Source organism: Streptomyces sp. NPDC127117, assembly GCF_042677325.1.
GTDB lineage: Bacteria > Actinomycetota > Actinomycetes > Streptomycetales > Streptomycetaceae > Streptomyces.
The window spans coordinates 1-55,759 of the sequence record NZ_JBHXTM010000043.1 but is presented as its reverse complement, the minus strand read 5'-3'; the positions used below and the strand labels follow the sequence as shown (position 1 = coordinate 55,759).

Annotated in this window: 54 protein-coding genes and 1 riboswitch (1 of these 55 cut by a window edge); of the genes, 24 read left to right on the top strand and 30 right to left on the bottom strand. The window is 71.9% G+C overall.

Annotated features, from left to right (window positions below; translation table 11 throughout):
* Window positions 1-897: the 5' portion of a 16S rRNA (cytosine(1402)-N(4))-methyltransferase RsmH gene (gene rsmH / locus ACFVH0_RS30145; protein WP_385825302.1), read on the bottom strand. The gene continues 69 nt to the left of window position 1, outside the view; only the first 897 of its 966 coding nucleotides appear in the window; it begins with the start codon at window positions 895-897; its stop codon lies off the left edge, out of view.
* A 380-nt stretch (window positions 898-1,277) separates the two neighbouring features.
* On the opposite strand from rsmH, the gene ACFVH0_RS30140 reads away from it, so the two are divergent.
* The 4 genes from ACFVH0_RS30140 (at window position 1,278) to ACFVH0_RS30125 (ending at window position 7,018) form a co-directional block, all read left to right on the top strand.
* Entirely contained in the window at window positions 1,278-1,841 is a 564-nt protein-coding gene (locus ACFVH0_RS30140; protein ID WP_385825300.1) for a beta-class carbonic anhydrase, read from the top strand.
* A gap of 244 nt (window positions 1,842-2,085) precedes the next feature.
* Entirely contained in the window at window positions 2,086-3,132 is a 1,047-nt protein-coding gene (locus ACFVH0_RS30135; protein WP_385825298.1) for an AAA family ATPase, read from the top strand.
* Window positions 3,132-4,511, top strand: a complete 1,380-nt coding sequence (locus ACFVH0_RS30130) for a DUF58 domain-containing protein (RefSeq protein WP_385825297.1) — start codon at window positions 3,132-3,134, stop codon at window positions 4,509-4,511. Before ACFVH0_RS30135 ends, ACFVH0_RS30130 begins: the two co-directional genes overlap by 1 nt.
* Window positions 4,508-7,018, top strand: a complete 2,511-nt coding sequence (locus ACFVH0_RS30125; RefSeq protein WP_385825295.1) for a DUF3488 and DUF4129 domain-containing transglutaminase family protein — start codon at window positions 4,508-4,510, stop codon at window positions 7,016-7,018. The genes ACFVH0_RS30130 and ACFVH0_RS30125 overlap by 4 nt, the downstream gene beginning before the upstream one ends.
* Before the next feature lie 261 nt (window positions 7,019-7,279).
* Here the strand turns inward: ACFVH0_RS30125 and ACFVH0_RS30120 are convergent, their stop codons facing one another.
* From ACFVH0_RS30120 to ACFVH0_RS30110, 3 genes are all read right to left on the bottom strand, one after another.
* Window positions 7,280-7,672, bottom strand: coding sequence for a DUF3040 domain-containing protein (locus tag ACFVH0_RS30120; protein ID WP_385825293.1), 393 nt, complete (start codon window positions 7,670-7,672; stop codon window positions 7,280-7,282).
* A 290-nt stretch (window positions 7,673-7,962) separates the two neighbouring features.
* Window positions 7,963-8,721, bottom strand: coding sequence for a class I SAM-dependent methyltransferase (locus ACFVH0_RS30115; protein ID WP_385825291.1), 759 nt, complete (start codon window positions 8,719-8,721; stop codon window positions 7,963-7,965).
* Between the two features lie 102 nt (window positions 8,722-8,823).
* Entirely contained in the window at window positions 8,824-9,351 is a 528-nt protein-coding gene (locus ACFVH0_RS30110; protein ID WP_124718163.1) for an SAV_6107 family HEPN domain-containing protein, read from the bottom strand.
* A gap of 168 nt (window positions 9,352-9,519) precedes the next feature.
* On the opposite strand from ACFVH0_RS30110, the gene ACFVH0_RS30105 reads away from it, so the two are divergent.
* The 5 genes from ACFVH0_RS30105 to ACFVH0_RS30085 all read left to right on the top strand — a co-directional run bounded on the left by ACFVH0_RS30105 (window position 9,520) and on the right by ACFVH0_RS30085 (window position 15,601).
* Window positions 9,520-10,308: an ATP-binding cassette domain-containing protein gene (locus ACFVH0_RS30105; RefSeq protein WP_385825289.1), complete on the top strand. Its 789-nt coding sequence runs from the start codon at window positions 9,520-9,522 to the stop codon at window positions 10,306-10,308.
* On the top strand, window positions 10,280-12,367 hold the full coding sequence (locus ACFVH0_RS30100) for a YhgE/Pip family protein (RefSeq protein WP_385825287.1): 2,088 nt from the start codon (window positions 10,280-10,282) through the stop codon (window positions 12,365-12,367). Before ACFVH0_RS30105 ends, ACFVH0_RS30100 begins: the two co-directional genes overlap by 29 nt.
* A 29-nt stretch (window positions 12,368-12,396) precedes the next feature.
* On the top strand, window positions 12,397-13,008 hold the full coding sequence (locus tag ACFVH0_RS30095) for a TetR/AcrR family transcriptional regulator (protein ID WP_385825284.1): 612 nt from the start codon (window positions 12,397-12,399) through the stop codon (window positions 13,006-13,008).
* A 427-nt stretch (window positions 13,009-13,435) separates the two neighbouring features.
* Window positions 13,436-14,053, top strand: coding sequence for a DUF4126 domain-containing protein (locus ACFVH0_RS30090; RefSeq protein ID WP_385825282.1), 618 nt, complete (start codon window positions 13,436-13,438; stop codon window positions 14,051-14,053).
* Window positions 14,054-14,083: 30 nt separating this feature from the next.
* Complete coding sequence (locus ACFVH0_RS30085) at window positions 14,084-15,601, top strand: phytoene desaturase family protein (RefSeq protein WP_385825280.1); 1,518 nt, start codon at window positions 14,084-14,086, stop codon at window positions 15,599-15,601.
* Window positions 15,602-15,658: 57 nt separating this feature from the next.
* On the opposite strand, the gene ACFVH0_RS30080 is transcribed toward ACFVH0_RS30085, so the two are convergent.
* From ACFVH0_RS30080 to ACFVH0_RS30050, 7 genes are all read right to left on the bottom strand, one after another.
* Window positions 15,659-16,591 (bottom strand): hypothetical protein, encoded by a 933-nt coding sequence (locus ACFVH0_RS30080; protein WP_385825278.1) that lies wholly within the window; start codon window positions 16,589-16,591, stop codon window positions 15,659-15,661.
* A gap of 49 nt (window positions 16,592-16,640) precedes the next feature.
* The gene (metF, locus tag ACFVH0_RS30075) at window positions 16,641-17,558 is read right to left on the bottom strand and encodes a methylenetetrahydrofolate reductase [NAD(P)H] (RefSeq protein WP_385825276.1); all 918 of its coding nucleotides are present in this window, start codon (window positions 17,556-17,558) and stop codon (window positions 16,641-16,643) included.
* A 146-nt stretch (window positions 17,559-17,704) separates the two neighbouring features.
* On the bottom strand, window positions 17,705-18,358 hold the full coding sequence (gene thiE / locus ACFVH0_RS30070) for a thiamine phosphate synthase (protein WP_385825274.1): 654 nt from the start codon (window positions 18,356-18,358) through the stop codon (window positions 17,705-17,707).
* 104 nt (window positions 18,359-18,462) lie between these two features.
* A complete protein-coding gene (locus ACFVH0_RS30065) occupies window positions 18,463-18,828 on the bottom strand; it encodes an Rv2175c family DNA-binding protein (RefSeq protein WP_124718155.1) in 366 nt (121 codons plus the stop codon).
* A 92-nt stretch (window positions 18,829-18,920) separates the two neighbouring features.
* Entirely contained in the window at window positions 18,921-20,654 is a 1,734-nt protein-coding gene (locus tag ACFVH0_RS30060; protein ID WP_385825272.1) for a peptide-N4-asparagine amidase, read from the bottom strand.
* 153 nt (window positions 20,655-20,807) lie between these two features.
* Window positions 20,808-22,064 (bottom strand): NAD(P)/FAD-dependent oxidoreductase, encoded by a 1,257-nt coding sequence (locus ACFVH0_RS30055; RefSeq protein ID WP_385825270.1) that lies wholly within the window; start codon window positions 22,062-22,064, stop codon window positions 20,808-20,810.
* 28 nt (window positions 22,065-22,092) lie between these two features.
* Window positions 22,093-22,437 (bottom strand): hypothetical protein, encoded by a 345-nt coding sequence (locus ACFVH0_RS30050; protein WP_385825268.1) that lies wholly within the window; start codon window positions 22,435-22,437, stop codon window positions 22,093-22,095.
* Between the two features lie 51 nt (window positions 22,438-22,488).
* A riboswitch (TPP riboswitch) is annotated at window positions 22,489-22,601 on the top strand.
* Here ACFVH0_RS30050 and thiO point away from each other — a divergent pair.
* The 6 genes from thiO (at window position 22,599) to ACFVH0_RS30020 (ending at window position 28,328) form a co-directional block, all read left to right on the top strand.
* Window positions 22,599-23,783 (top strand): glycine oxidase ThiO, encoded by a 1,185-nt coding sequence (thiO, locus tag ACFVH0_RS30045; protein WP_385825266.1) that lies wholly within the window; start codon window positions 22,599-22,601, stop codon window positions 23,781-23,783. Its footprint overlaps the riboswitch before it by 3 nt.
* Entirely contained in the window at window positions 23,780-24,016 is a 237-nt protein-coding gene (gene thiS, locus ACFVH0_RS30040; protein ID WP_385825263.1) for a sulfur carrier protein ThiS, read from the top strand. The genes thiO and thiS overlap by 4 nt, the downstream gene beginning before the upstream one ends.
* 2 nt (window positions 24,017-24,018) lie before the next feature.
* Window positions 24,019-24,813: a thiazole synthase gene (locus ACFVH0_RS30035; protein ID WP_385825261.1), complete on the top strand. Its 795-nt coding sequence runs from the start codon at window positions 24,019-24,021 to the stop codon at window positions 24,811-24,813.
* 112 nt (window positions 24,814-24,925) lie between these two features.
* Window positions 24,926-26,830, top strand: coding sequence for a Stk1 family PASTA domain-containing Ser/Thr kinase (gene pknB, locus ACFVH0_RS30030; RefSeq protein ID WP_385825259.1), 1,905 nt, complete (start codon window positions 24,926-24,928; stop codon window positions 26,828-26,830).
* Window positions 26,831-26,836: 6 nt separating this feature from the next.
* Window positions 26,837-27,715, top strand: a complete 879-nt coding sequence (locus ACFVH0_RS30025) for a deoxyribonuclease IV (RefSeq protein WP_385825257.1) — start codon at window positions 26,837-26,839, stop codon at window positions 27,713-27,715.
* Between the two features lie 70 nt (window positions 27,716-27,785).
* On the top strand, window positions 27,786-28,328 hold the full coding sequence (locus ACFVH0_RS30020; protein ID WP_385825255.1) for a DUF4396 domain-containing protein: 543 nt from the start codon (window positions 27,786-27,788) through the stop codon (window positions 28,326-28,328).
* Between the two features lie 59 nt (window positions 28,329-28,387).
* Here ACFVH0_RS30020 and ACFVH0_RS30015 read toward each other — a convergent pair whose 3' ends face one another.
* Complete coding sequence (locus tag ACFVH0_RS30015) at window positions 28,388-29,020, bottom strand: sulfite oxidase-like oxidoreductase (protein ID WP_384761022.1); 633 nt, start codon at window positions 29,018-29,020, stop codon at window positions 28,388-28,390.
* 155 nt (window positions 29,021-29,175) lie between these two features.
* Here ACFVH0_RS30015 and bfr point away from each other — a divergent pair, with 155 nt between their 5' ends.
* Window positions 29,176-29,655: a bacterioferritin gene (gene bfr / locus ACFVH0_RS30010; RefSeq protein ID WP_124718145.1), complete on the top strand. Its 480-nt coding sequence runs from the start codon at window positions 29,176-29,178 to the stop codon at window positions 29,653-29,655.
* A gap of 32 nt (window positions 29,656-29,687) precedes the next feature.
* Here the strand turns inward: bfr and ACFVH0_RS30005 are convergent, their stop codons facing one another.
* Together ACFVH0_RS30005 and ACFVH0_RS30000 are read right to left on the bottom strand one after the other, a co-directional pair.
* A complete protein-coding gene (locus tag ACFVH0_RS30005) occupies window positions 29,688-29,999 on the bottom strand; it encodes a bacterioferritin-associated ferredoxin (protein WP_385825253.1) in 312 nt (103 codons plus the stop codon).
* A gap of 161 nt (window positions 30,000-30,160) precedes the next feature.
* Window positions 30,161-31,507 carry a class II 3-deoxy-7-phosphoheptulonate synthase gene (locus ACFVH0_RS30000; RefSeq protein WP_385825251.1) on the bottom strand — a complete coding sequence of 449 codons (1,347 nt, stop codon included), beginning with the start codon at window positions 31,505-31,507 and terminating at the stop codon, window positions 30,161-30,163.
* A 104-nt stretch (window positions 31,508-31,611) separates the two neighbouring features.
* Here ACFVH0_RS30000 and ACFVH0_RS29995 point away from each other — a divergent pair, with 104 nt between their 5' ends.
* A complete protein-coding gene (locus ACFVH0_RS29995) occupies window positions 31,612-31,668 on the top strand; it encodes a trp operon leader peptide (protein ID WP_107408160.1) in 57 nt (18 codons plus the stop codon).
* Window positions 31,669-31,761: 93 nt separating this feature from the next.
* Entirely contained in the window at window positions 31,762-33,648 is a 1,887-nt protein-coding gene (locus tag ACFVH0_RS29990) for an anthranilate synthase family protein (RefSeq protein ID WP_385825249.1), read from the top strand.
* A gap of 93 nt (window positions 33,649-33,741) precedes the next feature.
* On the opposite strand, the gene ACFVH0_RS29985 is transcribed toward ACFVH0_RS29990, so the two are convergent.
* The 4 genes from ACFVH0_RS29985 to ACFVH0_RS29970 all read right to left on the bottom strand — a co-directional run bounded on the left by ACFVH0_RS29985 (window position 33,742) and on the right by ACFVH0_RS29970 (window position 37,576).
* Window positions 33,742-34,755, bottom strand: a complete 1,014-nt coding sequence (locus ACFVH0_RS29985; protein ID WP_385825247.1) for a 2-hydroxyacid dehydrogenase — start codon at window positions 34,753-34,755, stop codon at window positions 33,742-33,744.
* A gap of 113 nt (window positions 34,756-34,868) precedes the next feature.
* Window positions 34,869-35,561 (bottom strand): response regulator, encoded by a 693-nt coding sequence (locus ACFVH0_RS29980; RefSeq protein ID WP_385825245.1) that lies wholly within the window; start codon window positions 35,559-35,561, stop codon window positions 34,869-34,871.
* The gene (gene macS / locus ACFVH0_RS29975; RefSeq protein ID WP_385825243.1) at window positions 35,558-36,781 is read right to left on the bottom strand and encodes a MacS family sensor histidine kinase; all 1,224 of its coding nucleotides are present in this window, start codon (window positions 36,779-36,781) and stop codon (window positions 35,558-35,560) included. Before macS ends, ACFVH0_RS29980 begins: the two co-directional genes overlap by 4 nt.
* Window positions 36,782-36,832: 51 nt before the next feature.
* Entirely contained in the window at window positions 36,833-37,576 is a 744-nt protein-coding gene (locus ACFVH0_RS29970; protein ID WP_385825241.1) for a lysophospholipid acyltransferase family protein, read from the bottom strand.
* A gap of 194 nt (window positions 37,577-37,770) precedes the next feature.
* Between ACFVH0_RS29970 and ACFVH0_RS29965 the strand changes: the two genes are divergently transcribed.
* Both ACFVH0_RS29965 and ACFVH0_RS29960 read left to right on the top strand, forming a co-directional pair.
* Complete coding sequence (locus ACFVH0_RS29965; protein ID WP_385825239.1) at window positions 37,771-38,550, top strand: alpha/beta hydrolase; 780 nt, start codon at window positions 37,771-37,773, stop codon at window positions 38,548-38,550.
* Entirely contained in the window at window positions 38,543-39,220 is a 678-nt protein-coding gene (locus ACFVH0_RS29960; RefSeq protein WP_385825238.1) for a hypothetical protein, read from the top strand. The genes ACFVH0_RS29965 and ACFVH0_RS29960 overlap by 8 nt, the downstream gene beginning before the upstream one ends.
* Before the next feature lie 21 nt (window positions 39,221-39,241).
* Here ACFVH0_RS29960 and ACFVH0_RS29955 read toward each other — a convergent pair whose 3' ends face one another.
* The 6 genes from ACFVH0_RS29955 to ACFVH0_RS29930 form a co-directional block, all read right to left on the bottom strand.
* Window positions 39,242-40,000 carry an endonuclease/exonuclease/phosphatase family protein gene (locus ACFVH0_RS29955; protein WP_385825236.1) on the bottom strand — a complete coding sequence of 253 codons (759 nt, stop codon included), beginning with the start codon at window positions 39,998-40,000 and terminating at the stop codon, window positions 39,242-39,244.
* A gap of 78 nt (window positions 40,001-40,078) precedes the next feature.
* Window positions 40,079-41,020 (bottom strand): ROK family glucokinase, encoded by a 942-nt coding sequence (locus ACFVH0_RS29950; RefSeq protein WP_385825234.1) that lies wholly within the window; start codon window positions 41,018-41,020, stop codon window positions 40,079-40,081.
* A gap of 74 nt (window positions 41,021-41,094) precedes the next feature.
* Complete coding sequence (locus ACFVH0_RS29945) at window positions 41,095-41,553, bottom strand: DUF5304 domain-containing protein (protein WP_385825232.1); 459 nt, start codon at window positions 41,551-41,553, stop codon at window positions 41,095-41,097.
* An 83-nt stretch (window positions 41,554-41,636) separates the two neighbouring features.
* Complete coding sequence (locus ACFVH0_RS29940; protein WP_385825230.1) at window positions 41,637-42,920, bottom strand: ArsA-related P-loop ATPase; 1,284 nt, start codon at window positions 42,918-42,920, stop codon at window positions 41,637-41,639.
* 5 nt (window positions 42,921-42,925) lie between these two features.
* The gene (locus ACFVH0_RS29935) at window positions 42,926-43,375 is read right to left on the bottom strand and encodes an SRPBCC family protein (protein ID WP_385825228.1); all 450 of its coding nucleotides are present in this window, start codon (window positions 43,373-43,375) and stop codon (window positions 42,926-42,928) included.
* Window positions 43,376-43,482: 107 nt separating this feature from the next.
* Complete coding sequence (locus ACFVH0_RS29930) at window positions 43,483-44,289, bottom strand: metallophosphoesterase (protein ID WP_385825226.1); 807 nt, start codon at window positions 44,287-44,289, stop codon at window positions 43,483-43,485.
* Between the two features lie 280 nt (window positions 44,290-44,569).
* Here ACFVH0_RS29930 and ACFVH0_RS29925 point away from each other — a divergent pair, with 280 nt between their 5' ends.
* A complete protein-coding gene (locus ACFVH0_RS29925; RefSeq protein ID WP_385825224.1) occupies window positions 44,570-46,366 on the top strand; it encodes an AMP-dependent synthetase/ligase in 1,797 nt (598 codons plus the stop codon).
* Between the two features lie 107 nt (window positions 46,367-46,473).
* Here the strand turns inward: ACFVH0_RS29925 and ACFVH0_RS29920 are convergent, their stop codons facing one another.
* The gene (locus ACFVH0_RS29920) at window positions 46,474-47,616 is read right to left on the bottom strand and encodes a glycosyltransferase family 4 protein (RefSeq protein ID WP_385825222.1); all 1,143 of its coding nucleotides are present in this window, start codon (window positions 47,614-47,616) and stop codon (window positions 46,474-46,476) included.
* Between the two features lie 121 nt (window positions 47,617-47,737).
* On the opposite strand from ACFVH0_RS29920, the gene ACFVH0_RS29915 reads away from it, so the two are divergent.
* The gene (locus ACFVH0_RS29915; protein WP_385825220.1) at window positions 47,738-48,982 is read left to right on the top strand and encodes a glycosyltransferase 87 family protein; all 1,245 of its coding nucleotides are present in this window, start codon (window positions 47,738-47,740) and stop codon (window positions 48,980-48,982) included.
* Window positions 48,983-48,995: 13 nt separating this feature from the next.
* Here ACFVH0_RS29915 and ACFVH0_RS29910 read toward each other — a convergent pair whose 3' ends face one another.
* From ACFVH0_RS29910 to ACFVH0_RS29890, 5 genes are all read right to left on the bottom strand, one after another.
* Window positions 48,996-50,234 carry a hypothetical protein gene (locus ACFVH0_RS29910; protein ID WP_385825325.1) on the bottom strand — a complete coding sequence of 413 codons (1,239 nt, stop codon included), beginning with the start codon at window positions 50,232-50,234 and terminating at the stop codon, window positions 48,996-48,998.
* Between the two features lie 19 nt (window positions 50,235-50,253).
* Entirely contained in the window at window positions 50,254-51,285 is a 1,032-nt protein-coding gene (locus ACFVH0_RS29905; protein ID WP_385825219.1) for an NlpC/P60 family protein, read from the bottom strand.
* 237 nt (window positions 51,286-51,522) lie between these two features.
* Window positions 51,523-52,551 (bottom strand): NlpC/P60 family protein, encoded by a 1,029-nt coding sequence (locus ACFVH0_RS29900; protein ID WP_385825216.1) that lies wholly within the window; start codon window positions 52,549-52,551, stop codon window positions 51,523-51,525.
* Between the two features lie 284 nt (window positions 52,552-52,835).
* Window positions 52,836-54,197, bottom strand: coding sequence for an NYN domain-containing protein (locus ACFVH0_RS29895; protein ID WP_385825214.1), 1,362 nt, complete (start codon window positions 54,195-54,197; stop codon window positions 52,836-52,838).
* Window positions 54,198-54,233: 36 nt separating this feature from the next.
* On the bottom strand, window positions 54,234-54,476 hold the full coding sequence (locus ACFVH0_RS29890) for a hypothetical protein (RefSeq protein ID WP_136328374.1): 243 nt from the start codon (window positions 54,474-54,476) through the stop codon (window positions 54,234-54,236).
* Between the two features lie 163 nt (window positions 54,477-54,639).
* Here ACFVH0_RS29890 and ACFVH0_RS29885 point away from each other — a divergent pair, with 163 nt between their 5' ends.
* Together ACFVH0_RS29885 and ACFVH0_RS29880 are read left to right on the top strand one after the other, a co-directional pair.
* Window positions 54,640-55,392 (top strand): rhomboid family intramembrane serine protease, encoded by a 753-nt coding sequence (locus ACFVH0_RS29885; protein ID WP_385825212.1) that lies wholly within the window; start codon window positions 54,640-54,642, stop codon window positions 55,390-55,392.
* Window positions 55,389-55,670 (top strand): Lrp/AsnC family transcriptional regulator, encoded by a 282-nt coding sequence (locus ACFVH0_RS29880; protein WP_124718123.1) that lies wholly within the window; start codon window positions 55,389-55,391, stop codon window positions 55,668-55,670. The genes ACFVH0_RS29885 and ACFVH0_RS29880 overlap by 4 nt, the downstream gene beginning before the upstream one ends.
* Window positions 55,671-55,759 lie beyond the last annotated feature (89 nt).

Sequence of the window (55,759 nt, the reverse complement as noted above, 5' to 3'; positions counted from 1 at the left end):
GACCTCCTCCTCGGTGGGCAGTTCCGCGCCGCGGGTCAGCAGCTTCAGCCGGGGCTGGTAGCGCTCGGGGACGACCGGCAGTCCGGGCGGCGCCGTGGTGGCGGCGCCCGCCGCGAACACCTGCTTGACCAGCCGGTCCTCCAGCGAGTGGTACGAGAGGACGGCGATCCGGCCGCCGACCGCGAGGCTCTGCACAGCCGCCGGAATGGCCCGCTCCAGGACGCTGAGCTCGCCGTTGACCTCGATGCGCAGCGCCTGGAAGGTCCGCTTGGCGGGGTTGCCGCCGGTGCGCTTGGCCGCCTGGGGCAGCGAGTCGCGGATCAGCTCGACGAGCCGGGCGCTGTTGCTGAACGGCTCCTTCTCGCGCTCGCGCACGATGGCGGAGACGATCCGCTTGGCCTGCTTCTCCTCGCCGTAAGCCCGCAGGATCCGCACCAGTTCGCCCGGCGGATAGGTGTTGAGCACCTCGGCCGCGCCGATGCCGGTCGTCTGGTCCATGCGCATGTCGAGCGGGGCGTCCTGGGCGTACGCGAATCCGCGGTCGGCCTCGTCCAGCTGCATGGAGGAGACACCGAGGTCGAACAGGACGCCCTGGACCTTGGGGATGCCGAGCCTGTCGAGCACCTCGGGCAGCTCGTCGTAGACGGCGTGCACCAGGGTGGCCCGGTCGCCGTACGGGGCGAGCCGCTCGCCGGAGAGCCTCAGCGCCTCCTTGTCCCGGTCCAGCCCGATCAGCCGCACGGAGGGGAAGGCGGAGAGCAGCGCCTCGCTGTGACCGCCGAGGCCGAGGGTGCAGTCGACGACCACGGGCGCCTGCGGGCCCGGCGCCTCCAGAGCCGGGGCCAACAGGTCCAGGCATCGCTGGAGCATCACCGGGACGTGTCGGGTCTGGCTCATGCGCCCTCTCAGGCTCAGGTCCCGTGTGGCCGCACGTACGGCCTGGTCCCCGCCCGCTCAGAAGGGGAGGTGGGCCGACGCCGGGGAAGGGGCGTCGGCCGACCGCGAGCGGGAGAGGGCCGGGCCCGTACGTACGCCGCACACACAGGGGAAATCTACGGAATGTGCAGGGTGTCGGTAACTTCCCGTCACTTTAGTCCACCCTGCCATTCGATCGATTCCCGATCAATCAACCCGGCAGCGCGTCGCCCGACCCCCTGTTCACCCGCCCGAACGAACGGTTGTGAGGCTTGTGGGTTACCTCACAACAAGCCTCGTTGACGTTCTTTGTCCCTTCCCACAGCACGACGGGAGCGGGTGCGGGAGCTAACGTCATATCCATGTCGACTTCCGCGCACTCCCCTGTCCGGTTTCCCTCGGACGACGCCGACCAGGCCCGCACCGGGAACACGGTCACCGACCGTCTCGTCGAGGCGAACGTCCGGTACGCCGCCGATTTCGAAGACCCGGGCATGGACGCCAAGCCGGTGCTGCGCGTCGCCGTGGTCGCCTGCATGGACGCCCGGCTCGACCTGCACGACGCACTGGGCCTGTCGCTCGGCGACTGCCACACCATCCGCAACGCGGGCGGTGTGGTCACCGACGACGTGATCCGCTCGCTGACCATCAGCCAGCGGGCCCTCGGAACGCGCAGCGTGATACTGATCCACCACACCAACTGCGGCCTGGAGTCGCTCACCGAGGAGTTCCGCCAGGAGCTGGAGGTGGAGGTCGGCCAGCGTCCGGTCTGGGCGGTCGAGGCGTACAAGGACGCCGACCAGGACGTACGGCAGTCGATGCAGCGCGTGCGCACCTCGCCGTTCCTGCTGCACACCGACGATGTCCGCGGCTTCGTCTTCGATGTCACCAGCGGTCTGCTGCGGGAGATCCTTCCCTCCTCCTGACCTCCCGGACACCACCCACCAGGAACCGAAAACCCCACCGAAACCGGCATTTCGCCCTCAGTTGTCCACAGGCGAGTGACACGAAGCGGTAACGGCAACAAGAATGCGCGTGTGACATCCCGCCGGACGTGTCCGAAGGGGTGTCCGTGTTTCGGGGTGGGCCGGACCGCTGCGTGCGCGTCGGCCCGTGAATGGGGTACCCCACCGCTCCTGGTGAGCGTGGGGCAGGGCCGAGGAGGGCCGGGTGACGACCTATGACGATCGAGCGAGCCTCACAGATCTGACCACGACTGCGGAGCGGGTGCGCAGGTCGGTGGAGAGCGTGATCGAGGGCAAGCCCGAGGTCGTACGGCTTTCGCTGACCGTGCTGCTGGCGGAGGGGCATCTCCTCATCGAGGATGTCCCCGGGGTCGGCAAGACGATGCTGGCCAAGGCTCTGGCACGGTCCATCGACTGCTCGGTGCGGCGCATTCAGTTCACGCCGGACCTGCTGCCCTCGGACATCACCGGTGTGTCCATCTTCGACCAGCAGCGGCGCGACTTCGAATTCAAACCGGGCGCGATCTTCGCCCAGATCGTGATCGGCGACGAGATCAACCGGGCATCGCCGAAGACCCAGTCGGCACTGCTGGAGTCCATGGAGGAGCGCCAGGTCACCATCGACGGGCACAGCTACGAGCTGCCCGACCCGTTCATGGTGGTGGCCACACAGAACCCGGTGGAGATGGAGGGCACCTATCCGCTGCCCGAGGCCCAGCGCGACCGGTTCATGGCGCGGGTCTCGATCGGCTATCCGAGTGCGGACGCCGAGCTGCGGATGCTCGACGTGCACGGCGGCCTCCCTCCGCTCGACGACCTGCAGCCGGTGGCCCACGCCCACGACATCGTGAAGCTGATCGACGCGGTGCGCACGGTGCATGTGGCCGACGCCGTGCGGCGGTACGCGGTGGAGCTCGTCGCGGCCACCCGCAGCCATCCCGATCTCCGGCTCGGCGCCTCGCCGCGGGCCACCCTGCATCTGCTGCGCGCGGCGAAGGCCTCCGCGGCGCTGAGCGCCCGGGACTACTGCCTGCCGGACGATGTGCAGGCGCTGGCGGTAGCGGTGCTCGCGCACCGGCTGCTGCCGACGGCACAGGCCCAGCTGAACCGCCGTACCGCCGAGCAGGTCGTGCAGGAGATCCTCCAGCAGACACCGGTTCCGACCGCGAACGGCGGAACCCAGGTCCAGCCGCAGCATCATCCGGGCCGGGTGCCGTACGGCCGGCAGCAGCCCGGCGCACGGCGGGTCTGATGGCCGCCGGGGGGCCGGCCGCGATGGACGACGGCGGTGAGAAGGGCGGTATGCGGGCCGCCCTGAGCGGGCTGACCACGCGCGGGCGGTCCTTTCTGGCGGCCGGTATCGCCGCGGCGGTCTGCGCCTTTGTGCTCGGGCAGGCGGATCTGCTGCGGGTCGGGCTGCTGCTCGCCGCGCTGCCGCTGGTCTGTGTGGTGGTGCTCGTCCGCACCCGCTACCGGGTCGCGGGCACCCGGCGGCTCTCGCCGTCCCGGGTTCCGGCGGGCTCGGAGGCACGGGTCCATCTGCGGATGGAGAACGTGTCGCGGATGCCCACCGGGCTGCTGATGCTCCAGGACCGGGTGCCCTATGTGCTCGGGCCGCGGCCCCGGTTCGTGCTGGACCGGGTGGAGGCGGGCGGCCGTCGCGAGGTGTCCTACCGGGTGCGGTCGGATCTGCGCGGGCGCTATCCGCTCGGGCCGTTGCAGCTGCGGCTGAGCGATCCGTTCGGGATGTGCGAGCTGACCCGTTCGTTCAGCGCGTACGACACCCTCGTCGTCATTCCGCGGACCGAGCCGCTGCCGCCGGTGCGGCTGGCCGGCGAGGCCTCGGGGTACGGCGAGGGACGGCAGCGTTCGCTGGCGCTGGCCGGTGACGACGACGTGATCCCGCGCGGCTACCGGCACGGCGACGATCTGCGCCGGGTCCACTGGCGCTCCACCGCGCGCTACGGCGAGCTGATGGTGCGCCGCGAGGAGCAGCCGCAGCGGGCCAGGTGCACGGTCCTGCTGGACACCAGGCGGACCGCCTATCAGGGGGCGGGGCCCGACTCCGCCTTCGAGTGGGCGGTGTCCGGGGCCGCGTCCGCGCTCGTGCACATGCTGGAGCGCGGCTTCGCCGTCCGGCTGCTGACCGACGACGGGACCGCGGTTCCCGGCGAGGGCGCGGGCGGTTTCGCCGGCTCGACGCAGGAGTCCGCCGACTCGGCAGGGCTGATGATGGACACCCTGGCGGTGGTCGACCACTCCGACGGCAGCGGTCTGTCACGCGCGTACGAAGTGATGCGCGGCGGCAACGAGGGGCTGCTGATCGCGTTCTTCGGTGATCTGGACGAGGAGCAGGCGGCGGTGGCGGCGCGGATGCGGCAGCGCAGCGGCGGCGCCGTCGCGTTCGTGCTGGACAGCTCGGACTGGAGGCAGGGCGATGTCCCGCCCGCGGGAGCGGAGGCGGCGTCCGAGCGGCGGCTGCGGCTGCTGCGCGAGTCGGGGTGGACGGCGGTGGCGGTTTCGCCCGGGACCGGGCTCGCCCGGTACTGGCGGCAGGCGGGGCAGCACGGCGCGGCGGCACAGTCCGCCGCGGCGGGCGGCACGACGGGTTTCTCCGGGGGATGGTCATGAGCGGTCGTGGTCGGCTGGCGCTGTGCGCCTTTGCGGCGACGCTGATGGCGGCGGCCTCGATGCTGCCGCTGGTCGAGCCGGCCGGATGGATCCTGCAGGCGGCGTTCCTGCTGGCGGTGCAGAGCGGGACGGGCGCGCTGGTCCGCCGGGCGCCCGTGCCCCGTGTGCTGGTCGTCGCTGCGCAGGCGCTGGTCACGCTGGTCCTGCTGACGGTGGTGTTCGCCAGGCAGCAGGCGATGGCCGGTCTGCTGCCCGGCCCGGAGGCCGTCCAGCGCCTGTCGCATCTGCTGACGTCGGGCGCCGAGGACGTCGGCAGGTACGCCGCCCCGGCTCCCGTGACGGACGGCATCCGGCTGATGCTGATCGGCGGTGTGCTGCTGGTGGGCCTGGCGGTGGACGCCCTCGCGGTGACATTCCGCAGCGCGGCCCCGGCCGGCCTGCCGCTCCTCGCGCTCTACTCGGTGGCCGCGGGGCTGTCCGGTGGCGGGGCGGACTGGCTCTGGTTCCTGCTGGCGGCCGGTGGCTATCTGCTGCTCCTGCTGGCGGAGGGCCGGGACCGGCTCTCCCAGTGGGGGCGGGTCTTCAGCGGCGCGGCCACCAGGACCCCGGGAGGTCCGGCGCTCGGGGCGGCGCTCGCGGGCGGCCGTCCGACGGCCCCGGTCCGTACCGGGCGCCGCATCGGTGCGCTGGCGCTGGGCGTCGCGCTGGTCGTCCCGGCGGCGCTGCCGGCGCTCGAAGGCGGAATGCTGTTCGGTACGGGCACCGGCAGCGCCGGCAAGGGGGGCGGCGGCACCATCTCCGCGGTGAACCCTCTGGTCTCGTTGCAGGACAATCTGAACCAGCCGGAGAACCGGCAGGTGATGTCCTACCGCACCAATTCCGGCGCCCCGCAGGACTTCTATCTGCGGATTCTGGCCCTGGACCAGTTCAACGGGAGCGAGTGGCGGCCCTCCACGCGCCGTCTGAAGGACGTGCCCAAGCGGCTCCCGGCCCCGGCGGGCCTCGGCCCGGACGTGGCGGTCACCGAGGTCACGTCGAACATCTCCGCGTCCCGCTCCTACCAGCAGACCTATCTGCCGCTCCCCTACCCGGCGACCGAGGTCGGCATCGACGGACGCTGGCGGTACGAACCGGAGGGGCGGACCCTTGTGGGCGACCGCGGGGAGACGACCCGGGGCGCGCAGTACCGGGTCTCCAGCCTGCTGGTCGAGCCGACCGCCGAGCAGCTCGCCGCGGCGGGCCCCGCACCGGCCGAGCTGCGGCGCGAATACACCCGCGTTCCCGGCTCGCTGCCGAAGATCGTCGAGGAGACCGCGGACAGGGTGACCCAGGGCGCCGCCAACGATTACGAGCGGGCGGTGAAGCTGCAGGACTACTTCGCCTCGAACGGCGGCTTCAGCTACAACACCTCGGTGAACTCGGGCACCGGCAGCTCTGCGATCACCCGGTTCCTGAAGGAGAAGCAGGGCTTCTGCGTCCACTTCTCCTTCACGATGGCCGCGATGGCCCGGACGCTGGGCATCCCGGCGCGGGTCGCGGTGGGCTTCACTCCGGGCACCGGGCAGCCGGACGGTTCGGTCTCGGTGGGGCTGCGCGATGCGCACGCCTGGCCCGAGCTGTACTTCGAGGGCGTCGGGTGGACCCGTTTCGAGCCGACTCCGACGCGGGGCACCACGCCGCCGTACACCCAGCAGAACGTCCCCACGGGTGACACGGATATGCCGGCCCTGCCCGAGAAGGGCGCCTCGGCGGCTCCGTCGACCGCACCGTCCGTCCCGGACGGCTGCCCGGCGCAGATGCGCAAGCAGGGCGAGTGCGGCAGCTCGGCGGCGCCGGGCGTGACGCCTCCGACGGACTCGGGGACGCCGACGGGCACCGTCGTCGGTGTGGCCCTGCTCGCCGTGGTGGTCCTCGCGCTGCCGCTGCTGCCGCTGCTCTGGCGACTGCGGGCACGCAGGCGCAGGCTGAGCCTCTCCGACGGGCGTACGCCGGTGCGCGACCGCATCGCACCAGCGCCGACGGGGCAGGGCACCTCCGGCACCCACCGGGGCCGGGGCATCGAACCCGGCCCACCGGGGTACGTCACGGCCGGCACGCTGGCGGCCTGGCAGGAGATCACCGACACCGCCTGGGACCACGGCATCGAACCGGACGATTCCCGGACCCCGCGCAAGGCGGCGGACCGGGTGGTGCGGCTGGGGCAGCTCGACCCCGACGCGGCCGCTGCCGTGCACCGGGTGGCCGGGGCGGTGGAGCAGGTGCTCTACGCCCCGGAGCCCCGGGTGAGCACCGGCCTCGCCGAGGACGTGTCGACGGTACGGGCCGGTCTGCGGGCGTCCGCCGGCCGCATGACCCGGATCCGGGCGGTCGTGGCTCCGCGCTCGGCCGTTCGGGTGATCTGGGCGGCCGCGGACCGCTGGGCGGTGTTCACCGACAGGTGCACGGCGCTGTGGGGCCGCGTCCGGTGGGCGGGGTGGCCGCGGCGCCCGTCGCGCCAGCAGGGATGACCGGGGGCGTGGTCTGCGGCAGGCCGCGGGCCACGCCCCGCTACGGCCCCGGCAGCCGGCCCGAGGGCCTCCGGCGGCGTTCGTCGGCAGCGGCGGGCGGGCCCGCCCGGGCGCAGCCGCACCCGTCCAAGCCTCGGCCCACGCGAAGCCCCGCCCCGCAGAGCGGTCGGCCCGGTATCCGTCCGCGGTGACCGGCCCCGGGCACGCATGAGGGGCGGCCGCGTCGGCGCGGCCGCCCCTCACCCAAGTGTGTCCGAGGGCCTAGTGGCCCTGCTCGTCGCGGCGGCGCTGCCACCGCTGCTCGATGCGGTTCATCACGGTCCGGCGTTGCCTGGGCCGGCTGCGCTCGCCACCGCCTCCGGCTGCCGGATGCTCGCCCGGTTTGGGCGCCTTGCGCCAACCAGTGACCGCAAGGACCGCGCAGCCCAGCATGACGAGAAAACCCACCACGCTGATCCAGATCTGCTGGGCGACCATTCCGGCCATGAGGAGCGCGATACCCACCAGGAAGCCTGCGATCGCCTGGTAGACCCGTCGCCGGGTGTACGTACGCAGCCCGCTTCCCTCGAGCGCTGTCGCGAACTTGGGATCTTCGGCGTACAGCGCTCGCTCCATTTGCTCGAGCATTCGCTGCTCGTGCTCCGAGAGCGGCACGGAGTCCTCCTCGTCGTCGGCCGCGGGGGGCGGCCGGTATGCGGCCCTTCCAGGATAGGCAGGGAATCGCCCCCGTGAAACCCGCCTTCTTGCCCATCAGCCAGTCCGGGCCGCCACGACGGCTCAGCTGCTGAGGCGTTGATTCCCCAACCTCCGATCCGTCATGCCGGATGGTGTCCCCCGATCATACGGGGCGAAGCCCCCGATCGGGGGGCCCGGTGCGTACTCCGTCTGCCGCTGCGTCGCTGATCAGCCGCGCTACGGCCGAGCTACCACCGACCGGTCGGCGCTCAGGCGCGCTTGGTGCCCAGAACGTGCAGCTGCGTCGCGACCGAGTGGAAGGCGGGCAGCTCGGCCGCGGCGGACTCCAGCTTGAGCAGGGCCTCGACCGCACCGGGCTCCGTGTCCACCAGCACGCCCGGCACAAGATCCGCGAAGATCCGTACGCCGTGGACCGCGCCGACCTCGACGTCGGCGCCGGAGACCAGCTCGGTGAGCTGCTCCGCGGTGTAACGCCGGGGCACCGGGTCGCCCTCGCCCCAGCGGCCCGCCGGGTCGCCGAGCGCCTGCCGGGCCTCGGTGAAGTGTCCGGCGAGCGCCCGGGCCAGGACGGCACCGCCGAGGCCGGCGGCGAGCAGGCTGAGCGCACCGGACGGCCGGAGCGCCGCCACGGCATTGCGTACGCCTTCGGCCGGGTCGTCCACGTACTCCAGGACGCCGTGGCACAGCACCGCGTCGTACCCGCCGCGCTCGACCACCTCGAACAGGCCGTGGATGTCGCCCTGGACACCGCGGACCCGATCGGCGACCCCGGCCTCGGCGGCGCGGCGCTCCAGCGCGAAGAGCGCGTTGGGGCTGGGGTCGACGACGGTGACGCTGTGACCGAGACGGGCGACCGGCACCGCGAAGTTACCGGTGCCGCCGCCGGTGTCCAGGACATCCAGGGCGTCCCTGCCGGTCGCCTTCACCCGGTGGTCGAGGGCGTCCTTGAGGACCTCCCAGACCACGGCGGTACGGAGGGAGGCGCGGGGGCGCAGCTGGTCCGACACGGCAGATGACTCCTCGGCACGGTGCCGCCTCTGACGGCGGAGCGTGAACAGTGCAGGTGGTACGAGCGCTGCCCACCCTATTGCCTCACGCCGCCGCTGCCGTCATCCCGCGTCGGGCCGCTCCCTCCTGGCCTGCGGGAGCACCGGCTGAAGCACCAGCAGCCGCTCGACCAGACGCAGGAACATCGCCGCGTCACGCAACAGGTCGTCGGCGTCCCGCCGGCTGGCGGCGCCCGGTATCCCTGCCTCCGCGCGGGCCCGGCGGCGGGCGCCGGAGGCGAACAGCGCGCTCCACTCGGTCAGCTCGGGGGCTATTTCGGGCAGGACCTCCCAGGCGCTGCGGATGCGCTCCCGGCGCCGCCCGGACGTCTCCGGGCGGGCCCTCGCGGCGAGCACCGCGGCCGCGGTGCGCAGCGCTGCGAGGTGGGCGGTGGCGTACCGCTCGTTCGGCACATCGAGAACGGCGGCCTCGTCGAGGCCGGTGCGGGCCTTGGCGAGCAGATCGAGGGCGGCGGGCGGCGCCGTGGTGCGGCGCAGAACGGGGTGGACATCGCTTGCCGGGCCGGTCAGTGAGGGGGCAGGGCCGTCTGCGCGGCGCCGGGGTGCGGCTGCTGCGGACGAGTGGGCCATGACGAAACCTCCTGTCTCGTGTAACGGCTCCGTGGCCGTATGTATCCATCGTGAGGGGCACCACTGACAATCGGTCTCGACCCCGCCCTGACCTGTGCCTTTGCTTCGTTCGCAAGTTCGGGCTACCTTTTTGGACTGACCGGTCAGTTCAAAAGAGGGGGAGGGTCTGTGGACAGCCCGCACGGGGCATCCGTCACCGCCGAGAATTTCGGCCTCAAGGGGCCGCGCGGCTGGGCCTTTCGGGACGTGGGGATCGATGCCGGGCCCGGCTCGCTGGTGGCGATCGAGGGCCCGTCCGGCTCGGGCCGCACCTGCCTGCTGCTCGCCCTCACCGGCCGGATGCGCCCCACCGAGGGCCAGGCGAAGATCGGCGGGCTGCGCCTGCCGCGCAAGATGGCCGCCGTACGCCGCATCGCCGCGCTGGGCCCCGTCCCCGGGGTCAGCGAGCTCGACCCGGCCTTCACCGTCGCCGAGCACCTGCGCGAGCGGGCCCTGCTGCAGCGCCGCTTCGACGGCTCGCTGCGCGCCCTGCTGCGCCCGCGTGCCGAGCGGATCGCGACCGCCCGGGGGCGGATCGACGCGGCGCTGGACGCCACCGGACTCGACCCGGCCACGCTGCCCAAGGGCGAGCGGACCTCCGTGCGGGATCTGGAGCGGCTGGAGGCGCTGCGGCTCTCCATCGCCCTCGCGCTGATCGGCGGCCCCCGGCTGCTCGCGGTGGACGACACCGATCTCAAGCTCTCCGACGCCGAACGCTCCGAGGCCTGGGAGCTGCTGCGGTCCGTCGCGGCCGGCGGCACCACCGTGCTCGCCGTCTGCAGCCAGGCGCCCGAGGACGCGATCACCCTGCGCACGGACACCACCGCCGGGGCCGACCCGGCAGGGGAAAGCAAGACCGGGGGAAACACGACCGAGGAAGGAACGGCCGATGCGTTCGCCGAGACTGGCCGCGCTTGAGCTCAAGCGTTTCGGCAGGGGAAAGCTGCCGCGCGCCGCACTCGTCGCACTGCTGCTCCTGCCGCTGCTCTACGGCGCGCTGTACCTGTGGTCCTTCTGGGATCCGTACGGCCGCCTCGACAAGATCCCCGTCGCGCTGGTCAACAACGACAAGGGCGCCACCGCTTCCGGCAAGCGCGTCTCGGCCGGCGACGAGATCACCGGCAAGCTCCTCGACTCCAAGGTCTTCGACTGGCACGAGGTGAGTTCCGCCGAGGCCGACAAGGGCGTCGAGGACGGCACGTACTACCTCTCGCTCACCATGCCGTCGGACTTCAGCAAGCGGATCGCCTCCAGTTCCGGTGACTCCCCCGAGACCGGCGCGCTCCAGGTGCGGACCAACGACGCCAACAACTACATCGTCGGGCAGATCTCCCGCACGGTCTTCTCCGAGGTGCGCACCGCCGCGTCGACCAATGCCTCGCGCGGCTTCTACGACCGGATCTTCATCAACTTCTCCGACCTCCACGACGCGACGGCGAAGGCCGCCAAGGGGGCCGACGACCTCAAGGGCGGCATCGGCAAGGCCAAGAAGGGATCGGAGGATCTCGCGGACGGGCTCAAGGACGCCAAGGCCGGCAGCGGCCGGCTGGCCGGCGGGATCGTCAAGCTGAACAAGGGCGCGGGCGACCTGGAGACCGGCTCCCGGCAGGTCGCCGACGGCACCCAGCAGCTCGCCGACAAGGTGAACGGGGTGGCGGGCGACGTCCGTCCGTTCCTGAAGGACAACGGCAAGTCGATCGGCGACACCGCCCGGCTGGTCTCCGATTCCTCGAAGACCGTGCGCGACAACCTCGACCTGCTGGTGAAGGCGGCGCCCACTGCTGCCACCGCCGCCCACACCGCCTCCGACGACCTGGCCGAGATCCACCGCACCAGTTGCGTGGACCAGCAGCCCGACGACCCCGACATCTGCCCGCCCCTCAAGCGCGCCACAACCGCGGCGGCCGATGTCGCGAAGGTCGCCGACGACGTGAACGTACTGGTCACGAACCAGAACGGGGACCTGAAGAAGCTGCGCAAGCAGCTGACCACGCTCCAGCGGCAGGCCGACGACCTGGCCGAGCGCGCACCGCGGCTGGACGAGGACCTGGAGTCCGCCGTCAAGAAGATCAACGCTCTCAACACCGGCGCCCACAAGGTCGCCAAGGGCGCCGACGACCTGCACACCGGCCTCGCCACGGCCAGGACCGGCTCCGCCGACCTGGACTCCGGCGTGAGTGACCTCAAGAAGGGCGCGACGAACCTGGACGGCGGGCTGATCCGGCTCGGCGACGGCTCGGCCACCCTCGCCGACGGGCTCAACGACGGCGTCGGCAAGATCCCCGACTACGACAAGAAGGACCGTGACGCCCGTACCGGAGTGATGGCCGACCCGGTGAAGCTGGCCTCCCAGTCGCTGCACGCGGCCCCCAACTACGGCACCGGCTTCGCGCCGTACTTCATCCCGCTCTCCCTCTGGGTCGGCGCGATGGTGGCCTACATGCTGATCCAGCCGCTCAACCGGCGCGCGCTCGCCGCCGGGGCCTCCGCCTGGCGGATCGCCTTCGCGGGCTGGCTGCCGGTGGCCGCGATCGGCCTGCTCCAGGTGGCCGCCCTGATGTCCGTACTGCACTGGGGGCTGGGTCTGCAGATGGCCCGCGCCGCCGGAACGGTCGGCTTCCTGGCGCTGGTGACCTGCTGCTTCGCGGCGATCGTGCAGTGGCTGAACGCCCGGTTCGGAGCCGCGGGACGGATCCTCGTACTGGCGGTGCTGATGCTCCAGCTGACCTCGGCCGGGGGAACGTATCCCGTCCAGACCAGCCCCGGCTTCTTCAACGCGATCCATCCCTACCTGCCGATGAGCTACATCGTCGAGGGGCTGCGCCGGCTGATCACGGGCGGCGGCCTGGGACCGGTCTGGCAGGGCAGCGCGGTGCTGCTGGCCTTCACGGCGGGGGCGCTCGCCCTGACCGCGGTCGCCGCACGCCGCAAGCAGGTGTGGACCCTGGACCGGCTCCACCCGGAGCTGAGCCTGTGAGCACGCCGGAACCTGTGAGAATCGGGGGCATGGAAAGCAGCAGCACCACGCGTCGCCGGGCCACCCGGCAGAAGCTCTACGAGGCGGCCGTGACCCTCATCGCCGAGAAGGGCTTCTCGGCGACCACGGTGGACGAGATCGCCGAGCGCGCCGGGGTCGCCAAGGGCACGGTCTACTACAACTTCAAGAGCAAGACCGAGCTCTTCGAGGAGCTGCTGCGTCATGGCGTCGGCCTGCTGACGGCCTCGCTGCGCTCCGCGGCCGAGGAGACCGAGGAGCGCGGCGGCACCAAGGTCGAGGCCCTGGACGCGATGATCCGGGCCGGCCTGGTCTTCATCGACCGCTATCCGGCCTTCACCCAGCTGTACGTCGCGGAGCTGTGGCGCACCAACCGGGCCTGGCAGGGCACCCTCCTGGTGGTGCGTCAGGAGGCCGTCGCGGTGGTCGAGGAGGTGCTGCGCGAGGGTGTGGGAAACGGTGAGCTGAGCGAGGAGATCGACATCCCGCTGACGGCGGCCGCGCTGGTCGGCATGGTGCTGGTGGCGGCCCTGGACTGGCAGGCGTTCCAGCCGGAACGTTCGATCGACGACGTGCACTCGGCGCTGTCGCTGCTGCTGTACGGGCGGGTCAGCGGGCGCTGACCCGGCCCGGCCGGGCGCGTGGCAGTGCGGCGCGTGGCGATGCGGACGCGTCGAATACGGGCGCGGGCAATACGGAAGACGCCGGTCCGGCGAGGCTCGATCCCCCCGAGCCTCCGCCGGACCGGCGTCTTCCGTGCTGCCGGAGAGCCTTCCCCCGTGGCCTCGTTCTCCCCCGTGGCCCCGGGCCCTCCGTCGTGCTCCCCCGTGCTTCCCCGCTCTCCCTCGTGCCGGAGGGAGCGCCGCGACCGTTCCGCCGCCCCGTGTCGGCGGTGCCGGAGCCGCGCCCCTCTCCGTGCGTTCCACTCTCCCGTCCGCGCAGGTGGGAACCCATCCGCACACCTACTCATCTCCTTGCCTAGGTACGGATACTCAGGGCTGCGCACCGAACCCCTCCCCGGCGTTACGCCATCTGGTTACGATCACGTCCGTGTCCGTACTTCCTCTGGTTTTCACAAGCGGCTGGGCGAGCGGGATCAACGCCTACGCGGTGGTCCTGCTGCTCGGTGTGTTCGGCGCGACCGGTCTGACCGACGAGGTTCCCGCGTCGCTGCAGCGCACCGATGTCCTCGTGATCGCCGGCGTGCTCTTCCTGTGCGAGGTGGTGGCGGACAAGATCCCGTACATGGACTCGGTCTGGGACTCGGTGCACACCGTCATCAGGCCGCTGGCCGGTGCCGTCGTGGCCGCGCTGCTGGCCGGCGAGAGCGGTTCGCTGCCGGAGCTCGCGGCGGCCGCGGTCGGCGGGTCCACCGCGCTGATGAGCCATCTGGTGAAGGCGGGCACCAGGATGGCGGTCAACTCCTCCCCCGAACCGTTCAGCAACATCGCCGTCAGCATCGCCGAGGACCTGGGCGTCGCCGGGATCGTCACCTTCGCGATATTCCATCCGGTGGCGGCCTCGGTCATCGCGGGGACGCTGTTGCTGCTGGGCATCGTCATAGTGGCCTTCCTGGCCTCGAGAATCCGCCGGTATCTGCGCCGCAGGGCCCAGCGGCGGGAGGAGAAACGCCTGGCCGGAGCGGGTTCGCACCGGCCACCGGGGTGACTGTCGGTGGTGGCCGTTAAGGTCACTGACATGGCACGTATTGCGGTGATCGGCGCCGGGATGGGCGCGATGGCGGCGGCCGCCCGGCTCGCCGTGGCAGGCCACCGGGTGACGGTGTACGAGCGGTCGGAGACCTTCGGCGGTTCGGTGGGCCGGTATGCCCATGAGGGCTTCGTCTTCGACACCGGTCCGGCGCTGCTGCATCTGCCCGCCGTCTACCGCGACTTGTTCGTGAAGACCGGCAAGGAGCCGCTGGAGCGGTGCGTCACGATGACACAGGTCGATCCGGCGAGCCGCCATCTGTTCGCCGACGGCACGGCGGTCTCGCTGCCGAACGCCTCACGGGCCGGGGTCGTCTCCGCGCTCGACGGCGCGCTCGGTGGCGGTGCCGGCGCGGCCTGGGGCGAGTTCCTGGGCCGGGCGCGCGATGCCTGGGACCGGTCCCGTCGCCCGCTCCTGGAGGAGCCGTTGCGCTCCGACCGGGAGGTGTTCGGCCGCGATCCGTATCCGGCGCTCCGGCAGCGCAGGCTGCTGCGCTCCGCCCGGCAGGCGGGCACGGTCGCGGAGATCGGCGCGTGGGAGCTGGCGGACCCCCGGCTGGCCGCGCTCCTCGACGGGTACGCCCTGTCGTACGGGCTCGACCCGCTGCGCGCACCGGCGGCGGCCGCCCTGCTGCCGTACATGGAGGAGACGTTCGGCAGCTGGTACGTCTCCGGTGGGATGCGGGCCCTGGCGCAGGCGGTGTACGAGCGGTGCCTGGCCCGGAAGGTGGAGTTCGTCCTCGGCGCCGAGGTGGCCCGGGTCGTCGAGAAGGACGGCCGTGCGGCGGGCGTCGAGCTGGTGGACGGGACGGTCGCGGAGGCCGGTCATGTGGTGCTGGGTGCCCGGCCGTGGCCGGGGCTGGTGCCCGGTCAGGAGCTGTGGCAGGACGACGGCGTGACGGGGCGGCCCGGCCCCGGGCGCGGGGTGGTGCCGGGCCGGTTCATGGTGCTGCTCTCGTTGCGCGGCGCCCGGCCCTCGGACACCGTGCACCGGACGGTGGTGCATCCGGCCGACGGCACGGCGGAGCGCGAGGCGGTGTTCGGCGGTCGGCTCGCCGAGCGTCCCACGGTGACGGTGCTGCGCCCCGACGACCCGTCGACCCGCCCCGACGACGACCACGAGGCGGTGACGCTGACGGCGACGGTCGCCCCGCACGGCGCGGTGGACTGGATGGACCCGGCGGTGCGCGAGCGGTGTGCCGATTCGCTGATCGAGGCGGCGGCCGCGGCCGTTCCCGGGATACGGGAGCGGCTGCTCCGCGCCGAGGTGCGGACGCCGGCCGAGACCGCCGCGGAGACCGGCGCCGAAGGCGGTTCGGTGCCCGCGCCCGCGCTGGCCGGCGCGGGCGGCGCGTATCTGCGGCCGGGCAATCGCACCCGGCTGCCGGGGCTCTACACCGCGGGCGGCTGGTCGCACCCGGGCGGCGGGCTCGCACACGCGGGCATGTCCGGAGCGCTGGTCGCCGGGCTGATCGTGGAGGGCGACGGCTTCCGCGGCTCGCAGTGACCTCCGCGGCTCGCGGTGGCTCCCGCGGCTCCCGGTGATCCGGGTAGCCGCCCGTCGTCAGTAGCGGTACTGCTGTTCGTCGTAGCCGTTGCCGTTGTTGTAGCCGTTCGGGTACGGGGCGGGCTGTGCGGGCGGCTCCGGCGGTGCGACCGGGTACTGCTCCCCCTCGCGCTGCTGCGGCACCCAGACGCCGCCCGGCGGGGTCTCGGGAGCGTACTGCTGGGCGTACGGGTCGGCGGTGTACTCCTGCCGGCCGCCGAAGCTGTCGTAGCCGTTGCCGTAGCTGTCGTACGCGTCGTACTGCGGGGCGCCGCCGGTGGTGCCGGTCCCGATGTACGGGTCGGAGTAGGCGGCGTACTGCTGCTGATCGCTGCCGTAGTCGTACTGCCCGGCGAGCGGGTCCTGACCGGCGTACGTGTCGTGCCCGGCGTAGGTCTCCTGGCCCGGCGCACCGTACGGGGCGGGGCCGGCGTACGGGTCGTAGGCGGCGTACTGGCTCTGGGGCTGCTCCTGCGGGCTCTGCTCCTGCTGCGAGCGGTGGTGGTCGGAGTAGACGCCGTACTGCCCGGTGTCGTCCGGCATCGGCTCGGGTTCGTAGACCGCCGCGGCCGGGGCCCCGGGGGCCGCGGGCTGCGGGGAGCCCTCGTCGTACGCCATCTCCAGGTCCGAGACCTGGAGCGTGGGCCCGCGGCCCTCGCGGTCGCCGCCGCCGCGACGACGACGGCTCTCACCGGGGTTGCCCCCTATGGCCCAGCCGGTGGAGAACCCGCGCCGGAAGGAGAGCGTGACATACGTCTGGCCGGTCGCGAAGGCGATCGTGCCGAGGACGATGACGAACACCGACGGCATCAGCACGCCGACGACCACGATGCCGAAACCCGCGAAGGCGAGCAGACGCCATCTCAGGCGCGCCTTGTACTGCAGGAGCACCTCGCCGAGCAGCCACAGCGCGACGATTCCGAACGCGATGTAGAGGACCGTCCAGCCCATGCCCGCCCCCTCCTACGGCCACCCCCCGGGTCGCGGCGGGTACGGCCGGTCACGACTGCTTGTGCAGTCCGAGATTCTCGTAGATTTCGAGCGTCGCCGTCGAGTTGTTGAGCGTGATGAAGTGCAGTCCGGGCACACCCTCGGATCGCAGCCTCGCGCAGAACTGCGTTGCGAAGTCGATGCCAATGGAGCGTACAGCGGCGGGATCGTCCTTGGCGGCGAGGATGCGTTCTTTCAGGGACGAGGGGAAAGACGCGTTGCTGAGCTGCGCAAATCTGTCCAACTGCTTGACGCTGGTCAGCGGCATGACTTCGGGAATGATCGGGGTTTCGCAACCCGCAGCGACCACCCGGTCACGCATACGCAAATAGTCCTCCGGATTGAAGAACATCTGCGTGATCGCATAGTCGGCGCCGGCGCGGCACTTGTCCACGAAATGCCGGATGTCGGTGTCCCAGTCGGTCGATCGCGGGTGCATCTCGGGAAATGCCGCGACGCCGACACAGAAATCGCCGGATTCCTTGATGAGCCGGACGAGATCGGCCGCGTACCGCACGCCCTGCGGGTGCTCGATCCACTCGCCCATCGGGTCGCCCGGCGGGTCTCCGCGCACGGCGAGGATGTTCCGGATCCCGGCGTCCGCGTACTGCCCGACCATGTTGCGCAGCTCGGCGATGGAGTGGTTGACCGCCGTGAGGTGGGCGACCGGGGTGAGGGTGGAATCGGCCGCGATCTGCTCGGTGGCCTTCACCGTCCCGGCCCGGGTGGAGCCACCGGCCCCGTAGGTCACGGAGACGAAGCTCGGCCGCACCGCCTCGACCCGGCGCAGCGCGTTCCAGAGATTCCGCTCGCCCTTCTCGGTCTTGGGCGCCCAGAACTCGAACGAGTACGAGGTCTTGCCGGTCGCGAGGAACTCACGCACCGTGTGTGCGTGGTCTGTCCTGGTGGATGGTGTACCAAGGGCCATACCGGCAGGTTAACCAGAGCGCGACGGCCGATGGACCGGACCAGCGCGAATTGCCCGAATTGACTGGTTGTTTGTCCATCCCTCGGACAGTCGGCCGGATATCGCCTCCGGGGCTGCCGGAGGCCGTTTCCGGCCGGGCGGCCGGATCACGCCGCGGCGCGCTCCCGGATCCTCCTGGCAAGGCCGGCGGTGGCGGCGGCCGGGTCGGCGGCCTCGGTGATCGCCCGGACGACGACCACCCGGCGGGCCCCGGCGTCCAGCACCTCGTCGAGATTGCCGGCGTCGATCCCGCCGATGGCGAACCAGGGGCGCGGCTGGTCGAGCGAGGCGGCGTACCGCACCAGGTCCAGGCCCGGGGCGTGCCGTCCGGGCTTGGTCGGGGTGGGCCAGCACGGGCCGGTGCAGAAGTAGTCCACGCCGGGCTCGGCGACGGCCGCGTCGACCTCGGAGCGGGCGTGTGTGGAGCGGCCGATCACCACGTCCTCGCCGATGATGGCGCGGGCGGCGGGCACCGGCAGGTCGCCCTGGCCGAGGTGCAGCACATCGCTGCCGATGGCGTGGGCGACGTCGGCCCGGTCGTTCACCGCGAGAAGCTTGCCGTGGCGCCGGCACGCCTCGGCGAGGACAGCCAGGTGTTCGAGCTCCTCGGCCGCCTCCATGCCCTTGTCGCGGAGCTGGACGATGTCCACCCCTGCGGCGAGGACGGCGTCGAGGAACTCGGGGAGGTCGCCCTGGCGCCTGCGGGCGTCCGTGCACAGATAGAGCCGGGCGTCGGACAGCAGCGCGCGAGGCGTGGGCATGGTGCGGTTCCCCCTGGGAGAGCGTGGTGGAGCGGTTGTCGCCGGACAGAGCGGGCACGGGCCGCGCGCTCTCGCGCGGCCCGTCCCTCACATACGGCCGGCCGTCAGACGGCGAGCGCCTGGGCGCGGCGCTTCACCTCCGTGCCGCGATTCTCGCTCAGTGCCTGGGCGGGGGTGCCGGGCAGGGTCGGGTCGGGGGTGAAGAGCCATTCGAGCATCTCTTCGTCGTTGTAGCCGTCGTCCCTCAGGAGCGTCAGGGTGCCGGAGAGGCCCTTGACCACCTTGTCGCCGTCGATGAAGGCGGCGGGCACCTGGAGCGTCCGGTTCTCACCACGTCGTACGGCGATCAGCTGGCCCTCCTTGACCAGCTGCCGCACGCGCGTCACCTGGACATCGAGCATTTCGGCGATGTCGGGCAGGTGCAGCCAGGCGGGGACGAGAGCATCGATCTTTGCGTCAATCTCGGTCACGGGGACAAGCCTGCCATCCCGCACTGACAGCCGATACCCGGACTCAGCCCTTCAGGGCTACCGGACCACTCCGGCAGGACCTGTCCGGCGGATCAGGGCCGGACCGAACCGAGGTGGCAGCGGCTCTGCCGGTCGCCGGTGACCCAGCCGTGCGCGGTCGTCAGGGACCGTGAATAGCAGGCCCCGGTGTCGGTGGTGCCCCGGTACGTCTCGGACGAGGCGCCGTCCGCGGCCCGGACCGCGCCGTTCTCGCGGGCGAGGATGCCGGTCGAGTCCACGGTGTCGTCCGTGACCGCGTCCGTGCGCCACCGGTGCGCGTGGCCCGTCCTGGAGGTGTCGAGGAGCACCCGGCGCTGGGTGACGGCGCCCTTCAGCTCGTAGTTGTTGTAGTCGCCGTAGAACGGGATGTCCATGTCGACGTCGATGGGGTAGGACCAGGCGTGCCGCCGGGCCTCGGTATGTGTGCCGGTCTTCGTCGTCACGGTGGTGGCGCCGTGGTCGCGCTGGTGCATCGTCTGCTGCCGGCCGGTCCTGGAGACCGTGTCCTCGTTGGTGTACGAGAAGTTCTGCTCGACGGTGGTGGTGACCCGGCCCTTCGAGGTCCGGACGTAGCCCGAGATCTTCCAGGAGCGCCCGGTCGACACGGCGACATGGGTGGAGCCGTCGCCGCGCGGGGTCTGGACGGTCTTCACCACCGGCCGGTCGGTGAGGGTGTCGACGGTGACCCTGCCGCTGGTCCGGGCCGTGTGCGCGTCCGTGCGGAGGAAGAGCGAGCCGTCGACGATCCAGCTGTCGGCAGCGCCGTACGGAGTGATGCTGATGGCGTGCGGCCTGCCGTCGGCCAGCTCGCCTGCGAACGGGGTGAGGTCGATGTCGTACGCCTCGGTCCTGAACTGGTCGATGGCCGGGACCGGCCGCCACAGGGTCGGCACGATGCCGCCGGAGTAGACCACGGGGTACGGCTGGGCGAGGCCCGCGGGCCGCCCGTCCACGGCGATCTGCACCTCGCGGTAGGGACCGCCGCCGCAGAGGTAGTCCGGGGCGGTGGCGGCGAGGTCGCTGGGGACCGCGTCGAACCACTGCTCGTCGCAGCCGCCGCCGCGGGCGTACACCTGGAGGCGGGCGGCGGTCAGATTGCGCGGGAAGGTCACATCGGTGCTGGTGGAGCCGCCCTTGCCGACGGTCATCCAGGGGGCACCGGTGGACCCGGTGTCGCCGAGGGGAACGATCCGGTCGGCCGTGCTCGCGGCCGGGTGGCGCTTGTCGGCCCGGTAGTACGTGATCGTCAGCTTGACCTTGTACACACCGGTGTACGTGTCGTTGACAACGTTGCCGAGTTCCAGCTGGAGCTTCTGCGGATCCTTGAGCAGGGGCGCGAAGTCGGTGATGTCCTTGGCGACGTGCCAGCTGATGCCGTCGTCGTCGGGTTCGGCGGTGCTGGTGCGGAAGATCTCCGCGCCGCCGACGAACACCGCGGCGAGACGGTCGTACTGACGCCCCTTCACACTGGCCGACCAGTCGAGAACGACCTTGTTCCAGGGGCCCCGGCACTTGTCCGGCGGGGCGAGCGTGGTGGTGTAGGGCGGCCCGCCGAGGGTGTTGCCGAAGTCGTGCTCGACGGCCGTGACGGCGCAGTGCGCGGTGTCGGGCCGGGAGACCGGCGGCAGCGCGTCGACCGGGTCCTGGTAGTCGACGGCCGGGTTGGAGCCGGGCCTCGGGGCGCTGCCCGCGTCGGCCGGGGCGGCGAGAACGCCGCCGGCCAGGGCTATCGAGGCCGAGACCACGGAGATCCGGCGCAGGGCGCGGACCCATCTGTGTCGGAACATGTACTTCCTTCGGGAACGTGGCGGTGATCCTGGAACCGGTCGGTTTCATTCCGGGAACGAGTCGGTGATCCAAAAGATGTACAGTGCACCAATTCCGGCCGCCGTCCAAGGGGTTGCCCGCATTCCGGACACCCCTGCACGCTCCGCGGCCCGCTACTGACGGATCGCCGACTTCAGTGGTACGGCCGGGTCGGCGGCCCGTTCCGGATCGAGCCGCGCCCCCGCCTCGATGAGCTTGCGGCCCTGGGCCAGATCGCGCGGCCGGCCGACGGCGAGCACCGCGACCAGGACGTCGTCCCGCAGCCAGCACACCGACCAGACGGGTCCGGCCGGATCGCCGCGCCACAGCAGGGTGTCGGCGCCCCCGTGGTGGCCCGCGTACTGCACGAACCGGCCGAACTGCTCGGACCAGAAGTACGGCACGGGGTCGTACGTCACCGGCTCCGGGACGGCGTCGGCCGCCGCGCCGATGATGTTGGCGGCGGCGGTGCGCGGGCCCTGGAGCGCGTTGTCCCAGTGGTGGACGAGCAGGCGTTCGCCGTACCGGGCGGAGGGGAACGAGGCGCAGTCACCCACCGCGTACACATCGGGCGCCGAGGTGCGCAGCGCCCCGTCGGCGGTCACCGATCCGTCGGGGCCGAGCGCGATGCCGGAGCCGGCCAGCCAGCCGGTGGCGGGGCGGGCGCCGATTCCGACGACGACCGCTCCGGCCGGGACGGTACGCCCGTCGGCGAGGACCACCCGGCCCGGCTCGATGCGGTCGACCCGGGCCCCGGTGAGGAGTTCGGCACCGATCTCCGCGTACCAGGCGGCCATCGGGGCGGCGACCTCCGCGGGCATCGCGCCCGCCAGGGGCCGTTCGGCGGCCTCGACGACGGTGACCGCGCAGCCGGCGGCGCGGGCTGCGGTGGCGAACTCGGCGCCGATCCAGCCCGCGCCGACGACCACGACGCCGTGCTGCTGGTCGAGGACCGGCCGCAGCCGTGCCGCGTCGTCGAGGGTGCGCAGCAGATGGACGCCGGGAACGCCCTCGGTGCCGGGCAGGACGACCGGTTCGGCGCCGGTCGCGATCACCAGGGCGTCGTAGCGGACGGGCCCTTCCGGGGTGTCCAGTTCGTGCGCGTCCGGCCGGACGCCGGTGACCTCACGCCCCAGGCGCAGATCGATCTCCAGCGCCTCGAAGTCGATGTCGAAGGCGGAGTCCTCGGCCTTGCCGAGCAGCACCGCCTTGGACAGCGGGGGCCGGTCGTAGGGCTGGTGCGGTTCGGCGCCGATCAGGGTGACGGGGCCGGTGAAGCCCTGCTCCCGCAGGGCCACCGCGGTCTGCACCCCGGCCATGCCCGCCCCGACGATGACGACGCGGCGTCCCGCCCGCCGGTTTGGCTGCTCTGACTGCTGCTGATCGCTCACCCGTACACCATAAGCACCTGACTTATCGTCAAGAAAGGGCCGGTTCTTCGACCGTGCTCGTCCCGCTGCCCTCCTGCGACTCCCACTCCCACCGCTCGTCCAGCCGGATCCGGCCGTCCGGGAGGTCGACGACGGTGGAGACACAGTGGCCGCAGGAGGTCGTTCCGTCCTGTTTCAGCTGCACGTACCGGAAGTCGAGGGTGTCGCCGTCCCGGGTGCCGACGAGGTGGCCCCGGACCACGTCACCGCCCGCGTAATCGGCCCAGATCCGGCCGTCCTCCTCGTGGTACGCGAAGCGGGTACGGGTTCCGACCTGGCCGGGCGCCTGGTCGGCGACCGGGGCGAGGACGATCCCGTCGAGCGAACGGGCCACGGTGACAGCTCCCTTACTGGTCCGGTGGGACGGGGTTTAGGGTGGCCAACGTAAGACACTCGCGGGAGCCCGGACGCACCGGGCTGAGAGGGAGGCTGGGCGGCCTCCGACCGTACGAACCTGATCCGGGTCATGCCGGCGAAGGGAGGGGCTGGAAGCCCATGCGTTCTTCCACGAACGGAAACGGATCCGATGTCCTCGTCATCGGGGGCGGGATCATCGGCCTGGTGACGGCCTGGCGGGCCGCGCAACGCGGACTGCGCACGGCGGTCGCCGACCCCGAACCGGGCGGCGGTGCCGCCCGGGTGGCGGCCGGCATGCTGGCCGCCGTCACCGAACTCCACTACGGCGAACAACTGCTGCTGGGTCTCAACGTCGCCTCGGCGGCCCGCTATCCGGCCTTCGTGGCCGAGCTGGAGGCGGCGAGCGGCCGGGAGACCGGCTTCCGCGCCTGCGGCACCCTGGCCGTCGCGCTGGACTCCGACGACCGTGCCCATCTGCGGGATCTGCACGCCCTCCAGCAGCGTTCGGGGCTGGATTCGCAGTGGCTCACCGGCCGCGAGTGCCGTCGGCTGGAACCGATGCTCGCGCCGGGCGTCCGGGGTGGTCTGCGGGTCGACGGCGACCACCAGATCGATCCCCGCCGGCTGGCCGCCGCCCTGCTGACCGCCTGCGAGCGGGCCGGGGTGGTCTTCCACCGCGGCTGGGTGGAGCGTCTGAGCGTGAAGGGCGGCCGGGCCGTCGGGGCGGTGCTCGCCGGGGGTACGGAGCTGGCGGCCGACCAGGTCGTGCTCGCCGCGGGGAGCCTCAGCGGGCGGCTGGCCGGGCTGCCGGACGAGGTGGTGCCACCGGTCCGGCCGGTGAAGGGCCAGGTGGTGCGGCTGACCGTGCCAGCCGGGTACGCGCCGTTCCTGAGCCGGACGGTCCGGGCCGTGGTCCGGGGCGGCCACCTCTATCTCGTACCGCGCGAGAACGGCGAGCTGGTCGTCGGCGCCACCAGCGAGGAGATGGGCTGGGACACCACGGTCACCGCGGGCGGCGTCTACGAGCTGCTGCGGGACGCCCACGAGCTGGTCCCCGGCATCACCGAGCTGCCGCTCACCGAGACCCTGGCCGGCCTGCGCCCCGCCTCCCCCGACAACGCCCCGCTGCTCGGCCCCACCGCCCTGCCCGGCCTCCACCTCGCCACCGGCCACCACCGCAACGGGGTGCTGCTCACCCCCATCACCGGTGACGTCATGGCCGAGCTCCTCAGCGGCGGCGAGCCGCCCGAGCCGGCCCGCCCCTTCACCCCGCACCGTTTCTCCTCCGCCGCCGACTCCGTACGTCAGGAGCAGCCCGCATGACCGAGTCCGCACCTTCCTTCGGGGCCGCCGCCCTCTCCGTGTCCGTGAACGGCGAGCCCCTCCGCCTCGCCGGGGGCACCACCCTGGCCTCGCTCGTCGCCACGCTCACCACCGCGCACTCCGGTGTCGCGGCCGCCGTCAACGAGACCGTCGTACCGCGCGGCCAGTGGGCCGCCACCGCGCTCCTCGACGGTGACCGCGTCGAGGTCCTGACCGCGGTCCAGGGAGGCTGACCATGTCCGACGACCTCTTCACCCTCGGCGGCACCGCGTTCGGCTCCCGGCTGATCATGGGTACGGGCGGGGCGCCGAGCCTCGACGTGCTGGAGCGCTCCCTGACCGCCTCCGGCACCGAGCTGACCACCGTCGCGATGCGCCGCCTCGACCCGACCGTCCAGGGCTCGGTGCTCTCCGTCCTGGAGCGGCTCTCCATCCGCGTGCTGCCGAACACGGCGGGCTGCTTCACCGCCGGTGAGGCCGTGCTGACCGCCCGGCTGGCCCGTGAGGCGCTCGGCACCGAATGGATCAAGCTGGAGGTGGTGGCCGACGAGCGGACCCTGCTGCCCGATCCGATCGAGCTGCTGGACGCCGCGGAGATCCTGGTGGACGACGGTTTCACCGTGCTGCCGTACACCAATGACGACCCGGTGCTGGCGCGCCGGCTCCAGGACGTGGGGTGTGCGGCGGTGATGCCGCTCGGCTCCCCCATCGGCTCCGGGCTCGGCATCCGCAATCCGCACAACTTCCGGCTGATCGTCGAGCAGGCCCGGGTGCCGGTGATCCTGGACGCGGGCGCCGGGACGGCCTCCGACGCGGCGCTCGCGATGGAGCTGGGGTGCGCGGCGGTGATGCTGGCGTCCGCGGTGACCCGGGCCCAGGAGCCCGAGCTGATGGCCGCGGCGATGCGTCATGCGGTGGAGGGCGGGCGGCTGGCGTACCGGGCCGGCCGGATTCCGCGCCGCCACTTCGCCGAGGCGTCGTCGCCGGTGGAGGGGCGAGCGGTGCTGGACCCGGAACGCCCGGCCTTCTGAGCCGCCGGTACGGCGGTGGAACGCGTGTTCCTGTCACGGCTCGGCTTCAGTACGGCCCCGGGACCGCCCCGGCCAGTGGGTGGTGTCCGTGGCGGCTCGTAGACTCGCCTGCGTGGATACGACCCTCCAGGACCCTCTCGTCGGGCAGCTGCTCGACGGCCGCTACCGCGTCGATGCCCGCATCGCCGTGGGCGGCATGGCCACGGTCTACCGGGCCGTGGACACCCGGCTGGACCGGGTGCTCGCCCTCAAGGTGATGCACCCGGCGCTGGCCACCGACGCCTCGTTCGTCGAGCGCTTCATCCGCGAGGCCAAGTCGGTGGCCCGGCTCGCGCACCCCAATGTGGTCGCGGTCTTCGACCAGGGCGCCCAGGGGCAGTACGTCTACCTCGCGATGGAGTACGTCGCGGGCTGCACCCTGCGCGACGTGCTGCGCGATCGCGGCGCCCTCCAGCCGAGGGCCGCGCTGGACATCCTGGAGCCGGTCCTCGCCGCGCTCGGCGCCGCGCACCGGGCGGGCTTCGTGCACCGCGACATGAAGCCGGAGAACGTCCTGATAGGGGACGACGGCCGGGTCAAGGTCGCCGACTTCGGCCTCGTGCGCGCGGTGGGCACGGTCACCAACACCACCGGGTCCGTCCTGGGCACGGTCTCCTATCTCGCCCCCGAGCAGATAGAGGACGGCACGGCGGACACCCGCACCGATGTGTACGCCTGCGGCGTCGTCCTGTACGAGATGCTGACCGGCTCCAAGCCGCACGGCGGCGACACCCCCGCCCAGGTCCTCTACCAGCACCTCAACGAGCCCGTCCCGGCGCCGTCGGCCGCCGTCCCGGAGCTCCCGGCCGGGCTCGACGACCTGGTGGCGGGCGCCACCGCCCGCAACCCCGAGGCCCGCCCGTTCGACGCGGTGGCGCTGCTCGCCGAGACCCGTGAGGCCCGCGCCGGCCTCACCGACGCCCAGCTGGACGCCGTACCGCCGCAGGCCATCGCCGAGGTGCACGACGCCGCCGAGGACCGCACCAGCGTGATCCCGCGGCTGCTCCCGGCCGGCCAGGGCGTCTCGCACCACACCAGCAGGCTGGAGGTGCCCCCGCCGGCCGCGCCGCAGGGCCGGCGCCGCCGCGGGCCGCGGCGCTCGGTGATAGCCGTGGTCGTCGCCGTGCTGCTGGCGCTGGGCATCGGCACCGGTGTCTGGTACATCAACTCGGGACAGTTCACCCGCGTCCCCTCGCTGCTCGGCCAGACCGAGAAGGACGCCCGGCAGCGGCTCTCGAAGGCCGGTCTGGAGCTCAAGGGCGTCGACCGGGCGTACAGCGACACCGTGGACCGCGGCAAGGTCATCAGCAGCGATCCGGGGTCCGGCGACCGCATCAGGCACAACGACGCGGTGAAGCTCGTCGTCTCGCGCGGCCCCGAGATCGTGAAGGTGCCGGACGTCCAGGGCCTCTCGTCGGCCGACGCCAGGCGTGAGCTGAAGAAGGCCGGCCTGGTGCCGGGCATGGTCACCAAGGAGTTCAGCGAGGAGACGGCCCGGGGCGACGTGATCCGTACGGACCCGTCGGCGGGCACCGAGCGCCACCCGGACTCGGCGGTCGCGCTCCACGTCAGCAAGGGCGCCCCGGTGGACGTCCCCGACGTCACCGGGCTGTCCGTCGAGGACGCCACCGCCGCGCTGGCGGAGGAGGGGCTGAAGGCCAGGGTGCGGCCCGGCCGGGTCAATTCCCCCGAGGACGCGGGCGACATCACCCGGCAGTCGCCGGGCGAGGGTGCCGAGGCCGCCGAGGGAGACACCGTCGAGCTCACGGTCTCCGACGGGCCTCGGATGATCGACGTCCCCGACGTCACCGGCAAGGACATCGACGAAGCCACGAGCGAACTGAAGGACGCGGGCTTCGAGGTCAAGGTCGACCGCCCGTTCCTGTCCTTCAGCGACACCATCGCGAGCCAGTCCGTCGACGGCGGCGAGCAGGCCCCCGAGGGCAGCACCATCACCATCAAGACCAAGGGACTCTAGATCCATATGCGCAACCCAGTCGGCGGCCACATTCCGGTGGCCGGCGGCCTCGCCAAGGTCGGCCTCCCCTACGCCCGCGAGATGGGGGCGGAGGCCGTCCAGGTCTTCGTCGCCAATCCGCGCGGCTGGGCGACCCCCGTGGGCAACCCGGCCCAGGACGAGCGGTTCCGCGCCGAGTGCGCCGCCGCTTCGATACCGGCGTACGTCCATGCCCCCTATCTGATCAACTTCGGGTCGCACACCGAGGCGACCGTGGAGAAGTCCGTGGAGTCACTGCGCCACTCGCTGCGCCGGGCCCGCGAGATCGGCGCCCTGGGCGTCGTGGTGCACACCGGGTCGGCGACCGGCGGCCGGCCGCGCGACCAGGCCCTCGCACAGGTACGCACGCACATGCGGCCGCTGCTGGACGAGCTGACGCACGACGACGACCCGTATCTGCTGCTGGAGTCGACCGCCGGGCAGGGGTTCTCGCTCTGCTCGCGGACCTGGGACTTCGGCCCGTACTTCGACGCGCTCGACGCCCACCCCAAGCTCGGCATCTGCCTCGACACCTGCCACATCTACGCGGCGGGCCACGACCTGACCGGCCCGGTGGGCATGCGGCAGACCCTGGACCAGCTGGTGGCGACGGTCGGCGAGGGCCGGCTGAAACTGATCCATGCCAATGACTCCAAGGACGTGGTGGGAGCCCACAAGGACCGGCACGAGAACATCGGCGCCGGGCACATCGGCGAGGAGCCGTTCCGCGAGCTCTTCTCGCATCCGGCCACCGAGGGCGTACCGCTGATCATCGAGACGCCGGGCGGCAAGGAAGGCCACGCGGCGGATGTGGCACGGCTGAAGGGGCTGCGCGACCCGGACCGACGGAGTTCCCCGACCCATTGAGGGATACCCCATGGGGGTATACGGTTCCTGCTGTCGACAGGAGCCGCTACTCAGCATTCGGGGGTTCACCATGCAGCACGACACACACCACGGCCCGCACGGCCACCAGCACGACCGGCACATGGACCACGCGGACCACGCGGATCACGCCACCCACGCCGCCCACCACCCCGGCGGGGCGAGCTGGTCCATGGCCGCCCGGGCCACGTTGCACTGCCTCACCGGATGCGCCATCGGCGAGATCCTCGGCATGGTGATCGGCACGGCGCTCGGCTGGGGCAACATGCCGACGATGGTGCTGGCGATCGTCCTGGCCTTCTTCTTCGGCTACTCGCTGACCCTGCGCTCCATCCTGAAGGCCGGCGTCGACTTCCGTACGGCGCTGAGGGTCGCCTTCGCCGCCGACACCCTGTCCATCGCGGTGATGGAGCTGATCGACAACGGAGTGATCGCGCTGTGGCCGGGCGCCATGGACGCCATGCTCGCCGACACGCTGTTCTGGGGCGCGCTCGCGATCTCGCTCGCCGTCGCCTTCGTCGTCACGACACCGGTCAACAAGTGGATGATCGGCCGGGGCAAGGGGCACGCGGTGGTGCACCAGTACCACCACTGACGAACGGGACGCGGGACGGGGCGGTACGGGACGGAACCGCCCCGGGGCGGCCCCTCGGGTCAGAGCTCGGGGCCGTCCCCGGGCTCTTCCTGGTAGGAGTACCGCTGCTCGCTCCACGGGTCACCGATGTTGTGGTAGCCGCGCTCCTCCCAGAAGCCCCGGCGGTCGGCCGTCATGTACTCGACGCCCCGGACCCACTTGGGCCCCTTCCAGGCGTAGAGGTGCGGCACGACGAGCCGGAGCGGGAATCCGTGCTCGGCGGTGAGCAGTTCCCCGCCCTTGTGAGTGGCGAAAAGTGTTCGGTCCGAGGCGAAGTCGGAGAGCCGCAGATTCGAGCTGAATCCGTACTCGGCCCAGACCATCACGTGGGTGACGTTCGGCGCGGGCGGCGCGAGCTCCAGGACCGTACGGGCGAGGACTCCGCCCCATTCGGCACCGATCATGCTGAATTTGGTGACGCAGTGCAGGTCGGCGACTACCGAGGCGAACGGCAGCACCGAGAATTCCTGATGGTTCCAGCAGTGCTTCTCGCCGTCCGCGGTGGCCCCGAAGACCCGGAACTCCCAGCGGTCCGGCTTGAACTTCGGCACGGGCCCGTAGTGGGTAACCGGCCAACCGCGCTGGAGTCGCTGGCCCGGCGGAAGCTCGGACTGCTCTGACGCGCGTTGTTCCCGGCTTTCCGGCTGACCCATGTCTCCATGGTGACAGACAGGCAGGGGTGGTCCTGACCAGGGCGGGGGGCGATTCGGACAACTCACAGTAAGCCTGCACTTACTGGACGGCCATCGGGTGCGATGCGAAGATGCGGCCAACTTGCCCAGTCCACCGGTTGGAAGGAGCCTCTGCGATGCAGGGCGACCCCGAGGTCCTTGAGTTCCTGAACGAGCAGCTGACCGCAGAATTGACTGCCATCAATCAGTACTTCCTGCATGCGAAGATGCAGGACAACTTCGGCTGGACGAAACTCGCGAAGTACACCCGCTCCGAGTCGTTCGACGAGATGAAGCACGCCGAGATCCTCACCGACCGGATCCTCTTCCTCGACGGACTGCCCAACTACCAGCGGCTGTTCCATGTGCGGGTGGGCCAGACGGTCACCGAGATGTTCCAGGCCGACCGCCAGGTCGAGGTCGAGGCGATCGACCGCCTCAAGCGCGGGATCGAGCTGATGCGCGGCAAGGGCGACATCACGTCCGCGAACATCTTCGAGTCGATCCTGGCGGACGAGGAACACCACATCGACTACCTCGACACCCAGCTGGAACTGGTCGAGAAGCTCGGTGAGCCGCTCTACATCGCCCAGCTGATCGAGCAGCCGGACAGCTAGGGCCTCTCGTTCGGATCATGCCGGGCCAACGGTCAGGCCGCGTCGGGAAGCGGAATTCCCGGTGCCATGCCGGGGGCGATGCCCGGTTCGGTTCCGGGGCCGGTTCCGGCGCCCGTGCCGGTGTCATCGGCGGCGCCCGGCATCCGCTTCCGGTCGAGCAGCTCGCGGCGCGGGCAGGCGCCGCGGCCGAGCATCGCCTGGATGGCCCGGACGCAGCCGCCGCAGTCCGTGCCCGCCTTGCAGGCGGAGGCTATCTGCCTGGGTGTGCAGGCCCCGGCGTCCGCATGATCCTTGACCTGCTTCTCCGTGATGCCGAAGCATGAGCAGACGTACACGCGGTTCACCTCCCGGCGGGATCGGTCGTTCGCTGCCACCCCGTTTATCGGTGAGGCTAACCTAACCTTACCCGGCGCCCAGGGGCGCCAAAAGCCCCCGGACGCCCTGTGGGGCACGGATCACATCGATCCGTGCCCCACAGTCGTACGCCCGCTGCCTGCGGTGTCGCCTACTGGTCCCGGTACATCTCGGCGACCAGGAACGCCAGGTCGAGGGACTGGCTGCGGTTGAGCCGCGGGTCACAGGCCGTCTCGTAGCGCTGGTGCAGATCGTCCACGAAGATCTCGTGTCCGCCGCCCACGCACTCGGTGACGTCGTCACCGGTGAGCTCGACGTGGATGCCGCCCGGGTGCGTGCCGAGACCCTTGTGCACTTCGAAGAAGCCCTTGACCTCGTCCAGGACGTCGTCGAAGCGGCGCGTCTTGTGGCCGGAGGCGGCCTCGAAGGTGTTGCCGTGCATCGGGTCGGTCACCCACGCCACGGTGGCTCCGGAGGCGGTGACCTTCTCGACCAGGGCCGGGAGCTTGTCGCGGACCTTGTCGGCGCCCATCCGGACGATGAAGGTCAGCCGGCCGGGCTCGCGCTCGGGGTCGAGGCGGTCGATGTAGCCGAGCGCCTCGTCGACCGTGGTGGTCGGGCCGAGCTTGATGCCGATGGGGTTGCGGATCTTCGAGGCGAACTCGATGTGCGCACCGTCCATCTGGCGGGTGCGCTCACCGATCCAGACCATGTGGCCGGAGGTGTCGTACAGCTCGCCGGTGCGCGAGTCGGTACGGGTCAGCGCCGACTCGTAGTCCAGCAGCAGGCCCTCGTGCGAGGAGTAGAACTCGACCGCCTTGAACTCGGCCGGGTCCGTGCCGCACGCCTTCATGAAGTTCAGCGCGTTGTCGATCTCGCGGGCGAGCGCCTCGTAGCGCTGGCCGGACGGGGACGACTTCACGAAGTCCTGGTTCCAGGCGTGCACCTGGCGCAGGTCGGCGTAACCGCCGGTGGTGAAGGCGCGGACCAGGTTCAGCGTGGAAGCGGATGCGTGGTACATCTGCTTCAGCCGCTCCGGGTCCGGGACGCGGTCCTTCTCGGTGAAGGCGAAGCCGTTGACGGAATCGCCGCGGTAGGTCGGCAGGGTGACGCCGTCACGGGTCTCGGTCGGCTTGGAGCGCGGCTTGGAGTACTGCCCGGCGATCCGGCCCACCTTGACCACGGGCACGGAGGCCGCGTACGTGAGGACGGCGCTCATCTGGAGCAGCGTCTTCAGCTTGGCCCGGATGTGGTCGGCCGACACGGCGTCGAATGCCTCGGCACAGTCGCCGCCCTGCAGCAGGAACGCCTCGCCCTTGGCGACGGCTCCCATGCGGGCGCGCAGCTGGTCGCACTCACCCGCGAACACGAGGGGCGGATACGACGCGAGGTCCGCGAGTACATCGCGCAGAGCCTCGGCATCGGGGTACTCGGGCTGCTGCGCCGCGGGAAGGTCTCGCCAGGTGTGGCCACCGGCGACGGAGGTATTGGCGTTCACGGTCACATCCCCAACATTACGGGGTTCGGCGGTGGGTCCATCCACAGGCTCAATAGTTGAGACACGCGCTCGGACGAGACCCGGCGTCCGCTAGGGTTCGGAACATGTTCGCGCAGACAAACCAGAACTGGTGGTGGACCGCTCATCCGGCGGCCCACTGACAATCGCGCGCTACAGACCACGCGAAGGCCGCCCGAGGGGCGGCCTTCTCCGCGTTTTCGGGAGCCGTTCCTCCGTCCGGAAGGAACAACCCCATGCCTCACCGCACCGATGTCGTCATCGACAGACTCCTGGGTGACGACTGCCCGCCGTTCGCACTGCTGCGCAGGCGCACCCCCGGCCACGACCAGGACACCGTCGAGGTGCTGATCGGCCGGGTGCGGGAAGCGGACCGGCTCGCCGATCTCCCGGTCGGTGACCTGCCCTCGCTGGCCCTGGTGCCGTTCCGGCAGATCGCCGAGCGCGGCTTCGACGTGCGCGACGACGGGACTCCGCTGTCCGTGCTGGTCGCCGAGGAGACGTACGAGCTGCCGCTCGCCGAAGTGCTGGACCGGCTGCCGGTGCGGGAGGTGCGGGTCGAGGGCGGCGCTTTCGACGTACCGGACGAGGAGTACGCCGGGATCGTCCGGCGGGTCATCGAGGACGAGATCGGGCAGGGCGAGGGCGCGAACTTCGTCGTCCGGCGGACCTTCGAGGGCGAGATCCCGGGCTTCGGGCGGGCCGACGCGCTGGCGCTCTTCCGCCGGCTGCTGGCCGGTGAGCGGGGCGCCTACTGGACCTTCGTCGTGCACACCGGGGACCGGACGCTGGTCGGTGCCAGCCCGGAGGTCCATGTGCGGATGTCCGGCGGGACGGTGGTGATGAACCCGATCAGCGGTACGTACCGCTACCCCGCCGAGGGCCCGACCGCGGAGAGCCTGCTGGCCTTCCTCGCCGACCGCAAGGAGACCGAGGAGCTCTCCATGGTGGTCGACGAGGAGCTCAAGATGATGTGCACCGTCGGCGACATGGGCGGGGTGGTGATCGGGCCGCGGCTCAAGGAGATGGCTCATCTCGCCCATACGGAGTACGAGCTGCGCGGACGTTCCTCGCTGGATGTGCGGGAGGTGCTGAAGGAGACCATGTTCGCGGCCACGGTCACCGGCTCCCCGGTGCAGAACGCCTGCCGGGTCATCGAGCGGTACGAGCCCGGCGGGCGCGGCTACTACGCGGGGGCCCTGGCGCTGCTGCGGCAGGAGCCGGGCGGGGCGCAGACCCTGGATTCGCCGATCCTGATCCGTACCGCCGACATCTCGGCCGGCGGCCGGCTGCGGGTGCCGGTCGGGGCGACCCTGGTACGTCACTCCGATCCGGACGGCGAGGTCGCCGAGACCCATGCGAAGGCGGCCGGGGTGCTCACCGCGCTCGGGGTGCGGCCCGGCCGGCCGCGGGACGAGGGGGCCCGGCCCCGGCTGGCGGACGACCCGCGGGTGCGGGCGGCGCTGGACGCCCGGCGGGACGGGCTCGCGCCGTTCTGGCTGCGGATGCAGGAGCGCACCCATGAGCTGTCGGGCCGGGCGCTGGTGGTCGACGGGGAGGACACCTTCACCGCGATGCTGGCGCATCTGCTGCGCTCGTCGGGTCTCGATGTGTCGGTGCACCGCTACGACGAGCCGGGGCTGCGCGAGCTGGTGCGGGCGCACACCGGTCCGGTCGTGCTGGGCCCCGGGCCGGGGAATCCGGGCGACACCGCCGACCCGAAGATGCGGCTGATGCGCGGGCTCGCCGCGGAGCTGGTCCGTGACCACCGGCACGGCCTGCTGGGGGTCTGCCTCGGCCATGAGCTGATCGCGGCGGAGCTGGGGCTGGAGATCGTCCGCAAGACCGTGCCGTACCAGGGCGCGCAGACCCGGATCGAGCTGTTCGGGCGGCCGGAGACGGTCGGGTTCTACAACAGCTTCACCGCGCACTGCGACGGTCCGGTGGCCGACGAGCTCGCGGCGCACGGGGTCGAGGTGAGCCTGGACGCGGCCACCGGTGAGCTGCACGCGCTGCGCGGGCCGGGCTTCGCCTCGGTGCAGTTCCACCCGGAGTCGGTGCTGACGCTGCGCGGTGCGGCGATCGTGGCGGAGCTGCTGGCCGGGTTGCCGGTGGCCGGCTGAAGGCGGGGCGGACGGGATCCCGGGGGCGGTCCGGGATCCCGGTGGCCCTCGGACGGCCTTCGACCGCCCGGCCACAGGCCGACCGCCGGCCGCTCAGTCCGCCGGGAGCGCCGGGAGCGCCGGGACGAGGACGTTGTCGCTGCGGCGGCCGGCCAGGTAGTCGGCGACGTTCTGCACGGTGGCGTCGATGATCTGGCCCACCGCGTCCTCGGTGTAGTACGCCTGGTGCGAGGTGACGATGACGTTCGGGAAGGTGACGAGCCGGGCCAGGGTGTCGTCGTCGACGCCCTCCAGCGACTTGTCGAGGAAGAACAGCCCGGCCTCCGCCTCGTACACGTCGAGTCCGACGCCCAGGAAGCGGCCCGCGCGCAACTCGGTGACCAGTGCCGTGGTGTCGATGAGGCCGCCGCGGCTGGAGTTGACCAGGATGGCGTCGTCCTTCATCCGGGCCAGGGCGTCCGCGCCGATGATGTGGTGGGTCGCGGGCAGCAGCGGTACGTGCAGGCTGATCAGGTCGGACTCGGCGAGCAGCTGCTCCTTCTCCACGTACTTCATGCCGAGGGCGGCGCAGGCGGGGTTCTCGACGACGTCCCAGCCGAGCAGTTCCATGCCGAAGCCGTGGGCGATCCGGGTGAAGGCCTCGCCGATCTTGCCGGTGCCGATCACGCCCGCCGTGCGGCCGCGCATGTCACGGCCGAGGAGTCCGTCGAGCCGGAAGTCGAAGTCGCGGGTGCGGCTCGCGGCCCGGATGATCCGGCGGTTGACGGCCATCGCGAGGGTCCAGGCGAATTCGGCGACCGAGTACGGCGAGTAGTAGGAGACCCGGGCGACCCGCAGGGCGAGGCGTTCGGCGACGTCCAGGTCGATGTTGTTGAAGCCGGTGGAGCGCTGGGCGATCATCTGGGTGCCCCCGGCCGCGAGGGTCTGCAGGACGCTGCCGCCCAGATCGGCGTTGACGCTGGTGGAGATGATCTCGTATCCCGCCGCGATGGGGGCGGTGTCCCTGTTCAGGAAGACGTCCAGGCAGCGGACCTCGTGCTGTCCGGCGAAGGCCTTCTCGATCAGTGGCTTCTCGTCGGACTGCACACCGAAGGCCAGGATTTCCACGACTTCTCCCGTTCGTCGCGCGGACCGGCGGATCGGCAGATCGGGTGGCTGGGCCGGTCATCGCGAATATACGGCCCCTGCCCCTGCTCCGCCGCCCGGCCCCGGCCGCCGGCTCAGGCGTCGTCGAGACCGCGCTCGATCGCGTACCGCACCAGCTCCACCCGGTTGTGCAGCTGGAGCTTGCCCAGGGTGTTCTGCACGTGGTTCTGCACGGTGCGGTGCGAGATGACCAGCCGCTCGGCGATCTGCTTGTACGAGAGGCCCTTGGCGACCAGCCGCAGCACCTCGGTCTCGCGCTCGGTGAGCTGCGGGGCCTTGGGCTCGTCGGCCGCGGCGGGCGCGGGGTCGGAGGCGAGCCTGCGGTACTCGCCGAGGACCAGCCCGGCCAGGCCCGGTGTGAAGACGGGGTCGCCGACTGCGGTGGACCGCACCGCCTCGGTCAGCTCCTGCGTACTGGCCGACTTGAGCAGATAGCCGGTGGCGCCGGACTTGACCGCTTCCAGCACGTCGGCGTGCTCACCGCTGGCGGAGAGCACCAGCACCCGCAGCCCGGGGTGGGAGCCGACGAGCTCCTTGCAGACCTGGACGCCGGGCATGCCGGGCAGATTCAGGTCGAGCACCAGGACGTCGGGGGTGGCGGCCTTCGCCCTGCGGACGGCCTGCGGTCCGTCGCCCGCCGTCGCCACCACTTCGAAGCCCGACTCGGAAAGGTCGCGGGCGACGGCGTCGCGCCACATCGGATGGTCGTCGACCACCATCACCCTGATGGCCCGCTCCTGCGCGACGCCGGTGTTCTCCGTGCTCATCTCGCTGATCCTGCCTTCCCCCGTGGAACCTTCGGAACCTTCAACTCGACCTCGGTGCCCTGGCCGGGCACCGAGATCAACTCGGCCGTGCCGCCCAGGTCACGCAGCCGCCCCCGGATCGACAGGGCCACCCCCATCCGCCCTTCCCCCTCGGCCTGGGCGAGCCGCCCGTCCGGGATTCCGGGGCCGTCGTCCCGGACCGTCACGATCACCTCGTCCGGCCAGTCCTCGACGAGGATCCAGGCCTGGGCATTCTCCCCCGCGTGGACCCTGACATTGTCCAGGGCGGCACTGACAGCGGCTGCCAGCTCCGTCGCGGCCGCGGCGGGGAGCAGCACCGGAGCGCCCGGCTCCGCGAAGCTGACCCGGGATCCGGCGTGCGGGGCGAGCAGGGCGCGCAGATCGCGGTCGGCCGGTTCGGACAGTTCGTCGTCGACCTCCACGCTGCGGACCACCGCGCCCTCGGCGGCGTCCTCGGAGACCCGGGTGGTGGGCACGAGCCCGCTGGAGACCAGGGTGCGCAGGGCGACCTCCTGCTCCCCGGCCATCCGGCCGAGTTCGGCCGCCTCCCCGCCGAGCGCGGTGCCCCGGCGCTGCACCATGGCGAGGACCTGGAGCACGCTGTCGTGGATGTCCCGGGCCAGGCGTTCCCGCTCGCGGGTGGCGGCCTCGATCTCCAGGGCACGGGCGAGGGTGCGCTCACTGGCCCTGGCGACCTCGATGACGTACCCGATGGCGATGGAGGCGACCCAGACCAGCAGCACGTTGTGGAAGGTGTCCCGGCTGGGATGGCCGCGCTCGACGATGTTGGCGACGGCGACGAAGCTGGACGCGAAGGCCGCCCAGCGCCAGCCGCCCTTGATCGCGAAGGCCAGTACGGAGCCCGCGGTCCAGATGGACGGCAGCGTCGGGCCGTCCATCTGCTGGGCCTCGAAGTCGGCGAGCGGGGTGAGGAGTATGCCGGTGAGCGCGATGGTCAGATCGGCGCCGAGGAAGCGTTTGGTGCAGGCGGTGGCGTTCGAGACCTTCGGGAGGGTGGCGAGCGTCCAGACCACCAGCACCACCAGGAAGGCGGCGGCCACCCACGGCCGGTCGTACTTGTCCCGGCCGAAGACGGAGAGCAGCACCGCGTACAGCGTCGTCAGGATGCGGTACGCGGTCAGCGCGCTCCACAGCGGCTGCTCGACCGACATCCGTACGACCCGCTCGCGCCTGGCCACTTTCCCCACCCCCTGGACGGAACGGACGCGTTCACGCGCCGTACCGTTCCTTCACTCCTGCGTCGTGGACCCGGTGTCCTGGTGCTTCTCCGCCTCGGCGCGGCGCTTGGCCTCGTCCGCGATCTGCCGCTTGGCCGCCGTCGCGTAGATGTCGACGTACTCCTGGCCGGAGAGCTTCATGATCTCGTACATCACCTCGTCGGTGACCGAGCGCAGGATGAAGCGGTCCCCGTCCATGCCGTGGTAGCGGCTGAAATCGAGCGGCTTGCCGATCCTGATCCCCGGGCGCATCAGCTTGGGCATCACCTGGCCGGGCGGCTGGATCTTCTCCGTGTCGATCATCGCCACGGGGATGACGGGCGCGCCGGTGGCCAGCGCCACCCTGGCCAGCCCGCCGGGCTTGCCCCGGTAGAGACGGCCGTCGGGCGAGCGGGTGCCCTCCGGGTAGATGCCGAAGAGGCCGCCGCTCTCGATGACCTCTATGCCCGCCTTGATGGCCGCCTCACCGGCGCCGCGGGCGCCCGAGCGGTCCACCGGGAGCTGGCCGACGCCCTTGAAGAAGGCGGCGGTCAGCTTGCCCTTCACGCCGGGTGCGGTGAAGTACTCGGACTTGGCGATGAAGGTGACCTTGCGGTCCAGGACGGCCGGCAGGAAGAAGGAGTCGGAGAACGACAGGTGATTGCTCGCGAGGATCGCCGGTCCCTGCGCGGGGATGTTCTCCAGGCCCTCCACCCATGGCCTGAAGGCGAGCTTCAGCGAGCCGCCGATGGAGAACTTCATTGCGCCGTAGATCAACTCGGGTGCCTCCTGTGTGCTGTCCGACAGACCTTAACCCGTGGGGCGCCCGCGCTCCCGCCCGGCACGGAGCCGCTGCGGCGGCCGGAGCCGGTGACGACCCTGGTCGGTGTCAGTCCGGTCGCGTACGGTGAAGTAATCCTCTGCACTCCCCCCTTTCGCTCCCTTGCGAGCCTCACGAACAGGAGACCCCGGTGCCGGTCCTTCCCGGAGCCGAGCCGTTCCGCCACGAGGGCGGAGAGGTCGGCGTCCTCCTCTGTCACGGATTCACCGGTTCCCCGCAGTCGCTTCGCCCCTGGGCCGACCATCTGGCGGAGCGCGGGCTCACCGTCTCGCTGCCCCTGCTGCCGGGGCACGGCACCCGCTGGGAAGACATGCAGCTCACCGGCTGGCAGGACTGGTACGCGGAGGTGGACCGGGAGCTGCGCGCCCTGCTGGAGCGGTGCAGCCAGGTCTTCGTCTTCGGGCTGTCCATGGGCGGCGCGCTGACGCTGCGGCTGGCGGCGAAGCACGGGGACGCGATCAGCGGCCTGGTGCTGGTCAACCCGGCGAACAAGGTGCACGGCCTGTCGGCGTACGCGCTGCCGGTCGCCCGCCATCTGGTGCGGACGACGAAGGGGCTGGCGAGCGACATCGCCCTGCCGGGCTCCGACGAGGTGGGGTACGACCGGGTGCCGCTGCACGCGGCGCATTCGCTACGGAAGTTCTTCCGTCTGGTCGACGCCGAGCTGCCCCAGGTCACCCAGCCGCTGGTGCTGCTGCACAGCCCGCAGGACCATGTGGTGCCGCCGGCCGACTCGGCCCGCATCCTGAGCCGGGTGTCGTCGACGGACGTCGAGGAGATCCTGCTGGAACAGAGCTACCACGTCGCGACGTTGGACCACGATGCGGAGCGGATCTTCGACGAGAGCTACCGGTTCATCGGCCGCCTCGCCCCGAGCGTCGGAAAGAAGGGGAGCACGTCAGGTGGCTGAGCACGACGCGGAGCGCGCGGGCAGCGAGGAGGAGCGCGAGCCCCTTCCCGCCGAGGGAGCTGCCGTGCCCGACGACGGCACGGGCCCGCAGGACGGCGCCGCACAGCAGGCGGCACCGGGCGCCGACGGCAGCCGGCCCGAACCGCCGGTCGACGAGAACGCCGCGTGGCAGGCGATCGTCGCCGGGTACGGCGAGGAGCCGCCGGACCCGCCGGGTGCCAGGCCGTTCAGGTCGATCGAGGATCTGGCGCTGCCGGAGGACGACCAGCCCGTCCTGGATCCGGACAAGGGGATCGGGACGAAGTCCGCGAAGCCGCCGGAGAAGCCGCTCGGCAGCTCGGTCGTCTTCGCACCCGGGGTGGCCGGTCCGCGTGACTACGAGGTCCCGGAGCCGAAGGACGGCGACCTCGACGACAGCGACGAGGGGCATTTCGTCCCCCCGGAGCCGCCGCCGCTGCCGGAGGCCGACGTCACGGCGAAGTTCGCCTGGCTCGCGGTCGTCGGCGGTCCGGTGCTGATGCTGATCGCGGTGCTGCTGCGGTGGGACATGACCTGGTGGCTGACGACGGTCTGCGTCGGCGGTTTCCTGGGCGGTTTCGTCACGCTGGTGGCGCGGATGAACGATGACGACGAGGACGGCGACGACCCCGGGCGCGGGGCGGTCGTCTGAGACCGGGGCGGAGCGCGGGTGTCAGGGCCGGATCGCGGGCACCCGCAGCGCCGCCAGCACCGGCAGATGGTCGGTGGCCGCCCGCAGGTCCGCCTCGGTGACCCCGGGCAGCCCGGCGGGGACACCGCAGCCGAGCACCTCGATCCCCTCCGTCGCGAAGATCGCGTCGATGCGCCGTCGCGGGTCGTCCGGCGAGTAGGTGTGCTCCTCGCCCCACGGCCGGACCGCCCAGCAGTCCTGGAGCCGCCCGGCCAGCCGCCGGAACGCGTCCCCGGTCGGTACGTCGTTGAGGTCGCCGGCCGCGATCGCGTGCTCGACACCCATTTCGTCCAGCCGCTCCAGCAGCATCTCGGTCTGGGCGAGGCGTTCGTCCCGTTGCAGGCTCAGATGGAAGCTCAGCAGACCGATCCGGGTGCCCGCGATCCGTACCACCGAGGTGGCGAATCCCCTGCGGTGCAGCCCTGGGGTGAGCGGCAGCAGCACGTCCTGTGTCCGCTCCACGGTGGCCCGCAGCGAGCAGAGCAGCAGCGGCCCGGCCGCCGTGGCACCGCCGCCGAGCACGACCAGGTCGGTACGGGCCGCGAGCCAGGCCGCGCGCTTGCGCCAGCGGAAGAACCGCGGTGCTTCCTGGACGAGAACGAGGTCGGGGGCGCAGGCGGTGATGACGCGGGCCAGCGCCTCGCAGTCGTCGCGCATCGACCGGATGTTGTAGCTGAGCACTCTGATGACGGCCGAACCATCCGGCTCGGTACGGGAGTCGGGCAGTGGCGTCGGAACCATGCGCCTCACGATACGACGGACGCCCGCCGCTGCCACAGGGGCGCGACGGGCGTCCGGTTCGGTCCGGTCCCGGTCGGCTCAGCCCTGACGGGCGAGGTCGGCCGCGCCCACCAGGCCCGCCTTGCCGCCCAGTTGGGCCGCGAGGACCTGGGCGTGCGGGCGCCATTCGCCGCCGATCAGCCAGCGCCGGAACGACTTGCGGATCGGGTCGAGCACCAGCTCGCCCTCGTCCGAGACACCGCCGCCGACGATGAACGCGGACGGGTCGAAGAGCGAGGCGAGGTCGGCCAGTCCGGCGCCGGCCCAGCGGGCCAGCTCGCGGAACGAGTCGACCGCCACCGGGTCGCCCTGCCGGGCGGCCTGGCTGATGTGCTTGCCCTCGATGCCGTCCACCGTGCCGTCGCCGAGCGAGAGCAGGATCGTGGCGTTCTCCGGGGTGGCGTTGGCGCGCTGCTTGGCGTACCGGACGAGCGCGCGTCCGGACGCGTACTGCTCCCAGCAGCCCTGGCTGCCGCAACCGCAGAGCAGACCGTCCGGGACGACCCGGATGTGGCCGAACTCGGCGGCCACGCCGAAGCGGCCGCGGCGCAGCTTGTTGCCGATGATGATGCCGCCGCCGAGGCCGGTGCCGAGCGTGATGCAGATGACGTCGTCGTGGCCCTGGCCGGCACCGAAGCGGTACTCGCCCCAGGCGGCGGCGTTGGCGTCGTTCTCGACGACGACGGGAAGGCCGACGCGCTGTTCGACCTTGTCCTTCAGCGGCTCGTGCCGCCAGTTGATGTTCGGCGCGAACAGCACGGTGGCGCGCTTGTCGTCGACGTATCCGGCTGCGCCGATGCCGACGGCCTCGATCTGGCGGCCCTCGCTCGCACCGGACACGGCCGTGGCGATCGCGTCGACGATGCCTTCGGCCGTCGGCGGGGTCGGCACCTTGTGCGTCGAGAGGATCCGGCCCTCTTCGTCGACCACTCCAGCCGCGATCTTCGTGCCGCCGATATCGACGCCGATGGTGAGTCCCATGAATCCCTCAGTTCCGGTCGAGCCCCGCTGAGGCCAACCGTACCCGAGCCGGGGGCCCGGCCCATCGGTGCCGGTCAGTCCAGGTCGATGTGTTCGCCCGCGGCAGGGCCCTCGTCACGGGGGTCGGAGGGGTCGTCGGCCTTCTTCTCGGTGCCGGCGGGGTCACCGGCGCCCTGGGTCCAGCGGCGTTCCTGGCCCTCGACGGCGGAGCGGTAGGCGGCGAGGAGTTCGCTGCCGGCTGCGGCGATGTGGTCGAAGACGTCCGGGTTGCGCTCGATGACGGGCTCGACCGCGGACTTCGCCTGCTTGATGATCTGCTGCACGGTCCCTTGGGCCGCCGCGCCGAACAGCGGCGACTGGAGGGACGAGAACTTGTCGGCCACGGCGTCGACCAGCTTGCGCAGTTCCTCGGCGGTGGAGCCGGGCGGCGGGCCGTGCTGGGCCCGGCGGCGGGCCTTCTCCGCTTCGAGGTCCTCGGCGCAGGCCTTCGCCCACGCATCGTCGTCGACGGGACGATCGGTGGCATCGCTCATGGCGGACTCCTGCGACGTGGTGTGCCGGCGGCCCGGCATACGGGGCACGTACTAACGACGTTACCCGAAGCGTGACGCGCCGTTCAGCCCGTCCTCGGCCACAGGCCGGGGTCCGGCGTGAACCGGACCCGGAGCACCCCGTCGGTGAGGGCGGCGCCGGAGACGGTGCAGCGGCGCAGTCCGGACTCCAGCGGCACGATCCGGTGGAACGGGCCGACGGTGAGCAGCAGTTCGTCGCCGCGGCGGACCAGCTGGAGGTCCTTCTTGACGGCGCCGGGCAGCGGCAGGCACCAGACCAGGACCGGGTCGCCGTCCCCGGACGGGCCGGTGCTCACGATCCGGCCGCCGGGCAGCAGTCCGTCGAGGCCGTCCGGGGCGTCGGGGCTCTCGATCCACCAGGGGTCGTCGGCCCGGCCGGGGCTCCGCCCGTCCAGCCCCCCGGCGAGTCCGTCGTCCCCGCGGGGGCCGTCGGCCGCGCTGTCGAGGCGGGCGAGGTCGTCGAGGCCGCGCGGGTCGCGGCCGAGGTGGGGCACCTCGCGCAGTGCGGCTTCGGGTGCCCATTCCTCGTACCAGCGGTCGACGGTCTTCTCCTGCTGCGCGGCGAGCTCCGCGAACCACGGATCGGTGGAGTGCCGGGGCAGGACCCGGTTCACCGTGAGGGCGTCGACCCGCAGTCCGTGCAGGGCGAGACCGGTACGGGCGGTGCGCAGGGCGTCCTCAGCGGCGGGGCCTGGCTCCGCGACCAGCCGGACCGTGGTGTCGCGGGCCTCGATCAGGGCCTGCACGGCGGCCAGCTCGGCGTCCCTGCGTGCGGCCGCCTCGTACAGCCACTGGGCGGGCATGGGCACACCGGCGAGCTGGGCGAGCATCGGGCGCAGGGCGCGGGCGGCCTGGCGTTCCGGGGGGAGCAGCCGGCGCAGATAGCGGCGCAGCTGCTCGGGGAGGGCGAGCAGGGCGAGTGCTTCGCGCAGTGGTGGCAGGTCGACGACGAGGAGGTCGTGGCCGGCCCGCGACCAGTCGCCCTCGGCGGCTCGGCGCAGGGTGTGCAGCAGGGCGAGCTGGGTGCTGCCGGGGAGTTCGGTCAGCTCCTCGCCGTCCAGCCGGTTCCCGCCGAGCAGGTCGAGTACGACGGAGGCCTGGTCCTGGAGGGCGAGGAGTTCGCCGCGGAAGTGCTCGCCGGAGTCGATGCGGGCGGACCACAGCCCGTCGGTGACCTCGGTGGGTTCGGTGTCCTCGGGGAAGCCGGGTATGCCGTCGGCGGTCAGCAGCAGGGTGCGCCGGCCCCGGCGGGCGGCGGCCAGCGCGGTCGCCGCCGCGACGGTGGTACGGCCGGCGCCTCCGGGGCCGGTGACGAGGACCGTACGCATCCGGGTCAGGCCTTCGGGACGGACTCGACGCGCTTCTTCAGTCCGGCCAGGGCCCGGTCGATGATGACCTTCTCGGCCTTGCGCTTGATCATGCCGAGCATCGGGATCTTGACGTCGACGGTCAGCCGGTAGGTGACCTCGGTGCGGTCGCCGTCGCCGAGCGGGGCCAGTGCGTAGGAGCCGTCGATGGCGCGCAGCATCTGGGACTTGACGAGGGTCCAGCTGACCTCGTAGTCGCCGATCCAGGTGTAGGCGAGGGTGTGGTCGTCCTTGATCGCTCCGGCGTCGAGGACGAGCCGGACCTTCTCGGCGCGGCCCAGGTCGTCCTCGGCGAGGACCTCGGCCTCCTTGACCTCGCCGGTCCACTCCGGGTAGCGGGCGAAGTCGGCGATCACTCCCATGACGTCGGCCGGTGCCGCCTCGATCGTGATGCTCGAGCTGGTGTGTTCAGCCATCGCCGTGGCTCCTCCAGTGCGGTGTACCGGTGCGTCGGCAGATGCCTGCCGTCAGAAGGCTATCGCGTGTGCGCGGCGCCTCGTTCCAGGGTCCGGTGCCGGTGTGGTCACCACTCCAGGGACCAGGGTCTGCCGGTGGACGCGAAGTGGCCGACGTTCACGCATTCGGTGGCGCCGATCCGCATCCGGCGGACCAGCGGCTGGTGGACGTGGCCGAACAGGGCGTACCGGGGGCGGGTCCGGCGGATGGCGTCCAGCACGGCCCTGCTGCCGCGCTCGAAGCGGCGCGCCACCGTGTCGTACGTCAGCTCCGGCACATCGGGCGGGATGTGGGTGCAGAGCACGTCGACCGGGCCGAGCGCCTCGATCTTCGCCGCGTACTCCTCGTCGCCGATCTCGTACGGGGTGTTCATCGGGGTTTTCAGCCCGCCGCCGACGAAGCCGAAGACGCGGCCGCCGATCTCGGCCCGTTCGCCGTCGAGGACGGTGGTGCCGGGGTGCGCGTACTCGGACCACAGGCCGGGGATGTCGACGTTGCCGTAGGTGGCGTACGTCGGGGTGGGGAAGGCCGCGAAGAGCTCGGCGTACTGCTTGCGCACCGCCGAGACGATCGCCGCGTCGCGGTCCATGCCCGCCCACAGGGCGCGGCCGAACGCGCGGGCCTCCTCGAAGCGGCGGGCAGTGCGCAGCGCGACGATCCGGTCGGCGTTCTCCACGCCGAAGAGATCGGGGAAGATGCCGCGCGAGTGGTCGGCGTAGTCGAGGAAGAGCACCAGGTCACCGAGGCAGACCAGCGCGTCGGCGCCGTCCCCGGCGCGGGCCAGCGCCTCGGTGTTGCCGTGCACGTCGCTGACCACGTGGATGCGGGTGCGCTGTCGGTTCGGGGTGACGGGGCTGTCCGGTCCGGCTCGCATGACGATCACCCTAGGACTCTGCCGGTCACCTGGGTAGAGGCCGCCGGACCTGCGAAAATCTTCGCCCGGTCACACGGGTGGACTACTGTGCGCCCAAGGATCACCGTTATGTGTGACGCATAAGACATCTGGCCGGAACCCCCTATCGGGAACCGCGTACTGGTGGGTAACGTCCGGGCAGTCCAGTCGTGCTCACCCCACTGAGCGCCCGCCAATCTTGGACCGCAGCCGGTGCGTCACACAGAGCCGTGGCACCGGAGCCCGATGAGGAGCAGCAGTCTTGCGCGAGTTCAGCCTTCCGGCCCTGTACGAGGTCCCCTCGGACGGCAACCTGACGGATCTCATCCGCCGCAATGCCGCTCAGCATCCCGACGCCGCGGTGATGAGCCGCAAGGTGGGGGGCGCGTGGACCGATGTGAACGCCGCGCAGTTCCTGGCCGAGGTAAGAGGCGTCGCCAAGGGTCTGATCGCCGCGGGCGTCGATGCCGGTGACCGGGTGGCCCTGCTCTCGCGCACCCGCTACGAGTGGGTACTGCTCGACTTCGCGATCTGGAGCGCCGGCGCGGTCACCGTCCCGGTGTACGAGACCAGTTCGCCCGAGCAGATCCAGTGGATCCTCGGTGACTCCGGCACCACCCTGTGCCTCGTGGAATCCGAGGCGCACCAGGCGTCCGTGGTCTCCGTCCAGGCGGACCTGCCGGCCCTGAAGGGCATCTGGCAGATCGAGGACGACGCGATCCGTCAGTTGACGGCGATCGGCGAGGACGTCTCGGACGAGACGCTTGACCTGCGGATGACGAGCGCCAAGGCGGACGACCCGGCCACCATCGTCTACACCTCGGGCACCACCGGCCGCCCCAAGGGCTGTGTGCTCACGCACCGCAGCTTCTTCGCCGAGTGCGGCAACGTGGTGGAGCGGCTGAAGCCGCTCTTCCGTACCGGTGAGTGCTCCGTACTGCTCTTCCTGCCCGCCGCGCACGTCTTCGGACGGCTGGTCGAGGTGGCCTCGGTGATGGCCCCGATCAAGCTCGGCTGTGTACCGGACATCAAGCACCTCACCGATGAACTGGCCTCGTTCCGGCCGACGTTGATCCTCGGTGTGCCGCGGGTCTTCGAGAAGGTGTACAACGCGGCGCGTGCCAAGGCGCAGGCCGACGGCAAGGGGAAGATCTTCGACAAGGCCGCGAACACGGCGATCGCCTACAGCCGCGCGCTGGGTACCCCTCAGGGCCCCCCGCTGGGCCTGAGGCTGAAGCACAAGGTCTTCGACCGGCTGGTCTACGGCAAGCTGCGCGCGGTGCTCGGCGGGCGCGGCGAGTACGCGATCTCCGGCGGTGCGCCGCTGGGCGAGCGGCTCGGCCACTTCTACCGCGGCATCGGCTTCACCGTTCTGGAGGGCTACGGCCTGACCGAGACGTGCGCGGCCACCGCCTTCAACCCGTGGGACCGGCAGAAGATCGGTACGGTCGGCCAGCCGCTGCCCGGTTCGGTGGTGCGGATCGCCGACGACGGCGAGGTGCTGCTGCACGGCGAGCACCTGTTCACCGGTTACTGGAACAACGAGGCGGCGACGGCCGACGCGCTGGCCGACGGCTGGTTCCACACGGGCGACATCGGCACGCTGGACGAGGACGGCTATCTCGCGATCACCGGCCGCAAGAAGGAGATCATCGTCACGGCGGGCGGCAAGAACGTCGCTCCCGCGGTGATCGAGGACCGGATCCGCGGGCACGCCCTGGTCGCCGAGTGCATGGTCGTCGGCGACGGACGGCCGTTCGTGGGCGCGCTGGTCACCCTGGACGAGGAGTTCCTGGGCCGCTGGGCCGCGGAGCACGGCAAGCCGGCCGGTTCGACGGCGGTGTCGCTGCGCGAGGACCCGGAGCTGCTGGCCGAGGTGCAACGGGCGGTGGACGACGGGAACGCGGCCGTGTCCAAGGCGGAGTCGGTGCGCAAGTTCCGCATCCTGGACTCGCAGTTCACCGAGGAGGCGGGCCACATCACGCCGTCGCTGAAGCTGAAGCGGAACGTGGTGGCGAAGGACTTCGCGGACGAGATCGAGTCGATCTACCGGGGCTGACCCGCCATCCGTACGTCAGAGGGCCCGCACGGCGCGTGCGGGCCCTCTCGCGTGCGGGCCCTCTCGCGTGCGGGCCCCTCACGCACGGGCCCTCTCGCGTACGCGGCTCAGAGCAGCGCCCGCAGCCGCTCGGCGAGCAGGTCCCAGCGCCACTTCTCCTCGACCCAGGCCCGCCCCCGCTCCCCCATCCGCTGCCGCAGCTCCGGGTCGCGCAGCAGCGTGACGATCCGGTCGGCCGACTCCTCCACGCTGCCGCCGCGCACCACCCACCCGGTCTCGCCGTCGAGCACCGCGTCGGGCGCGCCGCCCGAGTCGCCCGCCACCACCGGCAGACCGGTCGCGGATGCCTCCAGGAAGACGATGCCGAGCCCCTCCACGTCGAGACCGCCGCGCCGGGTGCGGCACGGCATGGCGAAGACGTCGCCCGCGCCGTAGTGGGCGGGCAGCTCCTCCCACGGCACCGGTCCGGTGAACCGCACGGACCCCCCGACCCCGGTCTCCTCGGCCAGCCGCTTCAGCTCCTTGTCGTACGGTCCGCCGCCGACGATCAGGAGCACCGCGTCCGGCACCTGCGCCAGGATCGCGGGCATCGCGAGGATCAGCGTGTCCTGGCCCTTGCGCGGCACGAGCCGGGACACGCAGACGACGACCGGCCGGTCCGAGAGGCCGAGCCCGGCCCTCGTCCGGTCCCCGCCCGAGTCCGGGTGGAAGGTCTTCTCATCCACGCCGGGCGGCAGTTGGACCATCCGCGCCGCGGCCCTCGGGGTGAGCGCGGGGGCGATCCGGGAGCGGGTGTACTCCCCCAGGTACGTGATCGTGTCCGTGCCCTCGCCGATCCGCCGCAGCAGCTGCCGGGCCGCGGGCAGCTGGCTCCAGCCCGCCTCGTGCCCGTGGGTGGTGGCGACCAGGCGGCGGGCGCCGGCCCTGCGCAGCGCCGGTGCCATCAGTCCGAGCGGGGCGGCGGCGCCGAACCAGACGGAGGTGCAGCCGTGCTCACGCAGCAGCCGCACCGCGCGCCGGGTGACCCGGGGGGTGGGCAGCAGCATCGTCACGGGGTCGCGCACGACGGTGAACGGCTGCTCGGCGTCGAAGGCGGCGGTGGCCGCGCGGCCTTCGGGGGTCCGCTTCCAGGTGGAGGCGTACACGACGATCTGTGCGGGATCCAGGCGCAGCGCCATGTTGTGCAGGAACGCCTGGATGCCGCCGGGGCGGGGCGGGAAGTCGTTGGTCACGATCAGGGTCTTGTCCATCCCGGCCGACAGTACCGGCAGCCCGGCCCGATGGCTCTCGCGCGGGCCGGGCGGGCATCATGGCTCCTCGTACCCGCCCAGTACCCACCGGGTACCCCCGACGAGAACGGATGAGGCCGTCATGACGGGATCGACCGGCGCGCGGCTCGCTGTCGCGGTGTGGGCCCTGACCAGGGTCGCGCTGCTGCTCTGCGTCACCAAGGTGATCACGCTGCCCGGACCGGACGTGACCAGCGATGTCTCGGTGATCTACCACGGCTGGTCCGAGGTCCTGAAGACCGGTACGTATCCGCAGTCCGACGTCACCTGGCAGTACCCGCCGCTGGCCGCGCTCGCCATCCTCTCCCCCGCGCTGCTGCCGTTCCTGGACTACGCCTCGGCCTTCTTCGTCCTCGCGTTCGTCTGCGACCTGCTGGTGCTGGGGCTGCTGCTGTACGCGGGCCGGGGTGACGGCCGGTGGCCGGCCGGGGCCTGGGTGTGGGTGGCGGGGGTGCCGCTGCTCGGCACGACCGCGTACGCCCGTTACGACGTGATGGTCACGGCGGTCGCGGTGGCGGCTCTGCTGGCCGGGCTGCGGCATCCGCGGGTACTGGGGGCGCTGGCCGCCGTCGGTGCGCTGCTGAAGGTGTGGCCGGCGCTGATCCTGGCCGGTACGGCGCGCGGGAGGCGGACGCGGCTGGCGTGGACGGCCGCGGCGGTGACGGCGGCCGGGCTGCTGCTGGTGTGCACCCTGGCGATGCCGGGCGCGCTGGCCTTCCTGGGGTTCCAGCGCGACCGGGGCACCGAGGTCGAGTCGCTGGGGGCGCTGGTCTTCCATGTGGCGCGGCAGTTCGGCTGGCAGGGCCGGGTGGAACTGCACTACGGCTCGCTGGAGTTCCTGGGCCCGCACGTGCCGCTGGTGAGCACGCTCGCCCTCGGTCTGTCGGTCCTGGCGTTCGGCTGGCTGCTGCTGTGGCGGCTGCGGGCCCGTGAGTTCGGCGTGAGCACCCCGGCGGACGCGGCGTTCGCGGCGGTGCTGCTGTTCACGACGACGAGCCGGGTGATCAGCCCCCAGTACATGCTGTGGCTGGTCGGCCTGGCGGCGGTCTGCCTGGTGTTCCGCGACAGCCGGATGGTGCTGCCGGCCGGTCTGGTGCTGGTGGCGACGGGCGTCACCCAGTGGGAGTTCCCGCTCGGGTTCGTGCATGTGGTGACCAGCGACGCGACGGGCGTGACGCTGATGTTCCTGCGCAACGGCCTGCTGGTCGCGGCGACGCTGATCGCCTGCCGCCGGCTGTGGCGGCAGACGGTCACCGGGGCGGCGCGCGAGGGCGGCCCGGCCGCCCGGTCCGGTCTCGGCCGGGCGGCGGAGCCGGTCGCCTCCTGAGCCGGGCGTGTGCTCAGCCGAGCGTGGTGCGCAGGTGGTCGCGCCAGAGCGCGGTGAAGTCCTCGGGGGTCGTGCCGAGCACCTCGTGCATGGCCTGCTCCACCGCTCCGTCCCGTCCCCGGTGCCCTCCGACGGCCCGGTAGAAGGCGAACAGCTTCCGCTCGCCCCAGTGGTCGGCGATCAGCTCGCAGGCCGCCCAGCCGCCCTCGTACGCCCTCGCCAGGCGCGCGGGGTCGCCCGCGAAGCCGAAGTCCTCGTCGGTGGGGAGCCCGGCCGGCAGCTCGCCGCGTGCGACGGCGTCCGCGAGTTCGGGCGCGATCCGGGCGGCGGCACGGTCCTCGTCGCGGTAGGCCGCCCAGTCCGCGAAGCCCTCGGAGAGCCAGGTCGGGGTCGCGGCGGAGGTGCGGGCGCGGGTGGCGACATGGGTGGTCTCGTGGGTGAGGACGATCCGCTGCCCGAAGGTGCCGAGCGTGGCGTACGCCTGCGGGTTGACGATCACCCGGTCCGCCGGGTTCCGGCCCGTGCCGCCGGTCTGTCCCGTGGTGACGGCGGCGATCCCCCGGTAGTCCGTGGCCGTCGAGCCCAGCAGCCCCGCCATGTCCTGCACCGTCCGCGGCACGAGCACCACCACACGGCCCGCCCAGCGCTCCGGCCAGGCGCCGGAGACGGCGGGCACCGCGCGGTCCGCGGTCCGGGCGATCCGGTTCAGCTCCCGGTCCGTGCGGCCGACGCCGAGCACCAGGCTGTGCTTCCCCCGTACCACCCGCACATCGCCCTGCTGCCAGAGCTGGACGCCGTCCCCGACCGCCCGCTCGCCCACGACGTACCAGCGGCCGGCCGCCCGGTCCCGCTTCAGGTCGAGCATCCGGTCCGCGGCGACCGGCGCCGCGTCGTAGCCCTTGATCCGGTAGCGCAGCTCGGCGTCGGCGGTGGCCCGGTCGGTGCCCCGGGCGGTCACGTCGCGCAGCCGGTACGTCCAGGAGCCGAGCGGTACGTCGGCGAGGTTGCCGAGCTCCCGGCGCTGGGCCGCGCGCAGCGCGGTGGCCCCGGGGTCCGTGGTGGCCAGGTAGGCGTCCGTGTCGTGGTCCAGCACGGCGGCGGCCCGGCGGTCCAGCGTGGCGCGGACGGCCCGGGCGGTGGAGTCGGGGGCGGCGCCGTCGTCTTCGGGGGCCGCGCAGCCGGAGACGAGCAGCAGTCCCGCGAGCAGCGCACCCGCCGCCCGCCGCCCACCGTTCCGTCCCCGCCGCTGCATCACCCGATCGAGGGTACGGTCAGACGCGGGTCACCGACGAGACGGGCATCATGCCGACGGGGTCGTAGCGCACCGGGGCCCCGGGGTACGGGGCGTGGATCACCTGTCCGTTGCCGACGTACATCGCGACGTGACTGGCGTCCGCCCGGTAGACGACCAGGTCGCCGGGGCGGGCCGCGGAGAGCGGCACCATGTGTCCCGCGTACCGCTGGGCCTGCGAGGTGCGGGGCAGGCTGACCCCGGCCTGGGCGTACGCCCACTGCATCAGCCCGGAACAGTCGAATCCGGCCGGTCCGTTGGCCCCCCAGATGTACGGGCGGCCGAGCGCCTGCCGGACCGCCATGACGGCGGCCGCCGCACGCGCGGAGCCGGCCGGCACATCGGCCATCGCCGGGTATCCGGCGTCGCGGCCGGAGCGCGAGGCCCGCTCGAACTCCGCCCGGTCGGAGCCGGGCAGGGCGTGCAGCAGCTTCCTGGCCTCGGTGAGCTTGCGCTCGACGGTCCGTTTGTGGCGGGTGGCGTCCGCCCGGCTGCGCTCCAGCTCGGCCAGTGCGCGGGCCGCCTCCGCCCGGGTCTGCGTCAGCCCGCGCTGGACCTGTTGGAGTTCCCGCAGTTCGGCGGCCTGAAGGTCGGTCAGGCGGTCGAGCGCGGCGGCCCGGTCGAGGTAGCTGTCCGGGTCGGAGGAGAGCAGCAGGGCGAGCGAGGGGTCGATGCCACCGGAGCGGTACTGCGCGCTCGCCGCCGAACCGAGCACCGTACGCATCCGGTTGACCTGTTCCTGGCCGCGGGCCGCCCGGTCCTGGGCCCGGTCGACCTCGCCGCGCAGCCGGCCGATGTTCTCACCGGCCTCGTTGTACTGCTCGGTGGCCCGCTCCGCCTCGGTGTACAGCCGGTCGATGCGGGCCTTGGCGGTCCTGGGCGCGTCCTGCGGGTCGGCGTTCGCGGTGGCCGCGCCGAGGGTGGCGGCCGCGGTCGCCGCCGCGGCGGACAGAACGGTGGCCCGGACGCTCAGGTTGAGGCCGGACTGTGTGGAACGGCGATGGGACACCACAGGACGCCGCACTCCCTTCCTCTGTACGCAGACGCGCGCAGCCCCTGCCGCCCGGGGCGGGCGGCACGACGACCGGAAGCTGCACAGCAGGCAGACAGTAGTCGGACGATTACGGAGCGGCCAAAGGCCGCGCCGGAAGGAAGTGCGGCGGAAACGACGGCGCCCCGCCGGTGACCTGTGGTCTCCGGCGGGGCGGACTGTCTGCGCGGGCGCGGGAATTCGCCCGTTCGGGCGTCGTCAGCCGACGCGGACGCCGAACTGGAAGCTGCCGATGGTGTCCATCGACTCGAAGCGGACGAACGTGCCCGGGTACGGGGCGTGCAGGAGGGTGTTGTTGCCGGCGTAGAGCCCCACGTGCGAGGTGTTGTTGAAGAAGACCAGGTCGCCCGGCTTCAGCGCGCTGCGCCCGATGTGGACACCGTCGTTGACCTGGGTGTACGTGACCCGGGAGATCTGGACGTTGGCCTGGGCGTAGGCCCACTGGGTCAGCCCGGAGCAGTCGAAGGAGCCGGGGCCGGTACCGCCGCGGCCGTACGGCTTGCCCACCTGGGTCTTGGCGGCGTTCAGGGCCGCGGCACCCCAGGCGGAGGCGGGGAGTTCGTTGCCCAGGTCGACCCGGTCGCCCGCGGAGCGGCTGGCGCGCTGCTGGTCCTCGCGCATCTTCGCGCGCTCGGCGGCGGTCATCGTGTTGAGCAGGCGCTGGGCCTCGCCCAGCTTGCTCTGGAGCTTCTTCTTCTTCTCACCGAGCGTCTTGCGGACGTCCTCGAGGTCACCGAGCTTGTCCTGGGCCTCCTTGCGCTCCTGCGCGAGGGACCGCTGCTTCTCCTGGATCTTCCCCAGGGTCTCGGTCTGCTTGGCCGTCAACTGGTCGAGCGCCGACGCCTCGTCGAGGAAGGTGTCCGGGTTCGAGGAGAGGAAGAGCTGCACCGACGGGTCGATGCCACCGGAGCGGTACTGCGCGGCGGCGAGCGAACCGAGGCCGTTGCGCAGGTTGTTGATCTCCTGCTGACCGCGGGCCACCTTGTCCTGCAGCGCGCCGACTTCCTTCTCCAGCTTCTGCTGCTTCTCCTTGGCGCCGTAGTATTGCTCGTTGGCCTCGCCGGCCTCGTGGCTGAGCTTCTCGACCTTGGTCTTGACCTCGCTCTTGGAGGGCTTGGGGTCGGCGTGGGCCGCCTGGGAGGTCAGGGCGACCGCTGCGGCGGCGGTTGCGGTGAGCACGGTCACACGAGCGCGGCTCGGCTGCTTGGGACGACGGTGGGACGCCACGGAGGCGAGCTCCTTCTTCCTCGAGCCGCCTACCGGGCTGTGGGGGACGCGAATCCCCGGCTCCGTGCATGTCACGGACTCGGCGGTGCCTTCACCGTCACCCCGGATGGGTGATCAACCGTGCGAAGGTTCGAGGCCTGACCCTAGTGACCATCTTGTGATCAGTTCAAATCCTCGCCGGAAAAATCTCATCACGGACCGCACTTCTTTACCCACGACGCACGGGGTGTAGCGGTGACTTGACGGTCCGTTCCCCGATTTCCACCGAGAACCGGCAAGCGTCACTAGACGCGCGAAAGGCGCTTCAGGAGCAACACGGACGCAACGGGCCTGGCGCCCGCCTTGGCCACTCCGTCGGCCACTTCACGGTCGGTGGAGACCACCACGACCGGCCTGCCCGGAGGTTCGGCGCGCGCCAGCTGACGGATGAGTTCGTCGGCGGTCACCCCGGGCTTGCTGAACAGCACCCGGACCCCGCGCGGCGGTGCGAGCAGCACCGGGGCCGCCAGCTCGGCCCCGTCGAAGACACAGGTCATCTCCGCGCCGGTCTGTGCGGCGAGCACCGAGAGCCCGCCCAGCAGCCGCAACCGCTGCTTCTCCAGCGGCAACTGCGGATAGCCGGTCTTGGTGACGTTGTAGCCGTCGACGATCAGATGCGCCTGCGGCAGCGCGAGCAGCTGGTCGAGCAGGGCCGGGTCGGTCTCCGAAAGGGCCCTGGCGGCAATGTCCTTGGGCGACATGCGGCCCGGCTCGACCGCGTCCACGCTGTCCGCCGGACGCGTCGAGGAAGGCGGCAGGGCCAGTTCGCGGCGGAGTCCGCTCGCCGCGTCGAGCACCGTGTCCAGCAGCAGCCGCAGCCGCATGTCCTCGACCGAGCGGCCCTCCCTTGCGGCGCGGCGGCCCGCCTCCACGGACGCCTCGGCCTCGCCCAGCCGCGCCTTGAGCCGGCGGCTCTCGCTCTCGGCCGCGGAGACCTGGGCGGCCGCCTCGGAACGTACGGTGTCGGTCTCGGCCCGGCTGCGGCGCAGCGCGGCCTCGCCGCGCTTGACCTCGTTGACGGCGCTGCGCAGCTTGCGCTGGAGGGATTCGGCCTCCTTGCGGGCGGCGTCCAGCTCGACGCGCAGCCGCTCCGTCTCGGCCTTCGTCTGGGAGCGGGCCCTGGCCAGCTCCTCGCGCAGCCGCTCCAGCTCGCGGCGGCTCTCCTCGTCGGCGCGCTCGGCGTCCGCGCGCTGGGCCTCCTCGCCGGCCGCGGCGACCAGCTTGACCCAGCCCGCCGGGCGCAGCACATAGGCCGCGGCGGCCACGTCCACGGGGTCGGCGGCGGCGGGCGGCGCCCCGGCCTCCAGAGCACCGGCCAGCTCCGGCTGCCCCTCCTTGAGCCGCTCGCCGATGCGCTGCCGGAACAGCGAGTCGCTCTCCAGGGCGGCGGCCATCGCGTTCCCGGCGAACTTGGCCCGCCGGGTGGGGGTGAAGCGGGCGTACTGCCGCAGCTGGGCCGGGAGTTCGGAGACCGTCAGGCCGCCGAACGCGTCCGAGACCAGCGCGACGACCCGCCGCCGTACACCTTCGGGCAGCGGGCGGTCGAGCGCCTCGACGGCGCCGTCGGCCGCCTCGGCCGACTCGGCGCCGCTAGCGGGCTGCTCCACCATCCGTCACCCCAAATGTCTGTGGGCGCGGCTCCGTCAGGAGTCGGCACCCGGCCTGTCCACCAGTTCGATCTGGTCCACCGCGTTGCACCAACGGCAGCGCACCGACTCGATGGTCTCACTGACCACCTCACGTTCCTCGACGCTGGCCTCACCGGCCAGGTCGAGATGGACGTATTCGACGACCTTCGAGGAGCGGGTCACGTCGAAGCGCGTGAGATTTCCGCAGAGCGTGCAGCGCCAGCGAGTCCCGTCGGTCGGCTGGGGAACCGTCGTCATCGTTGCGTCCTCTTTCGTCGAGCCTCGTGCTGCCTTGCTTCAAGGATCTCGCGGTGCGCCGTCGAACTGCGGATGTCCTGCCGTAACCCTACGGCCTCACCGTGTCCCCCCGACACGGCGAGGCGGTCTGTCCCGTTCCCTCCGCTTGCGTCATGCTCTGTTCATGATCGATCGGCGAGCTGTGACCGGCAGGCTGACCGGTGGGCTGCTACGGACGGTCACCCCGGGCGGACCACTGGTGACCCATGCCCTGATCGCGGTCTGCTCCCTGGTCTTCGTGATCAGCCCGCTGTCCGGCTTCAACCCGGTCCCCGGCACCGCCGACGCCCTGCTCGCCGCCCAGGCCGGGTACTTCGAACGCTGGGGCGTGATCCCCAGCGAGCTGTGGGAAGGCTCCGGGCACGCCCTGCTCACCCCGTTCACCGCCCTGTTCGTGCACGGCAGCTGGCTGCATCTGCTCGGCAACGTGCTCTTCCTGTACGTGTTCGGGGCGATGACCGAGGAGCGCATGGGCCGGGTCGGGTTCACCTTCTTCTACGTCATCTCCGGCTACCTCGCCCTGGTGGCCTACGCGGCCGCGCACGCCACGTCCGACCAGACGCTGGTCGGGGCCTCGGGGGCGATCTCGGCGGTGCTCGGGGCATTCCTGTACCTGTTCCCCAGAGCCCGGGTCACCAGTCTGTTCCCGTTCCTCTTCTTCCTGCCGCTGCGCTTCCCCGCCTGGATCGTGCTGGTCTTCTGGTTCGCCCTCCAGTGGCTGGCCGTCCAGGGCGCGGGCAGCGGGGGGCCGGGCGTGGCCTATCTGGCCCATGTGGTGGGCTTCGCCCTCGGCTTTCTCTACGCCTGGGGGCGTTACCGGCGTACGGATAGAGTGAAGGGACCAGCCACGGCCACCGAGGGAGAAAGCCAGCCGTGATCACCGCGATCGTGCTCATCAAAACCAGCGTGGACCGGATTCCCGAGATCGCCGAGGCCATCGCCGCGCTGGACAGTGTCAGCGAAGTCTTCTCGGTCACCGGTACGTACGACCTGATCGCCATGGTCCGGGTGCCCAAGCACGACGATCTCGCCGATGTCATCCCCGGCCGGATCAGCAAGATCCCCGGCGTCGAGGCCACCGACACCCATGTGGCGTTCCGTACCTACTCGCAGCACGACCTGGAGGCCGCCTTCGCCATCGGCCTCGACGCGTAGGCGAGCACCTCACCACCACGCAGCACTTCGGCGGGGGACGGGCACCATGGCTTCCCGGGACCCCCCCAAGTGGTGCGAGGCGTGCGACA

What these genes read in the sequence shown, in the direction of transcription:
- ACFVH0_RS30140 (WP_385825300.1), top strand. Translation starts at nt 1,278, where the DNA reads ATGTCGACTTCCGCGCACTCCCCTGTCCGGTTTCCCTCGGACGACGCC.
- ACFVH0_RS30130 (WP_385825297.1), top strand. Translation starts at nt 3,132, where the DNA reads ATGGCCGCCGGGGGGCCGGCCGCGATGGACGACGGCGGTGAGAAGGGC.
- ACFVH0_RS30125 (WP_385825295.1), top strand. Translation starts at nt 4,508, where the DNA reads ATGAGCGGTCGTGGTCGGCTGGCGCTGTGCGCCTTTGCGGCGACGCTG.
- ACFVH0_RS30110 (WP_124718163.1), bottom strand. Translation starts at nt 9,351, where the DNA reads ATGGCCCACTCGTCCGCAGCAGCCGCACCCCGGCGCCGCGCAGACGGC.
- ACFVH0_RS30100 (WP_385825287.1), top strand. Translation starts at nt 10,280, where the DNA reads ATGCGTTCGCCGAGACTGGCCGCGCTTGAGCTCAAGCGTTTCGGCAGG.
- ACFVH0_RS30095 (WP_385825284.1), top strand. Translation starts at nt 12,397, where the DNA reads ATGGAAAGCAGCAGCACCACGCGTCGCCGGGCCACCCGGCAGAAGCTC.
- ACFVH0_RS30085 (WP_385825280.1), top strand. Translation starts at nt 14,084, where the DNA reads ATGGCACGTATTGCGGTGATCGGCGCCGGGATGGGCGCGATGGCGGCG.
- ACFVH0_RS30080 (WP_385825278.1), bottom strand. Translation starts at nt 16,591, where the DNA reads ATGGGCTGGACGGTCCTCTACATCGCGTTCGGAATCGTCGCGCTGTGG.
- metF (WP_385825276.1), bottom strand. Translation starts at nt 17,558, where the DNA reads ATGGCCCTTGGTACACCATCCACCAGGACAGACCACGCACACACGGTG.
- thiE (WP_385825274.1), bottom strand. Translation starts at nt 18,358, where the DNA reads ATGCCCACGCCTCGCGCGCTGCTGTCCGACGCCCGGCTCTATCTGTGC.
- ACFVH0_RS30060 (WP_385825272.1), bottom strand. Translation starts at nt 20,654, where the DNA reads ATGTTCCGACACAGATGGGTCCGCGCCCTGCGCCGGATCTCCGTGGTC.
- thiO (WP_385825266.1), top strand. Translation starts at nt 22,599, where the DNA reads ATGCGTTCTTCCACGAACGGAAACGGATCCGATGTCCTCGTCATCGGG.
- thiS (WP_385825263.1), top strand. Translation starts at nt 23,780, where the DNA reads ATGACCGAGTCCGCACCTTCCTTCGGGGCCGCCGCCCTCTCCGTGTCC.
- ACFVH0_RS30035 (WP_385825261.1), top strand. Translation starts at nt 24,019, where the DNA reads ATGTCCGACGACCTCTTCACCCTCGGCGGCACCGCGTTCGGCTCCCGG.
- ACFVH0_RS30025 (WP_385825257.1), top strand. Translation starts at nt 26,837, where the DNA reads ATGCGCAACCCAGTCGGCGGCCACATTCCGGTGGCCGGCGGCCTCGCC.
- ACFVH0_RS30020 (WP_385825255.1), top strand. Translation starts at nt 27,786, where the DNA reads ATGCAGCACGACACACACCACGGCCCGCACGGCCACCAGCACGACCGG.
- ACFVH0_RS30015 (WP_384761022.1), bottom strand. Translation starts at nt 29,020, where the DNA reads ATGGGTCAGCCGGAAAGCCGGGAACAACGCGCGTCAGAGCAGTCCGAG.
- bfr (WP_124718145.1), top strand. Translation starts at nt 29,176, where the DNA reads ATGCAGGGCGACCCCGAGGTCCTTGAGTTCCTGAACGAGCAGCTGACC.
- ACFVH0_RS29990 (WP_385825249.1), top strand. Translation starts at nt 31,762, where the DNA reads ATGCCTCACCGCACCGATGTCGTCATCGACAGACTCCTGGGTGACGAC.
- ACFVH0_RS29980 (WP_385825245.1), bottom strand. Translation starts at nt 35,561, where the DNA reads ATGAGCACGGAGAACACCGGCGTCGCGCAGGAGCGGGCCATCAGGGTG.
- ACFVH0_RS29955 (WP_385825236.1), bottom strand. Translation starts at nt 40,000, where the DNA reads ATGGTTCCGACGCCACTGCCCGACTCCCGTACCGAGCCGGATGGTTCG.
- ACFVH0_RS29950 (WP_385825234.1), bottom strand. Translation starts at nt 41,020, where the DNA reads ATGGGACTCACCATCGGCGTCGATATCGGCGGCACGAAGATCGCGGCT.
- ACFVH0_RS29945 (WP_385825232.1), bottom strand. Translation starts at nt 41,553, where the DNA reads ATGAGCGATGCCACCGATCGTCCCGTCGACGACGATGCGTGGGCGAAG.
- ACFVH0_RS29940 (WP_385825230.1), bottom strand. Translation starts at nt 42,920, where the DNA reads ATGCGTACGGTCCTCGTCACCGGCCCCGGAGGCGCCGGCCGTACCACC.
- ACFVH0_RS29935 (WP_385825228.1), bottom strand. Translation starts at nt 43,375, where the DNA reads ATGGCTGAACACACCAGCTCGAGCATCACGATCGAGGCGGCACCGGCC.
- ACFVH0_RS29930 (WP_385825226.1), bottom strand. Translation starts at nt 44,289, where the DNA reads ATGCGAGCCGGACCGGACAGCCCCGTCACCCCGAACCGACAGCGCACC.
- ACFVH0_RS29920 (WP_385825222.1), bottom strand. Translation starts at nt 47,616, where the DNA reads ATGGACAAGACCCTGATCGTGACCAACGACTTCCCGCCCCGCCCCGGC.
- ACFVH0_RS29915 (WP_385825220.1), top strand. Translation starts at nt 47,738, where the DNA reads ATGACGGGATCGACCGGCGCGCGGCTCGCTGTCGCGGTGTGGGCCCTG.
- ACFVH0_RS29910 (WP_385825325.1), bottom strand. Translation starts at nt 50,234, where the DNA reads ATGCAGCGGCGGGGACGGAACGGTGGGCGGCGGGCGGCGGGTGCGCTG.
- ACFVH0_RS29890 (WP_136328374.1), bottom strand. Translation starts at nt 54,476, where the DNA reads ATGACGACGGTTCCCCAGCCGACCGACGGGACTCGCTGGCGCTGCACG.
- ACFVH0_RS29885 (WP_385825212.1), top strand. Translation starts at nt 54,640, where the DNA reads ATGATCGATCGGCGAGCTGTGACCGGCAGGCTGACCGGTGGGCTGCTA.